General features: G+C 32.6%; 53 protein-coding genes (1 of these 53 running past the window's edge). 34 read left to right on the forward strand and 19 right to left on the reverse strand.

Annotated elements, in window-relative coordinates; genetic code table 11:
* Positions 1–148 precede the first annotated feature (148 nt).
* From ACRBBL_RS25950 to ACRBBL_RS25980, 7 genes are all read left to right on the forward strand, one after another.
* The gene (locus tag ACRBBL_RS25950; RefSeq protein WP_431372018.1) at positions 149–679 is read left to right on the forward strand and encodes an AAA family ATPase; all 531 of its coding nucleotides are present in this window, start codon (positions 149–151) and stop codon (positions 677–679) included.
* A 97-nt stretch (positions 680–776) separates the two neighbouring features.
* Positions 777–1,730, forward strand: a complete 954-nt coding sequence (locus ACRBBL_RS25955) for a hypothetical protein (protein WP_431372019.1) — start codon at positions 777–779, stop codon at positions 1,728–1,730.
* A gap of 51 nt (positions 1,731–1,781) precedes the next feature.
* The gene (locus ACRBBL_RS25960) at positions 1,782–2,255 is read left to right on the forward strand and encodes a hypothetical protein (RefSeq protein ID WP_431372020.1); all 474 of its coding nucleotides are present in this window, start codon (positions 1,782–1,784) and stop codon (positions 2,253–2,255) included.
* A gap of 22 nt (positions 2,256–2,277) precedes the next feature.
* Positions 2,278–2,901: a hypothetical protein gene (locus ACRBBL_RS25965; protein WP_431372021.1), complete on the forward strand. Its 624-nt coding sequence runs from the start codon at positions 2,278–2,280 to the stop codon at positions 2,899–2,901.
* 416 nt (positions 2,902–3,317) lie between these two features.
* Entirely contained in the window at positions 3,318–4,073 is a 756-nt protein-coding gene (locus tag ACRBBL_RS25970; protein ID WP_431372022.1) for a hypothetical protein, read from the forward strand.
* A 37-nt stretch (positions 4,074–4,110) separates the two neighbouring features.
* A complete protein-coding gene (locus ACRBBL_RS25975; RefSeq protein WP_431372023.1) occupies positions 4,111–5,301 on the forward strand; it encodes a helix-turn-helix domain-containing protein in 1,191 nt (396 codons plus the stop codon).
* 87 nt (positions 5,302–5,388) lie between these two features.
* Positions 5,389–7,032, forward strand: coding sequence for a serine hydrolase domain-containing protein (locus ACRBBL_RS25980; RefSeq protein WP_431372024.1), 1,644 nt, complete (start codon positions 5,389–5,391; stop codon positions 7,030–7,032).
* A 57-nt stretch (positions 7,033–7,089) separates the two neighbouring features.
* Here ACRBBL_RS25980 and ACRBBL_RS25985 read toward each other — a convergent pair whose 3' ends face one another.
* Positions 7,090–7,377 carry a hypothetical protein gene (locus tag ACRBBL_RS25985; RefSeq protein ID WP_431372025.1) on the reverse strand — a complete coding sequence of 96 codons (288 nt, stop codon included), beginning with the start codon at positions 7,375–7,377 and terminating at the stop codon, positions 7,090–7,092.
* Between the two features lie 103 nt (positions 7,378–7,480).
* Complete coding sequence (locus tag ACRBBL_RS25990) at positions 7,481–9,169, reverse strand: helix-turn-helix domain-containing protein (protein ID WP_431372026.1); 1,689 nt, start codon at positions 9,167–9,169, stop codon at positions 7,481–7,483.
* 968 nt (positions 9,170–10,137) lie between these two features.
* On the opposite strand from ACRBBL_RS25990, the gene ACRBBL_RS25995 reads away from it, so the two are divergent.
* The 3 genes from ACRBBL_RS25995 (at position 10,138) to ACRBBL_RS26005 (ending at position 12,570) form a co-directional block, all read left to right on the forward strand.
* Positions 10,138–10,335: a hypothetical protein gene (locus ACRBBL_RS25995; protein ID WP_431372027.1), complete on the forward strand. Its 198-nt coding sequence runs from the start codon at positions 10,138–10,140 to the stop codon at positions 10,333–10,335.
* 214 nt (positions 10,336–10,549) lie between these two features.
* The gene (locus ACRBBL_RS26000; protein WP_431372028.1) at positions 10,550–11,416 is read left to right on the forward strand and encodes a hypothetical protein; all 867 of its coding nucleotides are present in this window, start codon (positions 10,550–10,552) and stop codon (positions 11,414–11,416) included.
* Between the two features lie 200 nt (positions 11,417–11,616).
* Positions 11,617–12,570, forward strand: coding sequence for a hypothetical protein (locus ACRBBL_RS26005; RefSeq protein ID WP_431372029.1), 954 nt, complete (start codon positions 11,617–11,619; stop codon positions 12,568–12,570).
* Between the two features lie 106 nt (positions 12,571–12,676).
* Here the strand turns inward: ACRBBL_RS26005 and ACRBBL_RS26010 are convergent, their stop codons facing one another.
* The 5 genes from ACRBBL_RS26010 to ACRBBL_RS26030 all read right to left on the reverse strand — a co-directional run bounded on the left by ACRBBL_RS26010 (position 12,677) and on the right by ACRBBL_RS26030 (position 19,270).
* Positions 12,677–13,240: a DUF1572 domain-containing protein gene (locus tag ACRBBL_RS26010; protein ID WP_431372030.1), complete on the reverse strand. Its 564-nt coding sequence runs from the start codon at positions 13,238–13,240 to the stop codon at positions 12,677–12,679.
* Complete coding sequence (locus tag ACRBBL_RS26015) at positions 13,237–13,707, reverse strand: hypothetical protein (protein WP_431372031.1); 471 nt, start codon at positions 13,705–13,707, stop codon at positions 13,237–13,239. The genes ACRBBL_RS26010 and ACRBBL_RS26015 overlap by 4 nt, the downstream gene beginning before the upstream one ends.
* 364 nt (positions 13,708–14,071) lie before the next feature.
* On the reverse strand, positions 14,072–14,650 hold the full coding sequence (locus ACRBBL_RS26020; protein ID WP_431372032.1) for a uracil-DNA glycosylase family protein: 579 nt from the start codon (positions 14,648–14,650) through the stop codon (positions 14,072–14,074).
* 92 nt (positions 14,651–14,742) lie between these two features.
* A complete protein-coding gene (gene msrB / locus ACRBBL_RS26025; protein ID WP_431372033.1) occupies positions 14,743–15,231 on the reverse strand; it encodes a peptide-methionine (R)-S-oxide reductase MsrB in 489 nt (162 codons plus the stop codon).
* 277 nt (positions 15,232–15,508) lie between these two features.
* Positions 15,509–19,270 carry a hypothetical protein gene (locus ACRBBL_RS26030; protein ID WP_431372034.1) on the reverse strand — a complete coding sequence of 1,254 codons (3,762 nt, stop codon included), beginning with the start codon at positions 19,268–19,270 and terminating at the stop codon, positions 15,509–15,511.
* A 346-nt stretch (positions 19,271–19,616) separates the two neighbouring features.
* Between ACRBBL_RS26030 and ACRBBL_RS26035 the strand changes: the two genes are divergently transcribed.
* Positions 19,617–19,823 (forward strand): hypothetical protein, encoded by a 207-nt coding sequence (locus tag ACRBBL_RS26035; RefSeq protein WP_431372035.1) that lies wholly within the window; start codon positions 19,617–19,619, stop codon positions 19,821–19,823.
* Between the two features lie 165 nt (positions 19,824–19,988).
* Here ACRBBL_RS26035 and ACRBBL_RS26040 read toward each other — a convergent pair whose 3' ends face one another.
* On the reverse strand, positions 19,989–20,864 hold the full coding sequence (locus ACRBBL_RS26040) for an alpha/beta hydrolase (RefSeq protein ID WP_431372036.1): 876 nt from the start codon (positions 20,862–20,864) through the stop codon (positions 19,989–19,991).
* Positions 20,865–21,025: 161 nt separating this feature from the next.
* Here ACRBBL_RS26040 and ACRBBL_RS26045 point away from each other — a divergent pair, with 161 nt between their 5' ends.
* The 4 genes from ACRBBL_RS26045 (at position 21,026) to ACRBBL_RS26060 (ending at position 24,845) form a co-directional block, all read left to right on the forward strand.
* On the forward strand, positions 21,026–21,847 hold the full coding sequence (locus ACRBBL_RS26045) for a M48 family metallopeptidase (RefSeq protein ID WP_431372037.1): 822 nt from the start codon (positions 21,026–21,028) through the stop codon (positions 21,845–21,847).
* A 110-nt stretch (positions 21,848–21,957) separates the two neighbouring features.
* Entirely contained in the window at positions 21,958–23,358 is a 1,401-nt protein-coding gene (locus ACRBBL_RS26050) for an MFS transporter (protein WP_431372038.1), read from the forward strand.
* A gap of 37 nt (positions 23,359–23,395) precedes the next feature.
* Complete coding sequence (locus ACRBBL_RS26055; RefSeq protein WP_431372039.1) at positions 23,396–24,097, forward strand: hypothetical protein; 702 nt, start codon at positions 23,396–23,398, stop codon at positions 24,095–24,097.
* A gap of 43 nt (positions 24,098–24,140) precedes the next feature.
* Positions 24,141–24,845 carry a hypothetical protein gene (locus ACRBBL_RS26060; RefSeq protein ID WP_431372040.1) on the forward strand — a complete coding sequence of 235 codons (705 nt, stop codon included), beginning with the start codon at positions 24,141–24,143 and terminating at the stop codon, positions 24,843–24,845.
* Positions 24,846–24,919: 74 nt separating this feature from the next.
* On the opposite strand, the gene ACRBBL_RS26065 is transcribed toward ACRBBL_RS26060, so the two are convergent.
* From ACRBBL_RS26065 to ACRBBL_RS26080, 4 genes are read right to left on the reverse strand one after another with little or no spacing between them, the layout of a single operon-like run.
* Positions 24,920–25,648, reverse strand: a complete 729-nt coding sequence (locus ACRBBL_RS26065) for a head GIN domain-containing protein (protein WP_431372041.1) — start codon at positions 25,646–25,648, stop codon at positions 24,920–24,922.
* A 45-nt stretch (positions 25,649–25,693) separates the two neighbouring features.
* The gene (locus ACRBBL_RS26070) at positions 25,694–26,782 is read right to left on the reverse strand and encodes a hypothetical protein (protein WP_431372042.1); all 1,089 of its coding nucleotides are present in this window, start codon (positions 26,780–26,782) and stop codon (positions 25,694–25,696) included.
* Positions 26,763–27,326, reverse strand: a complete 564-nt coding sequence (locus ACRBBL_RS26075) for a hypothetical protein (protein WP_431372043.1) — start codon at positions 27,324–27,326, stop codon at positions 26,763–26,765. The genes ACRBBL_RS26070 and ACRBBL_RS26075 overlap by 20 nt, the downstream gene beginning before the upstream one ends.
* A complete protein-coding gene (locus ACRBBL_RS26080) occupies positions 27,323–27,877 on the reverse strand; it encodes an RNA polymerase sigma factor (protein WP_431372044.1) in 555 nt (184 codons plus the stop codon). The genes ACRBBL_RS26075 and ACRBBL_RS26080 overlap by 4 nt, the downstream gene beginning before the upstream one ends.
* 248 nt (positions 27,878–28,125) lie before the next feature.
* Here ACRBBL_RS26080 and lon point away from each other — a divergent pair, with 248 nt between their 5' ends.
* Positions 28,126–30,588, forward strand: a complete 2,463-nt coding sequence (lon, locus tag ACRBBL_RS26085) for an endopeptidase La (RefSeq protein WP_431372045.1) — start codon at positions 28,126–28,128, stop codon at positions 30,586–30,588.
* A gap of 281 nt (positions 30,589–30,869) precedes the next feature.
* Here the strand turns inward: lon and ACRBBL_RS26090 are convergent, their stop codons facing one another.
* Together ACRBBL_RS26090 and ACRBBL_RS26095 are read right to left on the reverse strand one after the other, a co-directional pair.
* Positions 30,870–32,081 carry a radical SAM protein gene (locus ACRBBL_RS26090; RefSeq protein ID WP_431372046.1) on the reverse strand — a complete coding sequence of 404 codons (1,212 nt, stop codon included), beginning with the start codon at positions 32,079–32,081 and terminating at the stop codon, positions 30,870–30,872.
* 99 nt (positions 32,082–32,180) lie between these two features.
* Positions 32,181–32,414 carry a hypothetical protein gene (locus ACRBBL_RS26095; RefSeq protein ID WP_431372047.1) on the reverse strand — a complete coding sequence of 78 codons (234 nt, stop codon included), beginning with the start codon at positions 32,412–32,414 and terminating at the stop codon, positions 32,181–32,183.
* Positions 32,415–32,726: 312 nt separating this feature from the next.
* Between ACRBBL_RS26095 and porQ the strand changes: the two genes are divergently transcribed.
* The 3 genes from porQ (at position 32,727) to ACRBBL_RS26110 (ending at position 35,574) form a co-directional block, all read left to right on the forward strand.
* The gene (gene porQ / locus ACRBBL_RS26100) at positions 32,727–33,746 is read left to right on the forward strand and encodes a type IX secretion system protein PorQ (protein WP_431372048.1); all 1,020 of its coding nucleotides are present in this window, start codon (positions 32,727–32,729) and stop codon (positions 33,744–33,746) included.
* A gap of 37 nt (positions 33,747–33,783) precedes the next feature.
* The gene (gene cmk, locus ACRBBL_RS26105; protein ID WP_431372049.1) at positions 33,784–34,473 is read left to right on the forward strand and encodes a (d)CMP kinase; all 690 of its coding nucleotides are present in this window, start codon (positions 33,784–33,786) and stop codon (positions 34,471–34,473) included.
* Positions 34,474–34,575: 102 nt separating this feature from the next.
* Complete coding sequence (locus ACRBBL_RS26110) at positions 34,576–35,574, forward strand: hypothetical protein (protein WP_431372050.1); 999 nt, start codon at positions 34,576–34,578, stop codon at positions 35,572–35,574.
* Between the two features lie 53 nt (positions 35,575–35,627).
* Here the strand turns inward: ACRBBL_RS26110 and ACRBBL_RS26115 are convergent, their stop codons facing one another.
* Entirely contained in the window at positions 35,628–36,011 is a 384-nt protein-coding gene (locus tag ACRBBL_RS26115) for a LysM peptidoglycan-binding domain-containing protein (RefSeq protein WP_431372051.1), read from the reverse strand.
* A 301-nt stretch (positions 36,012–36,312) separates the two neighbouring features.
* On the opposite strand from ACRBBL_RS26115, the gene rpsA reads away from it, so the two are divergent.
* The gene (gene rpsA, locus ACRBBL_RS26120; protein ID WP_431372099.1) at positions 36,313–38,088 is read left to right on the forward strand and encodes a 30S ribosomal protein S1; all 1,776 of its coding nucleotides are present in this window, start codon (positions 36,313–36,315) and stop codon (positions 38,086–38,088) included.
* A 55-nt stretch (positions 38,089–38,143) separates the two neighbouring features.
* Here rpsA and ACRBBL_RS26125 read toward each other — a convergent pair whose 3' ends face one another.
* Positions 38,144–40,882: a hypothetical protein gene (locus tag ACRBBL_RS26125; protein ID WP_431372052.1), complete on the reverse strand. Its 2,739-nt coding sequence runs from the start codon at positions 40,880–40,882 to the stop codon at positions 38,144–38,146.
* Positions 40,879–41,427, reverse strand: coding sequence for an RNA polymerase sigma factor (locus tag ACRBBL_RS26130; protein ID WP_431372053.1), 549 nt, complete (start codon positions 41,425–41,427; stop codon positions 40,879–40,881). The genes ACRBBL_RS26125 and ACRBBL_RS26130 overlap by 4 nt, the downstream gene beginning before the upstream one ends.
* A gap of 154 nt (positions 41,428–41,581) precedes the next feature.
* On the opposite strand from ACRBBL_RS26130, the gene pyrR reads away from it, so the two are divergent.
* The 12 genes from pyrR (at position 41,582) to ACRBBL_RS26190 (ending at position 51,966) form a co-directional block, all read left to right on the forward strand.
* Positions 41,582–42,133, forward strand: coding sequence for a bifunctional pyr operon transcriptional regulator/uracil phosphoribosyltransferase PyrR (pyrR, locus tag ACRBBL_RS26135; protein ID WP_431372054.1), 552 nt, complete (start codon positions 41,582–41,584; stop codon positions 42,131–42,133).
* A gap of 2 nt (positions 42,134–42,135) precedes the next feature.
* A complete protein-coding gene (locus tag ACRBBL_RS26140; RefSeq protein ID WP_431372055.1) occupies positions 42,136–43,065 on the forward strand; it encodes an aspartate carbamoyltransferase catalytic subunit in 930 nt (309 codons plus the stop codon).
* Between the two features lie 136 nt (positions 43,066–43,201).
* Positions 43,202–43,534 carry a ribonuclease Z gene (locus ACRBBL_RS26145; protein ID WP_431372056.1) on the forward strand — a complete coding sequence of 111 codons (333 nt, stop codon included), beginning with the start codon at positions 43,202–43,204 and terminating at the stop codon, positions 43,532–43,534.
* A 156-nt stretch (positions 43,535–43,690) separates the two neighbouring features.
* Positions 43,691–44,599 (forward strand): ribonuclease Z, encoded by a 909-nt coding sequence (locus ACRBBL_RS26150; protein ID WP_431372057.1) that lies wholly within the window; start codon positions 43,691–43,693, stop codon positions 44,597–44,599.
* A gap of 18 nt (positions 44,600–44,617) precedes the next feature.
* Complete coding sequence (locus tag ACRBBL_RS26155; protein WP_431372058.1) at positions 44,618–46,312, forward strand: helix-turn-helix domain-containing protein; 1,695 nt, start codon at positions 44,618–44,620, stop codon at positions 46,310–46,312.
* A 118-nt stretch (positions 46,313–46,430) separates the two neighbouring features.
* Positions 46,431–46,589: a hypothetical protein gene (locus ACRBBL_RS26160; RefSeq protein ID WP_431372059.1), complete on the forward strand. Its 159-nt coding sequence runs from the start codon at positions 46,431–46,433 to the stop codon at positions 46,587–46,589.
* 149 nt (positions 46,590–46,738) lie between these two features.
* On the forward strand, positions 46,739–46,891 hold the full coding sequence (locus tag ACRBBL_RS26165; RefSeq protein ID WP_431372060.1) for a hypothetical protein: 153 nt from the start codon (positions 46,739–46,741) through the stop codon (positions 46,889–46,891).
* Positions 46,892–47,078: 187 nt separating this feature from the next.
* The gene (gene pdxH / locus ACRBBL_RS26170; protein ID WP_431372061.1) at positions 47,079–47,726 is read left to right on the forward strand and encodes a pyridoxamine 5'-phosphate oxidase; all 648 of its coding nucleotides are present in this window, start codon (positions 47,079–47,081) and stop codon (positions 47,724–47,726) included.
* A 15-nt stretch (positions 47,727–47,741) separates the two neighbouring features.
* Positions 47,742–48,227, forward strand: a complete 486-nt coding sequence (locus ACRBBL_RS26175; protein ID WP_431372062.1) for a SixA phosphatase family protein — start codon at positions 47,742–47,744, stop codon at positions 48,225–48,227.
* Positions 48,227–50,329, forward strand: a complete 2,103-nt coding sequence (ppk1, locus tag ACRBBL_RS26180) for a polyphosphate kinase 1 (protein WP_431372063.1) — start codon at positions 48,227–48,229, stop codon at positions 50,327–50,329. Before ACRBBL_RS26175 ends, ppk1 begins: the two co-directional genes overlap by 1 nt.
* A gap of 16 nt (positions 50,330–50,345) precedes the next feature.
* Positions 50,346–51,272 carry a Ppx/GppA phosphatase family protein gene (locus tag ACRBBL_RS26185; RefSeq protein ID WP_431372100.1) on the forward strand — a complete coding sequence of 309 codons (927 nt, stop codon included), beginning with the start codon at positions 50,346–50,348 and terminating at the stop codon, positions 51,270–51,272.
* A gap of 94 nt (positions 51,273–51,366) precedes the next feature.
* Positions 51,367–51,966 (forward strand): porin family protein, encoded by a 600-nt coding sequence (locus tag ACRBBL_RS26190; protein WP_431372064.1) that lies wholly within the window; start codon positions 51,367–51,369, stop codon positions 51,964–51,966.
* 202 nt (positions 51,967–52,168) lie between these two features.
* Here the strand turns inward: ACRBBL_RS26190 and ACRBBL_RS26195 are convergent, their stop codons facing one another.
* Complete coding sequence (locus tag ACRBBL_RS26195) at positions 52,169–53,932, reverse strand: T9SS type A sorting domain-containing protein (RefSeq protein ID WP_431372065.1); 1,764 nt, start codon at positions 53,930–53,932, stop codon at positions 52,169–52,171.
* 219 nt (positions 53,933–54,151) lie between these two features.
* On the opposite strand from ACRBBL_RS26195, the gene ACRBBL_RS26200 reads away from it, so the two are divergent.
* Positions 54,152–55,585 carry a hypothetical protein gene (locus tag ACRBBL_RS26200; protein ID WP_431372066.1) on the forward strand — a complete coding sequence of 478 codons (1,434 nt, stop codon included), beginning with the start codon at positions 54,152–54,154 and terminating at the stop codon, positions 55,583–55,585.
* Positions 55,586–55,587: 2 nt separating this feature from the next.
* On the forward strand, positions 55,588–57,534 hold the full coding sequence (locus ACRBBL_RS26205; RefSeq protein WP_431372067.1) for a cellulase family glycosylhydrolase: 1,947 nt from the start codon (positions 55,588–55,590) through the stop codon (positions 57,532–57,534).
* Here the strand turns inward: ACRBBL_RS26205 and ACRBBL_RS26210 are convergent.
* Positions 57,524–57,671, reverse strand: partial view of a T9SS type A sorting domain-containing protein gene (locus tag ACRBBL_RS26210; protein WP_431372068.1) — the end only. 542 nt of this gene lie beyond the right edge of the window; the window shows 148 of its 690 coding nt (coding positions 543–690); its start codon lies beyond the right edge, outside the window; the stop codon is at positions 57,524–57,526. The genes ACRBBL_RS26205 and ACRBBL_RS26210 overlap by 11 nt on opposite strands.

Consider the following 57,671-nt stretch of genomic DNA (forward strand, 5'->3'; position numbering starts at 1 on the left):
ACAGGTATTGGGTGTTTGGTATTAGGTATTAGGAAAGTTTCTAAGTACATTTTTAAGTTTGAAAAGTTTATTAATTTAATCTTAAGTTTTTATGCTCACAAACACCCAACACCCAACACCCAACACCCAACACCCAACACCCAAAAAAATGAAACTCCTCATCATTGGCGCCTCAGGCTCAGGAACCACAACACTCGCAAAAGCATTATCGCAAGCGACTTCTTTTCCGCATTTAGATGTAGATGCTTATTATTGGAAACCGACAAATCCGCCATTTCAAGAGAAAATAGAAATGGCAGTACGCGCCAAAAATCTAGAAGCAGATTTTGAAAGACATGCAAATGTGATTGTCAGCGGTTCGTTGGTCAGTTGGGGGAATTATTGGCAAACTGCATTCGATTTGGTCGTTTTTGTTACGTTAGACAAAGAAATTCGCATGCAACGACTTCAACAACGTGAAATAGAGCGTTATGGAGATACATTACAAACTGATTCCATTATTCAAGAACGATCGCAAGCATTTTTGGCGTGGGCAGCACGTTATGATGATCCAACATTTACAGGTCGTTCTATAAAAATTCATCGGGATTGGCTGGCTTCTCTTTCTTGTGAAATCGTAGAAATAAACAGTGAAGATTCTGTGGGAAATAATGCAATAAAGGTTTTAGACAAGTTTTGAATTGTATAAATCATATAGCTGGGCTATTGTTTTGTCTAAATTGTTTATATCTTTCTTGCATCAAAAGAAAATTTTTAAAACCAAAAAACTAATTATATTGAAAAAAAATCACGCTTGCTTTTTACTTGTAATGATCCTTGTGAGTTGTACACAAAAACCTGTTGAAGGTGTTGTATATGAGGATTTTAAAAATGATTTAGAACGCTTCGGTTTTCATAAAAACGTAAAAAAGGTGGTCACCAATAATTCTAAAATTGAGAGCTTTTATTCGGATAAAATGGAGCCTCCAATACTTGTAAAAGTACAAGAATTTTCAAAAGATGGATTTCTTTTAAAGGAAGAAGAATACGATTATGAAGGAAAATTTGATGAAAGTACTACGTATGAATATGATACAGATAATAACCTGATCAAGACATTTGGATTAGATCCTTCTTCACTGTTTGAAACAAGCACTGAACTCGAAGAACGCATTGCATTTGATAAAGAGAAAAGAATGAGTACCTTCAAAATTTATCGCGATAGTGTATTTAAATATAAGGTTACTTTCTTTAATGATGAACACGAGAATACTATAAAGGAACTCACCGAATATCCAGATGGTACCAACAGTGAAGTAGCATACGACAACCAATATGTACACGGAGATAAACTGGCATTTCAAATAAGAAGCATGATTTTGAGTGAAATTGACACAATTCAAAAACTTGAATACGATGATCAAACAAGATTGATAAAAGAAACATATAACAATTATAGTACAGAATATAAATATGACGGCGCTATTTTAGTAGAACAAAAATCGTACAGTCAAAGTAAATCTGGAGATAAGTCTAGCATAAAGATTTTTAAGTACAACAAGTATCATTATCCAATTTATAAATCATATAAGCATAACGAGAAAGTTACCACAGAAGAAAAATATGAATATGAATATGATGAAAAAGGAAATTGGATCAAACAAATAGTGTATAGCAAAATAACTTTCGATAAATCAAATGAGTTTAAAAAACGAAGCGAAAATTTACGAGAAATTACCTATTGGGAATAATGAAGTTAATTTATATCTTTCATAATCAAAAAACAACCTTAAAAATAGTATATGAATAACTCCTTAGAACCAAAAAAAGAAACTGTAGCTGATGTTAAGTTTTTACCGCATGAAGATTCCAACGAAAAAAAAGAAGTAGTATATATTGAAAGAAGAGGAGCACCAACAATGCTTACTATTCTTGTGGTATTTACCATTATTGGATCGTTATTTTCAATGGGAAAATCGCTTTTTTACGACACTGTTTTATCCTATTTTGGAGCAGGAGATTTTATGTATTATATATACGTAGCCACATGTGTAGGAACCATGATAGGCGCTATTATGATGTTATCCAAAAAGAAAAACGGATTGTACATTTATTCTGTAAGTCAGGTGCTATTTATTATGCTATTTATTTTAAGCAGAATCCCTTCAGAAACTGAATATTACTCTACAAGTTGGACAATATTAGTCGTATTGCCAGCAGCAATTTTCTTGTTCTTATATTGGTCTAAAGACATTAGAGAGTATTTAACGAAATAGACAAGTAAAACATTAAAACCAGATGCAATTAAAAAAATACCTCACACTTTTAAGTGTTTTCATGCTTGTATGTGCTTGCAAAGAAATAGATCCAAACAAACAAATTGATGAAGGAAATGTTACCAATGAAGTATATACAAGTAGGGAGATTGGTTGGAGTATACTAATTCCTGATGGTTGGGAAGTTATCTCCAAAGCACAGAGTGAAAAATATACAGAAAAAGGTAAAGAAGCGTTCAAGGAAGTAAAAGGCATTGAAGTAGATGATTCTGAAGTAAAAGATTTAATTAGCTTTAAAAAAAATCAATTCAATTTATTTTTGTCAAATTCAGAACCTTTCAAAGAAACTTTCAAAGGTGAATGGAAACAAAATTGTTCAGAAGCAAAGTCGTATATATACGATTTGTATCGAAGTAAAAGAATTAAGGTTGATTCTTCTGCTACAACAACGGCTCGTATTGATGGATTTGAGTTTGAAACATACAGCATAACACTATATGATCCAAATGACGAAGTTGTATTAATCCAAGAAGTTTACAACAAACTAATCAACGGTTTTATATTAAGTGTGATCATCAATTACAATAATGAGAAGGATAAAAGAGTTATGGAGAAAGCATTTTTCGATTCTCAATTTAGAAAATAATTAATGTATCACATTCTAGAAAATAGCACTCACATCTTTGAAAACGTCCTAATGCAAGGCTTTTTTGGGTATTCTTTGGTTTTCATCGTTTTAAAACTCACTAATAATGTTAAACCAAATTTATTTAAGATAGACAGGCAAATTTGTCAAGTAATTTCGATACTTGGTATTGTGTATATAATTGCTGTTATATTGATTTGTTTTGCGTATCATGAAACCATCAGTATGGAATCTGGAATAGCTAATAATACCAACGGTTTTAACCTATTTTTTTGGTTTTTAGTATTGTGTCACCCTTTATTGTTATTTATGTTTACACAATTGCTCAGAGTTGAAAAGATGAGTAATTCTATATTGTTTAGAGGAATTACAGCAATATTATTTTTGTTTATACGATAAAATAATAATGTGTGCACATGAACCAAATTTCAGATAAACGAAAACACCAACTTGCCTATTGCAAAATTTGCGATTATAGAGACTTAGATACTGCAAAAAGAATTACCTGTGCACTGACAAAAGATGTTGCCAATTTTGAAAAAGAGTGCCCTTCCATTCGCATTGACTTTGAAGAAGTAGAAGGTCAAGAAATTGATCTTCACAATGCAATTCTTGATCATATTCGTAAAAAATACAATCTGTTTGATCTGAAAAAAGAGCATTACATTCTACCAAATCGTCCATTTTATTCTAAATATTATTCAAAGAAAAACACACATAAAATTAAGATAAAAGCATTAAGTCATGAAAATGACTGGACATTAATTGCTTTGTTCGCATTCATAGGATGCTTACTAATAATATTTAATACGGAAAGTAATAATTTAAAATTATTGTTTGGTTTCCTAGGTTTTATAACATTTTGTTTTCTAACCATACGAATGATTATAGATTTATATACACCTAAAAATGTATTTTTTAGCACAGACGAACAAGGTTTTATATTGGATGGAATACGAATATTTTGGCACGATATTGTAGATTTCCGAATCATATACATACCAGGAAAAGAAGGATGTCGCGACTTAATTATTGGAACTATCAGTGAAGGTGTTCAGTCATTTGATATAAAAGATTTAAAACTGACCATAGATCAACTTTTAGAAATTTTCAGTTTAAACAGAATCGATTATTTAACACGATATGATCGAAACCTTCCTGACGTAATTTAATGTATATTTAACTCATAAATTTTCAAAACCTCATCATATGCATTTCGGTTTCGGATTCAAAAGCTCTACTTTACTTATCTTCTTTATTCACGGATTGGTATTTACGTTGCTTTTACTCTATAAAGGCATACGAAACGAACACAAATCGAGTTTTTGGTTGGCAGGTTTTATCTTTTTATGTTCCATGTATATTGCGCCTTTTATGTTAGGCTATGCAGGTTGGTACGGAATAAAAAGTCATAGAGAAGTGCTGTTTTTTATACCGTTTCAGCAGCTTTTTTTGATGCCACCTTTCCTATATTTCTATGTGAAAAGTTCGTTAGCGCCTTCGTTTACATTTAAACGGAAAGATTGGCTGCATTTTATTCCTGCAATACTATACGGAATATATAGTTTGATAATTTGGATTACAGATACAATGGTTTTGGACGAATTCTATTTTTATGCGGATGAAAGAGACAAAGATTTAGCGCTTTGGTATCAGGTTTCTGGTTTTATCATGATGGTGTTTTACTTATTTGCATCTTTGAAACACTATACGAAATACAAAAAGAAAACCTATGAAACGGTAAGTTTTGCAGATTCTATCCTTTACGCTTGGATTCAACGATTTTTAATCGCTTTCTTAGGATTATTGCTCATCCGAATTTTATTCTTCATTCTCAATCCTGAATGGGCAAACTTCGGAAACAAATATTGGTACTATCTCGCGTTTTCAATCTTATTTTATTATATCGCTTTAAGCGGATATGTACATAGCATAAAAATAAACCTTCCATATTTACCACAACTCGCAGCAACTTTATCTGTAGATTTTCTCGCGGAAGCGGAAGAAAACGAAAACGATACAGAAACGATAGAAAAAGACGAAATTCACATTACACAAGCAGACAAAGAATTACAAAAACAGTTAGAACATTTCATGACTTCTGAGAAGCTGTTTATAAATCCAAATTTGACTTTATTTGATGTAGCTTCAAAATTGAATACGCATCCTAAAAAAGTATCAAACATCATCAATAAAGGATTCAAAATGAACTTCAACGATTTTGTAAATAGCTATAGGACGCAGGAAGTCATTAAAAAAGTAATTTCAAATGAAAACAATATCAAAACCTTACTTGGAATTGCTTTAGATTCTGGATTTAACTCAAAATCAACATTTAACAGAGCTTTCAAGAAGCATACAAAGAAAACTCCAAAAGAATATTTCAGTCAAAAAAGCTAAAAAAGAAGTGTCAAATCACGATTTGGCGCGCTTTGTATTACTAAGAATACCACATTTGTAGTATCAAAAAACACAAACAGTATTCTAATGAAATCAAACTTAATATTCTTAGTTTTTCTCTTGTCGTCAATGCTGAATTTTGGACAAGAATTAACCGATTCACAACGTGATAAATTAAACAAAATTGCCATACAAGATGTTCCAAAAGGCGGACCAGGAATTGCCGTTGGAATAGTACAAAATGGTAAAATTAGCTATACAAAATATGCAGGATTCGCCAACTTAAAAGACAGTCTTGATATTGGGGAAATGTCACGCTTCAATATTGCTTCCAATGGAAAACAATTTACCGCATTCGCCATTTTAACTTTGGAAGAAAACAACAAATTAAGCTTAGAAGACGATATTCGAAAATACCTGCCAAATCTGTATAAAAACATAAAAAAACCGATTAAAATAAAGCATGTATTAAATCATTCAAGTGGAATTCGCGATGTGTACGATTTATGGAGATTGCAAGGATATACTTGGTGGAAACAAGAATTTGACAACGCTGACGCAATGGAATTAATAGCAAAACAAGAGGATTTGAATTTTGTGCCTGGATCAAAATATTCATACAGCAATTCCAACTATATCCTATTAACACAAATCATAGAGAAAGTAACAGGAACTTCATTTGTTGCATATACAGATCAGCTTTTTAAAAAATTAGACATGCCAAATACGTCGTTTGTAAATGATTTTCAGAACATTAAAGGTCAGATAGCCAAGCCGTATTTTAACTTTAATACTTGGAAAACTTACAATTGGACTTGTAATATACACGGAGATGGGAATTTATTTTCTACGTTAGAAGATCAATTGCAATGGGAAAAGATAGTGCAAACCAAAAAGAGCAAAAATTTCTCCAAAGACATCATAATCAAAAGTCAAGAACTACTAGCAAATACAACGATTAAAAAATATGGATATGGCGTTGAGTTTGGCGAACATAAAAATGAATTGTATTGTTTTCATGCTGGATCAACTGGCGCATGGAAAGCCATTACAGCACGATTTGAAACTGGCAATTTTAGCATTGTAACGATGATTAATAGCGGAAAAATTGACCCGATGATGCAAACGTTGCAAATGGCAGATGTATTACTTCACAAAATAGACTCAAAAGAAACCTTTCCAATTGTTCCTAAAACAATAGGCGAGAAGGTAACAAATCAGGATGTCTTAGGAATTTATCGTACTAAAAGTGGTTATGTTATGAAATTTGAAGAGCGTGAAGGAGACTTATATATGATTCGTTCGGGAAGAAATGACATGAAATTATTGCGTGAAGCAAATAATATTTTTCATCAATGGAACGATGCGTCTTTCAAGCAAGAATTTACAAAGAATAAAGATGGAATCATGGAAATTACAACCTATTATCCTTCAGTAAAACCATTCACATTAACACGTATTGAAAGTGACTTAAGTACGTTTGATTTTAGTGTGCTAAACGGTTCATTCAACAATGTAGAAACTGGTGTTTCGTTTACGATCAAAAACATAGAAAAAGAAAACTATGAGGTAACTATTGGGAAGAAAAAAATGAATGGATTGTTAGTCTGCGATAATGAAATGTTAGTGGTAGATTACAACCTTTCCTTTAAAAAGGATAGCGCAGGAAATATCAATGAAATACAAGTTACTTCTGGACGAATTCAAAATGTTCGTTTTATAAGGAAGTAGGAAATATTTATTAATTTTTTCATGCGCTACTTTACTATCTTAATTAGTCATGAGTTTTTAGTCAAGTCCACTAGCATTTTGATTTGTATTATTGTTGTTATAACTACACTCTTCATTTAATGATTTAGGAACACCTTCTGTACCACAACTGGTTTCCATACCTCCAGCACCATCACAGCTTCCATGGTTTTCATATGTGTTATAAGGGTTCGTATTTGAATCTACAGTATCATCAGTATTACCAGCACTAGGAGCGCTTGGAGCAGAACCACCTTGTATGGAGAATCTATTCAAATTAGCAATTCGAAATTTTTTTAAATGCAGTACTGTTTTTTGTTTTTTCATGATACTAATGTTTTAGAAATTTTTACAGTTTAAAACTACATATTTATTGAAAAGTGCATGAATTAATTAGGTCGAAATAATCTCCAATTCCACGAATTGAAGATCATTTTTGCTCTTCTTCCCGTGTTTTTTTTATGAAATACGAAGGTTTCAATCCTGTTTTCTTATGAAAAGCCCTAAAAAAAGCTCCTGAATTGGTAAAACCACCTTCTTGCGCAATAGCTTTTATGGTATACTTTTTATACAATGGATCATTTTTAATATGATCTATTAAATAGTCAACGCGTAAATCGTTTATATAAGTGATGAATGATTTGCCTTTATACGTATTAATAACCTTTGAAAGATATTTTGAATTGGTCTCCATAATTTTAGAAGCATCTTGCAAAGTAATTTGATTGGTTAAATAATGTTTTTCATTTTCAAAAACTTCTAATTTTTTTAAAAGCGTTTGAATTGATGCATCATCCAATCCAATAGAATCTTTTTCTGATTCTGTGATTTGAGTAACATTCGTAATTTCTTGAGTTAATGCTTCATTCTTCTTACTAATTTGTTCATAGCGTTTTTTGTAAGTATGCTTTAATCTGTAATAGTATATGAGTCCGACGAGTAAAAGTAATGAGAGAGTTGCACCTAAAATAAAAGTGATATTTAGTTTTTTAGAAATTACTTGCTTGTCTTTTTCAAGCGAAAAAATTAACCGTTCTCTATTTTCAATAAGTTTAGGAATGTCATATTTTTTTGTAATGGTTTTTGATAAGTTTTTAAATTGAGAATGATACGTACTGTCTAACTTTAAAAGTTGATTTGTATAATATAACTCAAGCTTCTCATTATTTTTTTCTTTGGCGTGTTGAATAAGAAAATCATACGTTTCTCTAATTTGGAGTAATAAACTAGACTTTTCTATAAATGCACTGTCAACTTTCTTAAAAAGCACAATTGCTTTTTTCTTTTGTCCTAATGCATGATATGATTTTCCTAAATAGAATTGAGCCATAGTTTGATCGACACTGCGTAAATGTGGTAAGGCTTTTTCCAAACTATCAATGGCTTCTTTATAGTTACCTTGCTGCGTTAAATTTTCTCCTTGATTACAAACAAAAACATAATATTGATTGCTCAAATTTCTGTTTAAAGCACTTTGAATTCCTTGTTTGTTAATTAATGTTGATTTATGATATTGCTTCATTTCTCGATACACATTCGAAACTTGAAATAGCGCATCGAGATAGCGAGATCCATTATTCAAATGCGCTTTTTTTTCTTCAAAAAGCATGCATTCATTAAATGACTTTAAGGCAGCCTCATAGTTTCCAATAATTCGTTGAATAAAGCCAATATTGAACTTTATATCGTAAAACAGCAAACTTTCCGGATGTTTCAGTGCTTTATCTGCTAGCAAATAATTATCTAATGCACCTTCATACTTTCGTTGATAATGCAGTATGGCGCCTTTTTCCAAATAAAGAACTGCAGGATATAAAGTGTCTTTTAATTTTTCTGTGTAATGAATGGCACTATCATAGTATGATAAACGATCTGGAAATGATTTGATGGTTCGAGCATAAAAACGATAGGCTTTTCCTATGTGTATTGAATCATTGTTATTGATAGCTTTGGTTAAATAGGCTTCTGTATACAAACGCCTTTTTTCATTTGACTTAACGAAAGCTTTTATAGAATCGTTTAACGCTTTATATGAAAGGTCTTTAGATGGATTTTTAAGCTGTGCGTAACTAAAGATTCCTAAAAAAAGAAATAAAATAACAAGCTTTAAACTCTTCATACTACACACTTTATACATTTTTTAATAGAAATCGAAAAAAGAATTAGAGTCTTTTTTCATACAATCTCATGTCCAATTCACTGAATTGAATATACTGAAAATATGACGTATTGAATTTACAAATATTTTAAAAATCAAAAAAACAGATGAAATGTAAAACATGACGGATTATGTGTAAACTCATGTAAATTAAGGTTTTATATTTTTAATTATCGATCAATTTTAATTTGAATGATCGATTAGCAACAAACTCTTCATACTGTGTTTTTTGGTTTAATTCGGAGAATTCAAGATTACATTTATTGACTTCACATAAAATTTATTGGTACTTAGTTTCATCGAAATGTAGGTGCAATTTCCACTTTCAATATTCATGAATTTTCAAGGCGAAAACCGAAAAGCCTGATAGTAAAAAGAGTAGGTGAAAACATTTTAATATGAAAGATTTAAAAAAAATAGCAAAGACTTTAACCAAGGCAGAACAAAGTACAATTCTCGGAGGACTTCTTAAATGTAATAATGGTGTATGTTTTTCAGGGTTTTGTTGCCAAGGTATTTGCGTTCCAAGTACTAACCATTGGGCATACGTTCGTTTGTGCGGTTAATGTCTAAAAGACATCAAAAAAATGGCGAAAACCGAAAAGCCAATTAATAAATAGAGTAGGTGAAAAATAGTTTAATTATGAAAAAACAGCATTTAAAAAACTTAGCAATTAAGAAAATTACAGTGAGTAAAATTAATGGAGGAGCTACGGACGCTAATAATAGTGGAGTACTCTCGATAGGTAAAAACTGTTCGCAGCCCACATATTGTGGTTCTGTAAGAAATTCAAGAGCTATATTCTGTAATGATCAAGATTCTACTCTTTGTTAGGTAGATAACGGCATTAAAACAAGTACTCAATTATTCTAAAGGTGGAAACCGAAAAGCCAATTAATAAATAGAGTAGGTGAAAAATAGTTTAATTATGAAAAAAAAGAGTTTAAAAAATTTAGCAATCAAGAAAATTACGGTCAGTAAAATAAATGGTGGTGCTACCAATGCTGGACAAGGTGTTTTATCAATCGGTAAAAATTGTACACAACCTACAAAATGTGAATCAATAGTGAATTGTTCTGATGGAATATTTTGTAATGATCATGGTGTAAGTAGTGATAATAGCTAACATTTAAAGAGAGATTGTTTTACGAAAATCATTTAAATCAAAGCTTCAGATCTTTTCTGGAGCTTTTTTAATATGTTTAAATTTACTTGTATAGTATATCAGAGCTAAAATTATTTCTTTCGTAAAAACAGAAATTCTTACTAATAATTGAGAAAAACCGTAAGGAATTTTTAAATAATTAGCTTAACTTTAAGTAATTACTAAAATTTAAACCATGTCACAACAACTCAAAAAATTCAAACAAGATCAGGTACGGATTTCTCAAAAAAGATTAAAAAAAACATATCCAAAAGAATTGACAATCGTGGCAGAAGGTGATTCATGGTTCGACTATCCGTTTCGAAAAGATGTCATCGATTATTTAATTAAAAAAGGATATGCCGTTGATAAATACGCAAAAGCTGGTGACACCTTAGAAAATATGGTGTATGGAACTGAAGTTAAAAAACGTCGAAATACGTATACAAATGAAGGCGCTATATCATTACAAAAAACATTGAGTTCTATCCGAAAACACAAACCAAGAATTGTACTATTTAGCGCAGGAGGAAATGATATTGTAGGAAGTGAAATTTTAGGGTATTTGAATCATAGTGTATCAAATCCTCAGAGTTTAGTTAATAAAGAAATTTTTCAAGCACGTTTGGTAGAAATGAAAACCGCGATTGAGTTTTTTATAAAATCGGTTCGTGCCACCAATGTAAACTGTAATATATTAATGGATGGTTATGATTATGCGAAAGTGAATGGAAAAGGCTATAATTTTATCTTTAGAAACATAAAAGGTCCGTGGTTATTGCCTTCATTTGCAGCTAAACAAATTGGTCAAAAAACGAAGCAGAAAGCAATTATAAAATATTTGGTAGATGAGTTTAATGAAATGTTGATCGATTTAGATATGCAATACGAAAACTTTCATCACATTGAATTGCGTAACAAATTTCCACACGAATCGCAATGGGATAATGAAATTCACCTAAAAAACTCAGGTTACAAAGAAATAGCAAACATCTATCATGCTAAAATTGAAAAAATAATGGGAGAAGATCCTATAAAAGTATTTAAACATTCAATTGTATAAGTAGTACATCGTAAATAACTTTGTATTTATAAAGTCCAGACTGTCTATGTTTGGACTTTTTTTATGGTAAAATTTCACATGAATACGACATTATAAAGTTTAAAAACTGTTTTTTTGTGAAACGAAATCATAAAAACGACTACACATTAAATATACTTTTAATTTGTAAAACCGATGTAGTACCAAATTCAAAACACTTTATGAAAAAAATACTTCCAATTATTTGCCTGTTATTTATTGTGATGAGTTGTCAAAAAGAAACCGAGAAAACTCCTAAATACACTGATTTTAAAAATAATTTACAATCCTATAATTTATACGGAAATGTACAAAGTTTTACAAAAAAGGTTGCGAATGTTTCTAACAGTAAAAAAAATAAATTTCAAGAAGCAAAAGTAAATGCTGTATACACTTTTAACGAAGCTGGCAATTATGAAAGAATAGAAATATTTAATAATGGTGGCAGATTAGAAACACGCAGTGTATATCGTTATAATGATGCTGATTTACTAGTAGAATATAAAACACGTACGTTTTCAAACAATAAAGATAATGAACTACGTGAACTGAATGCGTATAATGAAGATGGTTTACTAACACATAAAAAAGTTTTTCGAAATGCAACTGTTTTACATGAGGTGCTTTTAGTAAATGATACTGAGAAAAACACCGTAAAGAGTATGGTTGTAGAACATCAAGATACAATCGTAATGACTTCACAAACAATAGTAAATGATCAAGGTCAAATTACTAAAATTATAGAAAAATCAGATAAAAATGATTACGAAAATACGCAATCAAATACCTATGATACTTCTGGAAATTTACGAACGCATGAAGCTACTATGGGCAGCATCAAATTTAAAGAGGAATATAAATATAAAGACAATATTCGCGTTGAACGAAAAAGTTACACCATTCCTGCAAGCGAAGAAGTATTTTTAGACATGGTTACTAAATATGATGAACAGTACAATATAGTTGAAATGAGTTTTTACGAAAAGTCAGCATTAAAAAGAACGCTTAGTTACACCTATAAATTTGACGATCACGGAAACTGGATTGAAAAAAGAACTTTTGTAAACAACGATCCTGCAAAAAGTAAAACGGGAGTACCGTATCTTATAGAAACCAGAGAAATTACGTATTGGTAACAATTTTGATAGGCTCAGTCTAACAAGTCTAAGAGCGAAGCAAGTCGAAAAGCAAAGCGCGTCTAAGAGCAAAGCCGATCTAAAAGCAAAGCAAGTCTAAGACAGTCTACAAATCATCCGTAAAATGCTTCTTACTCTTCTCTTTACTGAATTTATCTGTGTTATAGGTAGCTGATTTTCCTCTCGGAATTGACAATGATTTCCATTCGTCAGAACGAATCAATTTGGCAACATACACCAATTGTCCAATATGATACGGATAATGACACAGTTGACGCGTAATGGCTTCCAAAACCGTATGTCCTTGATTCCGAATGTAAATAATTCGGGAAACATCAGTCGCTTGCAACGGATTGATCGCATCAAACAAACATTTCCAACCTTGTTCCCAAGCGGCAATCATTTCGGCTTTCGTTTTATAGGTAGCTTCAAACTCGGTATCGCGATGGCGCCATTCCTTTTCGCCATCTTCCGTAAGGAAATTTGTCCAACGACTCAGCATATTTCCAACAATGTGTTTCACAATAATAGAAACGCTGTTGCTATCTTCATTCTGTTGCCAGTGAATTTCTTCATCGCTTAATTGTGCAAAGGTTTTATCGCCCAAACTTTTATAATAAACAAACTGTTTCTTGGTACTATCTAAATAATTTTCGGCTACGGAATTCATACAATGCGAAGTTTATGATTAAAATGTTCCTGTAAATAGTTTTGAAGATCTTTGGTTTCTTTTCGATCATCTAAACTCACAGTATGTTCAATGGATTGATTCTTACTATTTGCGAATTGAACAGTGAGTTTTTCACCATGTAAAGACATGTGTTCAATTTTATGAAGCGGAATTTTGAAATACTTTATTTTATACCGACGATCAATAAAGTGTATAATGACTCCAATAAGTAAAATGCTGCCAGAGAAATTTATTTCGTTACGAATTAAAAGGAAAACAAAAGCTATTGCAAGAATGGTATACACAACTTGAATAATATGATTGGAAACATAAAAAAGAGTCAATTTCGGATTCTCTGTTTCTTCCAGAATTTCACAAGTTTCCCAATTTCCATGATCGCTGAAATAGAAAAAATCTTCATTAATATTTAAATACCCTTTCTTTAAAACAAAATAGCGCTTCTCCATAGAAGTAAAGATATTAAAAAAGCACTATGAATTGTGTGTGTAATTGTAAATTTTGAATGCTAAATTTTAAATTAATTTTTCATACTAATCGGAGTCGAGGGAAAGCCCAAGAGCGAAGCAAGTCTAAGTTTCACACTGAGCGGAGTCGAAGTGAAAAACTCTAAGAGCGTCAGCGATCTAAAAGCAAAGCGCGTCTAACAAGAAAGTAGTTCTCGATACATTTTATCTCCATTTTATTTCGATAAAACACTCGAACAGNNCGTTTGGGAAATTGAAGTTGAAATATTAAACGTAAAAGCCTATTAACATACTAAGAGCGTCAGCGATCTAAGAGCAAAGCAAGTCTAAGCAAGTCTAAGCAAGTCTAAGTATGTCTAAGTAATCTAGAAACTTCAGCTTGCAACTTCGGAATTACTTCTTCTTCAAACCAAGGATTTTTACTCAGCCAAAAACGATTTCTCGGTGACGGATGTGGTAATGGAAAATATGTAGGTAAATAACTTTCGTAATTAGAAACAGTTTCGGTTAAGTTCTTTTTTGCTTTTTCTTTTAGATAATACTTCTGTGCATATTGCCCAACAAGCAATACCAATTCTGCTTCTTGCATCTTAGCCATCAATTGTTCGTGCCAAGCTTCTGCACACTCTTTTCGTGGTGGTAAATCGCCTGACTTTCCTTTTCCAGGATAACAAAATCCCATCGGAATCAACGCAATATTTTTCGCATCATAAAAAATTTCATCTGACACATTCAACCATTGTCGAAGTCGTCTTCCGCTCATATCATCCCAAGGAATTCCGCTTTGATGCACTTTCAAACCTGGAGCCTGACCAATTAATATAATTTTAGAAGATTCATGCGCAGCCAAAACAGGATTGACGCCAAGTTGCAAATGATCTTGGCAAATTCTACAACCCAATATTTCTTCTAATAAATTTTCCATAAAATCTAAGTCAGTTTTAGTGAATAAATCTAATATTCTAACAATCTAAGTAAATCTAAGCTTCACAGTGAGCGGAGTCGAAGTGAAGAAGTCTATTTCTCAGGAACAAACTTCAAAGAAACACCATTAATACAGTGTCTTTTTCCTGTAGTTGCTCGTGGACCATCATCAAAAACATGACCTAAATGTCCGCCACAAGTTGCGCAATGTTCTTCCGTACGTGCATATCCAATATTATGATCTGTGCTGTAGGCTACATTTCCTTTAATCTCTCTATCAAAACTTGGCCAACCTGTTCCAGAATCAAACTTATGGTCACTTTTAAACAAAGGTGTGTTACAGCCTGCACAATGATAGGTTCCTTTAGCATAATTCTTATTCAGCGGACTTGAAAATGAACGTTCAGTTCCAGCTTCTCGTAAAACATAAAATGCTTCAGCACTTAATTGTTTTTTCCATTCTGCTTCAGTTTTTGTAACGCTAAACGTTTCTTTTTTTGCGTTCTTCTCTTGTTGTTTTTGAGCTGAAGTAGTACAGCTAAACAACATACCAACTAGTGCGATTAAAAATATCTTTTTCATTTATTCTTCTTTTAAATTGTCAAAGCAAATTATACTTTAAAAATATGGTTTTTTATACAAATGGTCTGTCGCAACAAAAAATGAATCATTACGAAAATAGTTTACTACTTTTTCTAGACTTCGTATTAAAATACCAATAACTGTAGCTTTAGTTTTGTTTATGATTTATTAAAAATTCAAGTTCAAACCCATTTCAAAGCGATTGTCTGTTGCATTATTAATAGCTACGATAATGGCTATTTTGTATCATTTGAATAACTTGTATAAAAGCATTTATTTATGAATCTAAGGCTTCCAATCCACTTATTACCTTATTAAAGACTATTGAAATAAAGTCTTCCACTTTTTTAGGGTTAAAGTTTATTTCCCACGTATGATTTGTATGTATTAATGTTACTACGACTGTAGCATTGAAATAGCTATTTTTTTGAACAACAGCTAACTCACCTTTAAATGTAAAGCTAGTTACATTGATAATAGTACCCATTTGCTTTGCTAGATAATCGCCTAAATTTCGAATCAATTGCGTATCCATTTTAGCTGCAGTTAAGGCAGTTTGGGCATCTACATAGGCTTCATGATCAACACCATTTTGTATAGCTTTTAAGGCAGCTTTGGCAGCTACAAGAGCCTTATGTTCCGAAGTGTTCTCTACATCATTTAATGAAGCTTTAGCATTATTAATGGCAGCTAAACTTTTAGTAGCAAGAACACCTGCTGCTTTTTGCGCATCTTTCCAAGCTTCATATACTGGTCCAGATTTAGCTGCTGCTAAAGCTTGACTTGCTGCATATACTGCTTCTTTCTCAGCAGAGTTAGCCAAAGCATTTACACTTCTCATTGCTGCTTGCCAATTTTGGTAATTGGTGCCTGTTTCTGCTTCTTTTAGTGCTTTTTGTGCAATATTATTTGCAACCCATTGTGAAGATTTCGACGTTGCTTCTAATTCAAGCTTTACAGCTTCTAAATACCCTTCTGCAATTCCGTAAGCAGCCAAAGTTGTTCCGAAATGGTAGTAATCTTTTTTTAAATAATTTAATTTTTTTTGCCACCTTACAACTTCTTGTTTATCTTCAGTTAAGGCTAATTGGTATGTATGATAAGCTTGATTAGCAGTGTTCTGGGCTTTCTGTAAAGCGGTACTATAAATTGTGTAAGCTCTATTTTCAGCATCTACTAAAGGACCTCTGACACTATTGAATGCTTTATTTGCTTTCTTTAAAGCAGTTTTTAATTCAGTAATAGTTTTGGTGTATTTCTCTTCAGCATTAGCAACAGCTTTTTGAGCTTTTTTGGCAATAATTGGTTGCTGATCTTTAGCTTTTTGAAGGGCTGCTTTTCGCTCTGCCACTAATTGTTTATATTTAATTTGAGCCTTCTTTAGTGCAGACTGAGCAGCGTTTAAGACTTTGTCAAACTTTTTCTTTGCTTTAGCTAATGTGTTTTGAGCATCCGTAAATGTAGTATCAGCTTTTTTTACGGTAGAATTGAGTCTGGTTTTCAATGTTGAACTAAGATAGTTTAAAACATCATTTTGCATAGTACCGCTCATACCAAAACTCAATGTGGATGGAGTGTTTAAATCACCAGCACTTTGTCCTTGTATAGAGTATTTAGCAATAGGTCCAAACTCTTGTTTAAAGTTAAATGCCAAACTATCATCTGTAATATTGATATAAATTAACTCTTCTATATCTAAAAACATAAAAGCAGCATTTACTTTAAGCTTTTGATCTGTAGTTGTTAAAGAAAAATCAAATTGAGCATCTTTTCCTTTTGCTCCTGTAACAGTTAATGCTCCAAATGTAAATCCTTCCATTTCTCCTTTGGCTGCAACTCCATCTTCAGAGATATCAAAATACATAGCTACTGTCTTTTTAAAGAAGACCAAATTGGCATCAAAACTAAATCCAGGGTTGTAATACTTAGTGCCAATAAATCCACCAGCTGGGGCGCAGTATAATTTTAGCGTATTGATTGTGAAGAACGTAGGAACTGTAGGGATTTTTACAGGCATGATTTTAGCTGCAAAATTGATTAATTGAGAAGGATTTAAGTTCTCTAATTTTCCCATAACAATTTCTTCTAGTGGATCTTCAGCAATTTTTACAGCCATAGCAACGGTAGTATCTGCAATTTTAAGACCTCCTGACATGCTGAAGGCTTCAGGAATTCCTGTAGTAAAAAATTCTTCAGGATTAATGGTAAGACCTAATGCGAGCGGAACTTTTTTTGTTCCAATATTAACACTATGTATTCCCATAGCGTTTCTCCAAGGATTTAGCATAGATACTGAGCCAGATACTTCAGCGGCATCAATGTCTAATATCATGTCAAATATAAGCGGTTGTTTTTGTCCATGAACCGTCACTTGAATACCAAATATAAGTTCTAGTTGTGGGTCGGGCTCTATGACAATTCTTATTTTAAATGGTTCCGTTTTTACAGATGAAGTTAATTTTATTGAGGTATCTGGAATTGCAATTGTAATATCATCGGTTTCTCCAAAGTGTGCTGTAAGTACTAAGCCTTCTTGACTAGGGTCTGTTTTTGGCTGATTCGTTTTTCCACCACTTTTATGTGTAAGATCAAATAAATGTGGAACTTTTTCAATAACACCTTTAAGTTGAAGTCCTTCTTGAACATGAACACTTTCATTTTCTATTTTTATAGAACAATCTGCAGAAGCATAAATAAAATTAGCTTCGGTAAAAACTAAATCATCTATAATGGTTCCTTTTGCTGGTTTAAAGGTGTTTACATCGGAGAATTTGAAATTTTCTAAATCGAATGTAGCAAATAATACAGTAATCCAATTTGTTGCTTTTTCAAAATACACACCACAATCAACACCGATTCCTTTTATGGTAGACTTTCCTGAAAATTCAAAGAATGTAGGCTTATTAGATGAAGCTGTGTGAATAGCAAAATCTAAACTAGCTTTTGAGATCGTAATTTCATCAACCACTAAGTCCGTTATAGAACCATCAAACGTTACGCCTGAAGTTGATATTTGCGCCTCAGTATCTATGGTATGTGAATGTGCTGTAATGGTAGATTGAAGTGTGAATCCTTTTTCAAAATCGGTTCCATCAATAGTAACTTCATCACTAGCCAAAGCTATTAAGGTGTTTTCAAATGTGACATCAAAAGAAGGTACCTCTAAAGAATCTGGGAATGCCGATTGAAATACACTATTCAACTGATTCATGGTAAAAGAACTTGCCTGTGCACTAATACCAACAGCGGAAGGTTTTATAATTCCAGCAAAATTAAACACGACTGCGGCAGCGTTTAGTTCTGCACTAAACGTAAGTAGTTTTTTGCGACCTATTTTACCAGTAATTGAGATGTTTTCTAATGGCAGATTTTTAATGCCAAAGGCTCCTTGTAAATTGGCGCCACTTGCATTAATGATGAGTGTGTTTTTTTGTAAAGTCAGCGAAAAAGTAAGATTTGCATTTTTAGCATCTGTAACATTGTTTACATCAAACTTTCCAGTGAAAGAAGGTGTTATATTCCAAGAACCTTCTTCTTGGGTTAAATTAAGCTGCATAGTAGCAGCAGTCATAGTTACGCCAGTAAATACACGTTTAAAGAATGTAGCGGTAGCCGTAAAATCCATTTCTTCAACAGAAATTTTAGATTTTAGATTGGTAGCACTCGTCTTAAAAATAGCTTTCATTGGCATGGTAGCGTTTGTGTCAAAATAACTTTTGAATTTAGTCAACGCTCCAGACATCCTAAGATCTCCTGTAAATGTGATTGTATTATCTTCTAAGTTTAGTGCTACCAAAACATTTTTAAAAACGTATGCATCAATGGCAGGAGATTTTATATTCTTAAATAAATCGGTGAACTTAAAATTACCCACAAAACTGCGTTTTAATACAGTTCCTTCCGAATCTTGAATGATATATGATGGTTTTGTAATTGTATTTGACGTTGAAACTTTAGATGTAGTTTTTTTATTCTTTATTTTTTTAGACTTTTTAACTTTTTTAGATTTTTTGGTTTTAGTTTTTTTAGAAGATGACATTGAATAAGAATTAAGAGTTAATAGGAGTGCCAGCTATTCTTTTATCAAATAACCAGTGATAACTGAAAAACGATTTCACCTACAATTTATGAAAAAAAAGTAATTGTTAGGGATTGCTATGTAAATGAAGGTTTATGATGAACTCTTAATGGTAAAAACAGTTATTAAAAAATCGCAATGAGAAGCTGTTTTGAACCTTCTCACAAACTTCTCATAAGTTTTTGTAATCGTAAGATAGACTTTAATTCACAGAATTTTTATCACAAAAATGCTGTATTCGTCACAATTATTTTAGTGGATGCTAGTTTTGTAGTATTTTATTACGTAATAACCAAAATATACAATCATGAAAAAAAAGAATCTTAAAAGTTTAAAACTAAAACGAAACGTTATTTCAAACTTATCAAAACAAAAAATTACAGGAGGAACACAATATGTGTGTCCTACGTTTGCAGCAGATCGTGAAACCTGTCCAGGCTATCAAGGAAATATAGGACCTTGTCAATATCCTAAAAGTTACAGGAATATAGCATGTCCAGTTCCAATTGCATAGTTATTTATTTAACGTGAGTTCGAGAACAGTGAAGAATAGTATGAAATTCAAAGCTGTTCTTGATATAAAATTTACTTTCTAAGAGCACAAAGTTTTTTCAAGAGCATTGATATAAAAATCTAAGAGCACTCGCACTAAGCGGAGTAGAAGTAAAGTGAAGCGTTTCTAAGAATCCTCCAACAAAAAACTTTCAACCATCTCAATGACTTCTTGATTTCCAAGAATCCTGCGATGTCCTAAGTTTTGCGTTATGTGAATACTACCATTTGAAAGTGCTTCATGAATAGCATACGCGCAATTTACATGTACATCTGCATCGTTTTCATCATGTATGACTAAAGTCGGAATGTGTACTTCTTTCGCAGCATAACTGGCAGAAGCATAATCGATATCGCGTCCGAATTTTTCATCTAAAATAGCTTTCATTTTTGTTGCCACAATATCTTTCAGCGTAAGCGTACGTGTAAAATGAAGAATAATATCTGTAATGATATCTGCTGCACCAATAGTGACTAGTTTCTTTATTTGAAAATCTTCACGAACTGCATTTAATAAAGACATTCCACCCAAACTATGTCCAATAGCAAATTCAAAAGAGCCAAAATGTTTATTTATTTCATGAATAGACGCGATAAACTCTGGCATAGATGTTAATTTCCCTGGTGCTTTTCCATGTGCAGGCGCATCAAAACTGACAGTTTGATATCCTAATTTCACAAAATGATCTGCAATTTTAACCAATTGCGTTCCTCGACCACTCCAACCATGTGCTAACAAAATCTTCTTGTCACTTTCTCCATACGAATACACCACAATATCTTTACCAATAGCTGGAATATGCATTAAGGTTTGTTTAGATTCCTTATCCATGTGAAATTCACGTCTTGGCATTTTGTGTTTTATAGGCGTAATAAAAAGGCGTTTCCCAAATTTAGCAGCAAGTGAGGTTGAAATAAATTGTAAAAAACGTCCAGTATATAAAATAGGCTTAGGAACTTGTACAGCAGGTTCAGGCTTTAAATTTGGTGCAGTTTGACTCATTTTTTGGTAAGATATCTAAGATCATTCAAAATTGAGATAAATTTTCGAGCTTCGGAAATACATTTTATAGTTTTATGTGAATTATTTAATAATCGCTAATTTTGTAAGAACCAATACAAAATTCAAATAGTATAATAAAGACTTAAAAACACAGAAAGAACATGAAGAAAGTAATCGCATTATCAGTTTTTGTATTCATGCTGTCTTGTGCTACAAACCCGTTTACAGGAAAAAAAACAATGGCGTTTGTATCTAATGCACAATTATTTCCAACAGCTTTTGCGCAATACGATCAGTTTTTGACTGAAAATAAAGTAATTAAAGGAACTGCCAAAGCAGAAATGATTCAAAGAGTAGGAGAACGTATTGCTGTAGCGGCAGAGCGTTGGTTAGACGCAAACGGTCAGCAAGGATATTTAAAAGATTATCGTTGGGAATATAACTTGGTAAACGATCCGGCTGTGAATGCTTGGTGTATGCCAGGTGGAAAAATTGTATTCTACACAGGAATTTTAGATGTAGCACAAAATGAAACTGCAATTGCGGCTATAATGGGACATGAAGTTGCGCACGCATTAGCAAATCATGGACAGCAACGTATGAGTGCTGCATATTTACAACAAGGACTTGCTGTTGCAGGAAACATTGCAATTAAAGATGATAAATCGCGCCAAGCTTTTAATCAATATTACGGTGTAGGATCAAATGTATTAGGAATGTTACCTTTTAGTAGAGCGCATGAAAATGAATCTGATAAAATTGGAATTTATTTAATGGCAATTGCAGGATACAATCCAGATGAAGCAGCAGAGTTGTGGAAGCGTATGGGCGCAAAAAGTGCAGGAAAAGCACCACCAGAATTTTTAAGTACGCATCCAGCAAGCGCAACACGTGTAAAAAACTTACAGGCTGAAGCTGCACAAGCAAAAACGGAAGCTAGAAAGTTTGGAGTAACTCAATTTAGACCAATAAAAAACTTTTAGTAATTAATTTTACATTATAAAAAGATATAAAAAAAACGGATTCAAAAATAAATCTGTATTTTAGGAGCTGTTCATACTAAGTATGGACAGCTTTTTATTTTTTATACAATATGGGAAAAACAACAGGATTGCAAAAAGGAGACAAAAAACTAATAGGAGCTTGGGCATTTTATGATTGGGCTAACTCAGTATATTCATTGGTGATAAGTACAGCAGTGTTTCCAATTTATTATGCTACAGTTACTGGAGCATTTGCACAATCTAGATTTAAAGAAAATATTGCTTCTTTAGGAGTTGATTGGGATATGAAGATGTTGTTTAATTATGCGATAGCATTTTTTAACGAAAAAATCAATTTCTTAGGAACCGAATGGGATCCTACAACACTGTATAATTATACCATTGCTTTTTTTATGTTGATTGTGGCTTTTACATCTCCAATACTTTCAGGAATTGCAGATTATACAGGAAATAAACTCAAATTTTTAAAATTCTTTTGTCTTTTAGGATCATTGTCTATTATGGGATTATTCTTTTTTAAAGACGAACCATCTTTGTGGATTGGAATTGTACTCACTATAACTTCAGGGATTGGTTTTTGGGGAAGTATTGTATTTTACAATGCATATTTACCCGAAGTAGCACATCCTGAACAGCAAGATGCAGCAAGCGCCAAAGGTTTTATAATGGGCTATATCGGTTCTATTCTATTGCTTATTGCATGTTTGGTACTCATAGAAGGTCATGAAATGTTTGACATAGATAAAGGGCTTGCAACACGTATTTCTTTTATAATTGTTGGAGTTTGGTGGTTAGGTTTTGCACAAATAACGTATAAGAAACTCCCAAAAAATGAAAACCCTCGAATACCACAAAAAGGCTATTTAACGAGTGGTTTTAAAGAACTAGGAAAAGTGTGGAAAGAATTAAAAAACTATGCACAATTGCGTACGTTTTTAGTGTCATTTTTCTTTTTTAGCGTGGGTGTGCAAACTATTATTTACATGGCAGGAATTTTTGGAAGTACAGAACTCGGCTTGCCAACAACAAACTTAATTGGTGCCATATTATTAGTACAAGTTGTTGCTATTTTTGGAGCATATATTTTCTCAAATATTTCAAAAAAACGTGGAAACATAACGGCTTTAAAAATTACAATTGTGATTTGGGGAGTAGTTTGTTTTGTAGCTTTTTCGCTTAGTAAAACACAAGAAAACATCGAAATATATTTTTATGCTTTAGGCGGTTTGATTGGGTTAGTACTTGGCGCGATTCAGTCCTTATCACGATCAACCTACTCTAAATTGTTGCCAGAAACAGAAGATACAGCTACGTATTTTAGTTTTTACGATGTTACTGAGAAAGTTGCCATTGTTTTGGGAATGGTTGTATTTGGGTTGTTAAATTCTATTACAGGTTCAATGCAATGGTCTGTATTGTTTTTAGCTATATTCTTCCTTATTTCTTTCATCATATTAAGCTTTGTGAAGAAGACAAAGTATGTACAATAAATGTGTTTTAAACGTATTAGAATCATAAAACTCATCTATGGAAATTAAAAAACACATCTTAGTTTTTACACTTGCCATGGTTTTAGGAATGTTGAGTTCCTGTGCTAAAAAAACGGATTGGAAGGAATTCGGATTGTACGGAAAAGTAAAAACATACACAGAAAATCATTATAAGGTAGAAAAGAAATCTGGTGAATGGCAGAAAGGAAATCCTACTGAAGATGAAAATATGAAAGTTTATTTTAATCGTGATGGAAACTATGAATTGATAGAGTTTATGAATGCAGAAAATAGTATCTCTGAGAAGTCTGTACCTAAAAGAAAAGGAGGAAAGATAGTGGAAGAGCTTCTATATAACGCAAACGGAGATGTATTGAGTAGAATAGAAATAAAAAATCAAACGGACACTAAAATAGAATCTATTTCTTTTGATAAAAATGGCAAAAAAGATTCACGCGGTACTACATTTTTAGAAGATGATATGGTGGTGCGGGAAGAAATTGAATTCATATCGAATGATTATGGAAATACAAAAATTATAGCTGAATATAAATATGATGAAAATAGAAACATGACTAGTCATAAGCAAATAAGTGAAGAAGGAGAAATAATGCTTTACAATAGATTCAGATTTATAGAATTTGATGATCACAACAATTGGACAAAAAGACTAGAGTACTCGTATAAAGCAAGCAATATTCCTCAAAAAATGACTATTAGAGTCTATGAATATTATTAATTGATTTCATCAAGATGAAATTTAATCTTTAAAATAGAACAATTTGAAAACAAAGAAATACAGTATCATTCCGTTGCTTATTGCAGTTTTGGGAATGCTTAGTGCATGCTCTAACAAATCTGATCGTAGCATGTTTGGAGTTAAGGGAAAAGTTAAAAACTATATAGAAAAAAACTATCATGTAGAAATGAATTCTGGCGAATGGAAAAAAGGAGAAGTGACTAGATATGGAAATACTAGGGTCTCTTTTGATCGTAACGGGAATTATGAATCGATAGAATTTTTGAACGAAGATAATAGTGTATCTCAAAAGATAGTTCCTGTAAGAAAAGATGGGAAAATAGTTAAAGAAAATAGATATGACGAAAACGGAGAAAAAGTGGGCGATTCAGAGATAGGAAATCAATCTGAAACAGAAATAACCTATTCTTCTTATGATGAAGACGGGAAGAAAATTTCGATGGGAAAAACATATTTAGAAAATGATAGAGCTGTAAGGCGAGAAATTTTTATGGAAGGGAGCGGAGATACACAAGAAGAAATTATTATTGAGTTTGAATATGATGAAAACGGAAATATAAGTAGTACTAAACAAACAGACAGAAAAGGAAAAATAATGAGCGATAATGTATTTAAATATACAAAATTTGATGAGCACAACAACTGGACAGAAAGACTTGAGTATTCTAAAGAAAATAGTGATACACCACAAAAAATAGTTCATAGAACCTACGAGTATCATGAATAACCAAAAGTATATTTCATAAAAAAACCACTCGCAATGAGTGGTTTTTTTGTATTCGTTTTTTGATTTTGAATCTTCTAGTTCCCAGAAATACTTCCAGAACCTGCTACTTTAGTGTCTTGTTTTGCTGGGTTTCCTTTATAAGTAATATCTCCAGAACCCGCTACACGAGCTTTTAAAAAATCGGTAGCATATAATCTAATATCTCCCGAACCTGCCAAGCTCACTTTAGCGCTTTTTGCTTGCAACTTATATGCGTGAATATCTCCTGAACCAGACAACGCGATTTCTGCATTATCAGCCGTTCCTCTAGCAGTCATATCTCCCGAACCAGAAACTGCCATTTTTAACTTTCCTGTGTTGATGTCAATAATAACATCTCCCGAACCAGCCAATGCCATTTTAAAACTATCTGCTTTGATGGTATCTTTTGTATATACATCTCCCGAACCTGATAAAGCTACTTTACTAATGTCTTTGAATGGAACTGTGATAACTAATTTTTTTCCTCTACTTACGCGTAAATTAGATCCTTTTTTCACTTTAATTTTTAAAACATCTCCTTTAACTTCTGTTAGAATATGTTCTAATAAGTTCGATTCTCCTGTTAATGTAATTTTACCTTCTGTACCTGCTACCAACTCTACGTCAAAAGAACCTGCAACACTTATGGCGTCATAATCTGAGGTTGTTCTTGTAATGGTAGTAACATTTCCATTCCCTTTAATTTTCTTTTTTCCCCACTGTGCGTGCGATACTGTAGTAGCTAATAATAATGTGATGATAAATACTGTTGCTTTTCTCATGATAATTGATTTTTTAGATTGATTTTTGTTTTATGATTTGATGAATTATTGTTTTTTTATAAATCGGATACTTCCGTATTCTGCATTAATTAAAATAGAATTACGACTTGTATTATCTCCGTAATAACCTTCGTAATAACTTTCACTTGATTCAATTCGCTTTATATTAGTGGTAAAATCGTCTATTCCTTTAAGACTTGCATTCTCTAAGTTTAACTCAAAGCTAAAATGATATTGTGGCTGGTATCCTATTTTAATCCCAGCAAGTTCTGATTCAATTCTGATATCTCCTGCATCATCAGTCATTTCTGCAATTTTAATAGAACCATAATCTGCTTCCAAATCGATACTTCCAGAAATTATTCCTAAGCGTAGTGACAAATAATCTCCGCTTCCCTTTACAGTATATGCTTGTTCAATTTGTAATGTATTATAATCGCAATTATATTCTATAGAACTAATGACTCCAAAGCTTGATTTTGTATGATCGGCATTTAGTCTAATTTTTTCTGCTTCCTCTATTTTAAAAGACGAATAATCTGCATTAATACGCCCACCTTTCATATATGAAATAGAAACATTATTTGTATGATCAAAATTCAAAGAATTGTCTTCTGCTAACAACTTACCAATCTTCATTTTTCCATGATCACAATTCAATGCGACTTTATTTTCGGCACGATCCAAGAAAATTTCTCCATAATCATTTGAGACATTTAACTCATTTCCTTTCGGGAATTTGATCGTATAATTAACCGTTACATTTACCTTATTACGTTTATTCCATTTGCGCCATGACTTTGACTGATTTTTACTAAAATTTGTCATTGCACTTACCATTGATGCTGTATTATTAAAATTAACATCAATTTGTTTCAAACGTTCTACTACTTTACTTTCAGAATCTCCATTGGTTTTAATAACCACTTCAATAGCTATGGTATTTTTGTCCCAAGCTGTCATGTGAACAGCTCCATAACTATTGGTAACTTTCAAGAGTGCATCTGAATTTACAGAGAACTCTTTCGTAATCGTTTTCTCTTTTGTATACTTTCCTTTGTGCTTATTATTTCCAAGAACAATCAAAGGCAATAAAAAAATACATACAATACATTTATATAATAGTGTCTTCATTCTTGAATATTTTAATTTCTTCAATTTGTACTAATACGCTTTCTAATAATTGTATACGAAGTTGGAAATTCTTTACCATTGCTTGCAAAATACGTTTGTCTTCTCCGTATTCAACAAGTTCATCTTTTAACTCGTTATACTCTTCTTCAAGACGTTTTAGTTGCTGTAAAGCATCTTGCACAATCTCTTTGGTGTCTTCATCTTCAGCCGCTTTTACTTTTTCAAGTTCTTTTTCAATCAAAGAAGCAAAATGTATCTGTGACTTTTCCACTTCGGGCGAAAATGTAACCTGAGTTTCTTCTGCGGAAGCGTTAAAATTAGAACCGATAAAAATTCCTAGGCTCAATAAAATGATGCAAGCTGCTGCAATTTGTTTCCACCAAGTAAACAATACAATAGGTTTATTGGTATCTTTTGTTTCTTGAGTTTGCTGTTGTTTTAGCTTTTTCAAAAAACGATGTTCGTGTCCCAATTCAGGTGTTTCGATATCGAAATCATCTTTCAAATGGTCAAACAAATTTGTAATGTTATCTTTCTCTTTCATACGTATACTTCCAATTTTCGTCTTAGACTTTCTTTTGCACGCGAAATTGTAGTTCTGCAATTTGCATAGCTAATATCTAGAATTGAGCAAATTTCTTCATAATCGAACCCTTCAATTAAATGTAAGGTCAAAGAAACTCTGTAATTGTCCTTCAGTGTTTTTAAAGTTTGCAATACTTTTTGAGCCTGTAAGCTTGTAAACTCTTCATCCGAAGCAATTCCATCATTATCTTCAACCTTATGTAACATAGTGTCGATCGGAACTTCTTCTTTTCGTTGTTGCTTTTTATACAGATAAATACTTTTGTTCACTACGATTTTTTTTAACCATGCGCCAAAAGAAACTGTCTCGCTAAAAGAGTCTAATTTCATAAAAGCATTCAAAAATGCTTCTTGCATCGCGTCTTCAGCTTCTGCGCTATTTTTTAAAATTCGAAATGCAGTATTGTACATCGCTTTATAATAGCGATTGTATATCTCCATTTGCGCAGATTGATTTCCTTCTTTGCACAACGTAATGAGTTGTTCAGTATGTAACTTTTGGTGGCTCAAAAAGTTTAGTTTATTGTAAAGATTATAGAAAAATTGATTTGTTACACTTTTATCTAAAATTATTTAATATTTCTTGATTTTTATGTCTTTTTAAAAGAAAGCTTGGCATAACAATTGTCAATATTGTACCAAAGAAACCAATGAAATCAACAACTGTGGTTGATTTATAAGCGGTTAGACTAGAAAAAGAAAAATAAATAAAAAGATATAATTCTGTTTTTATGACAGAATGACTTAGTACGATACACATGAGCGAAACAAAGTTTTTAAATATGGACAGTTTGTCATTTCAATCCATTGATGAAGATGCGGAATTAATTCCATTAATGACGCCTGAAGATGAAGAAGAAATCAATAGAGAAGAATTGCCACCAACACTGCCTATTCTTCCCCTACGAAATACAGTATTATTCCCAGGAGTTGTAATTCCTATTACGGCAGGACGCGATAAATCAATTCAATTAATTAAAGATGCCAATAATGGCGGAAAAGTAATTGGTGTTGTTGCACAGAAAGATGAAGCAGTTGAAAATCCTACTTTAGAAGATATTAATACCTTAGGGACAGTAGCACGTATTTTACGTGTTTTGCAAATGCCTGATGGAAATACAACGATCATCATTCAAGGAAAAAAACGTTTTGAAATTGATACGTTATTACGCGATACTCCATATATGGAAGCTACCGTAAAAGAAGTACCAGAAACACGTCCTGAAAGTGAAGATGAAGAGTTTACGGCAATTTTAGATTCAATCAAAGAATTGGCGTTGCAAATCATAAAGGAAAGTCCAAATATTCCTTCAGAAGCATCTTTTGCCATCAAAAACATAGAAAGTCCTTCGTTTTTGATCAATTTCATATCTTCAAATATGAACTTGACAGTAAAAGAAAAACAAGAATTACTGGCAGTAAGAGATTTGAAACAACGTGCGTTGGCAACTTTGAAAAGCATGAATTTAGAAATGCAGAAGTTGGAACTAAAGAATGATATACAATCAAAAGTACGTCACGATTTAGATCAGCAACAGCGCGAATATTTCTTGCATCAACAAATGAAAACTATTCAAGAAGAATTGGGTGGTGGCGTTTCGTATGAGCAAGAAGTAGAAGAAATGCGCAAACGTGCTAAAGATAAGAAGTGGGACGAAAATGTGAAAAAGCATTTTGACAAGGAATTGGCAAAAATGCAACGCATGAATCCGCAAGTAGCCGAATATTCAATTCAACGTAATTACTTAGAGTTATTTTTAGATTTACCTTGGAACGAATTCAGCAAAGACAAATTCAACCTGAAAAAAGCACAAGTTATTTTAGATCGCGATCATTCAGGTTTAGAAGATGTAAAAAAACGAATTATAGAATACTTAGCAGTATTGAAGTTGCGTAACGACATGAAATCTCCAATTTTATGTTTATACGGACCTCCAGGAGTTGGAAAAACATCTTTAGGAAAATCGATTGCAGAAGCGCTAGGAAGAGAATATGTGCGTATTTCACTTGGTGGATTGCGTGATGAAGCAGAAATTCGCGGACATCGTAAAACCTATATTGGAGCAATGCCAGGACGTATTATCCAAAGCTTGAAAAAAGCAGGAACGTCAAATCCTGTATTTGTATTGGATGAAATTGATAAACTATCTAGTAGCCATAATGGTGATCCGTCGTCAGCGATGTTGGAAGTATTAGATCCAGAACAAAATACGGAGTTTTATGATAACTTCTTAGAAATGGGATACGACTTGTCGAAAGTAATGTTTATTGCTACGGCAAACAGTTTAAGTACCATTCAGCCAGCGTTGCGTGATCGTATGGAAATTATCAATGTAACAGGATATACGACCGAAGAAAAGGTTGAAATTGCAGGAAAACATCTATTAGATAAACAATTAAAAGAACACGGACTTTCTGATAAAGATTTAAAAATAGGGAAGAAGCAGCTTGAAAAAATTGTAGAAGGATACACACGTGAAAGTGGTGTACGTGGATTGGAAAAGCAAATCGCCAAAATGGTGCGTTATGCGGCAAAATCCATTGCAATGGAAGATAAATACGAGAAAAAAGTAACCAATTCAATTATTGAAGAAGTATTAGGTCCTGCACGAATGGAGCGTAACAAGTACGAAAACAATGATGTAGCTGGTGTGGTAACAGGATTGGCTTGGACAAGTGTTGGCGGCGATATTTTATTTATAGAATCTACCTTGTCAAAAGGAAAAGGAAATCTTTCTATCACAGGAAATTTAGGAAAAGTGATGAAAGAATCTGCAACAATTGCGATGGAATATATGAAGTCGAATGCAGACTTTTTAGGTGTTCAACCTGAAATATTCTCAAAATATAATGTACATATTCACGTTCCAGAAGGCGCAACTCCAAAAGATGGACCAAGTGCCGGAGTAACGATGTTGACTTCTTTAGTTTCTTTATTCACTCAGAAAAAAGTGAAAAAAGATATTGCCATGACAGGTGAAATTACTTTGAGAGGAAAAGTATTGCCTGTTGGCGGAATTAAAGAAAAGATACTCGCAGCTAAACGTGCAGGTATCAAAGAAATCATTTTATGTGCGCAAAATAGACGCGATATTTTAGAAATTAAAGAATCGTATTTAAAAGGACTCACATTCCACTACGTAACAGAAATGCGTGAAGTTGTAAAACACGCAATTACTGACGAAGCCGTAAAGAATCCGAAAACATTATCAGCGGACTAATGAAATCGAATTTGAACTTGTAACTGAAAAATGAACTTGAATTGTATTTGAGTTCATTTTTTTATTTTAGTTCATGCTGAAAACCTTTATAGGATTTTCACTTTCACTTTCAATTTATATCATGTCACTTCGAGTGGTTTTTCGGAATGAAATGTAGAAAGATTGTATCGAGAAGTATCTGAAAACTAATAGCTGTTTTCGATACATTTTTATGTTCACTTCGCTACATAAAAACACTCGAACTGACGGTTAGCGTTTCAACTTCAAGTTCAGTTTCAGTTTTAAGCCATGCTAAAAAACTCTAGGTCTTTTTTGTATATATTTTCTAAGCTCGACATGTCTAATGTGTTCAAATAGTCAATAATTTCGAGTGCATCCATTTTGGAAATACTATCATCATACATACTCGGAATCAATTCCATCATGGTATTTTGTATGTGTGAAATAATCATAATCATATCTTCACAATACACGGAAGGATTATTGAAGCCATTTTCTTTTTTGTGACGATGTACCAAACGTCCACCTTTGCAAATTGAAGCTACAGGACATTCCAAACATTTAGTACAAAGTTTTTCGGTGCTGTCTTCAAAATATAATTTTCCTAACGGTAATTCGGTAATATCTTTAAAATCATTCGTAAAAATATTCATGTTGGTTTTGGTAAAGCTCTCACCACAACCTTTCAAAGAATCAATTGCTTCAATGTCACCATTGGTTTCTATGACAAGTGCATGTGCTTCATGACGCTTCATTTTCTTTGAACCTAAAATAGCATTGGTCAATCCATTAAAAAATGGAATAATAGGACGATCGGGATCATTTATCCAAAAATCATAGAGTTCAATCAACCATTTTCCCATAGCTTTTGGTTCGTACGGGAAACTGTCATGTGTATAATCGGGCAAAAGGAAATTCACATAATCAGAAGAAATATCGGTTAAATGTTTATATGTAGTTGTTGCCGATTCGTCAATATTCATCACACTAATTACAGAAACAAAACCTAATTTTCGTTTGAGTAGCTTTAATCCACGAATTACATCATCATAACTGCCATTCTCTTTATGATCTTTTCGATACATATCATGTGCTTTCTTAGTACCATCTAAACTCACACCTGGAAATATTCGATTTTCTTTTAGCACAGCTGCCCATTCTTCATCAATTAAAACACCATTGGTTTGTATATTATATTCAAAAGCAGTGTCTGGGAATTGTTCTTTTAAAACTTCAGCTTGACGGATAAACTTCCCAAAAAAAGTTTTATCAATTAGCAAAGGTTCACCGCCGTGAAATGTATATGTAAATATTTCTTGCGGATATTCTTTTAGATAATTTTCCACACGTTTAATAATTTGCGGAATCATACTTTCTTTCATGAACTTTGGTTGATTTCGAAAAGAAGAATCTCCCAAATTATACATAAAACAGTAGGAGCAATTTAAATTACATCTACTGGCAACTTTTAAAACTAATCGATTGAAATGCATAGTGTGAAATTTGTGGTGAAACTTAAAAAAGGTAACAGTTGCCCAACGTGTTAGACTAAACAAAATGTTATTGGTTATTGAGCAACTGTTAGGTATTAATTATCCGTGAGTTCTTCTCTCAGCAGGTCTTGCAGGATATGTTCCATTTTTAAGACATTCTTGAACTCCATCATGCCAGTAATATCCGTCTGGACATCTTGGTCCACCGCCACCAGTTGGGATATGTGTTTCATCTGGAATATCTTGAGCACCTCCAAAAATAGCGTTTAAATCTTCAATTTGCTTTTCAGATAAAGCATCTACAGTTTTGTTTAAAAAAAACTTTTTTTTCATAATAGTTTGATTGTAGTGGTCTCTACTCTAATATTTAAAATGGCTTTTTGAGTTCCTCCATTGGTGAATTAATTCTTTTTTAATGTACGGCGGTTTTATGCTGTAAAACAAAGATATTAGGTGCGGTTTTATAAAATATCATCAAAAATAAATTGCTTTAAAAGCCATATTTGTAAAGGATTGCCAATAAAAAGTGTAGTTTTGTCGCTGAAAAAAATCAATTAAAAGAAAATCTAGTATTTTTTTGAAAAACGTATAAAATATTTATCATATCTAAACGTTTTGATTAAAGATTTTAGTTACTTTGTACACATGCAGAAAAAGATCCTCTTTTCCTTTTTTTTGTTTATAACTACGCTGGCTTCCGCGCAAATCGGAGGAAGATACACGTATCAGTTTTTAAACCTAATCTCTTCACCAAGACAAGCTGCTCTTGGCGGAAAGATCATTACTAATTATGATAAAGACGTAAATCAAGCACTATACAACCCAGCAACTATCAATTATAGAATGGACAATCATTTGTCTGTAAACTATGTAAATTATTTGGGAGATGTAAATTATGGTTCTGCTGCGTATGCCTATACTTGGGACAGAAGAGTACAAACATTGCATGCAGGTGTAACATATGTTTCTTATGGTCAATTTGACGGATACGATGAACAAGGAAATTCCACAGGAAGTTTTACAGGAAATGAAGTCGCTTTGTCTTTGGGATATGCATATAACATTCCTTGGACAGATATTCATATTGGCGCCAATGCAAAATTTATCAATTCAAAACTAGAGCAATACAACTCTTTTGGTGGAGCTGTAGACTTGGGGATTATGTATATTAATGAAAAATTGGAATTTAATGTCGCTTTAGTGGCCAGAAACTTAGGATTTCAATTTACTACTTATGCAGGTGTACAAGAAAAATTGCCTTTTGAGTTAATTTTAGGATTGTCACAAAAACTAGAACACGTTCCTATTCGTTGGCACGTAACTTTTGAAAATTTGCAAGAATGGAATATTGCATTTGCCAATCCGAATAGAGCAGAACAATCTATTGAAGGAGGCGTAACGGAAGAAAAAGTTACATTCTTTAAAAACTTAATTCGTCGTACGATTGTTGGAATGGAATTGTTTCCAGACAGAGGATTTAACATTCGATTGGGTTACAACTTCCGTAGAGGAGAAGAGTTGAAAATTATTGATCAACGAAATTTCTCTGGAGTTACTGCAGGATTCGGACTTCGAATCAACAAACTAAAATTTGATTATACCTATGCACGTTATTCGATTGCAGCAAACACAAGTATGTTTGGTGTAACGATCAATTTGCAGTAAGAAGACACTTTACAAGGTCAAAAAAAGAATGCCGATCATGAAAAAAATTACAATTGCCATTGATGGTTTCTCATCTACTGGGAAAAGTACGATTGCCAAACAACTTGCTAAAACTTTAGAGTATATATATGTAGATACTGGCGCTATGTATCGTGCAGTAACCTTGTATGCACTTCGTAAAAAGTATATTGATGCGACCAATTTTTCTATTAATGATTTGGTAGAAGATTTAGATAATATTCACCTTCACTTTACATATAATGAGTCATTAGGTTTCGCCGAAATGTACTTGAATGATGAAAATGTAGAGAACGAAATAAGAACCTTACGAGTTTCTGACTATGTTAGTAAAGTGGCTGCCGTTCCTGAAGTTCGGTATCAGTTGGTAAAACAACAACAAAAAATGGGAGAAGACAAAGGAATTGTAATGGATGGAAGAGATATTGGAACCGTTGTATTTCCCGATGCAGAATTAAAACTATTCATGACAGCTTCTCCAGAAAAAAGAGCCATGCGTCGCTACAAAGAATTAATTGAAAAAGGTGATGAGGTAAAATATGAAGATGTATTACGAAATGTTCAAAACAGAGATTATATAGATTCGCATCGAGAAGATTCGCCGTTACGACAAGCAGAAGGTGCCGTTGCTATTGACAATAGTGATATGGGATTAAAAGAGCAATTTGAACGTATTCTGAATTTGGTAAAACGAACTATAAACGAATGAAAGTTAATGCGGTTCAATAAAAACACACTATAATTAGTACTTTTTGAAATACTTTTTTTTATTTAGCTTTTTAGAAAGAAATCACATAAGCCCATACATAATATGAAAACTTCCAAACAGATATTTTTAATATCTATCAATATTTTTATTGTATTTCTAGTGTCTTCATGCGCAAAAAATAAAAATCATGAAACTCAATCATATACTTCACAAGAAGGAACTGACGTAGAGACTAATACTTTAACTGGAGAATTTAAAAAATGTTATGTGACTTTCGATCCTGTAGGTCATAAAGGTAATCATTTGTTTAAAGTATATACGCAAAGTAGCACAAAACCTGAATATTACTGGGGTTTTTCCATTGTTCGTGAGAAGGATTTATCAGATGATGTATATTCAGATCAATATAGAATAATTTACTGTAAAGAATTTACATTTAGCGGAAGAGAAATGCTTTCAACAGGATCTACATTGCTACATTATGGAGAATCTGAATTTACATATAAAAGATTAGGAGCTTCAGAACCTACAGGTGGATTTCATGGGAGAGAAAAATTTACAGAAATAAGCTTTCTTATAGATGGTAATTTAATAAATGATAGTACTACTGAATTTAAAATGAGAGGATGCAAAAGTTTTACATTTATGCAAAAAAGTATTATGTATAGAGAAGACAACGCACACACGGAAGATGCTACGCATTTAAAAACAACAAAAATCTCAGATGGTGGATACTTTACAAAAAATACAATTACAGCTAAAGATATGATCCCGATGAATACTTGTTTTGGGTCTATAGCATCAGTTAGTATTGATGTGGCAAAACAAGGGTCTGTCGATAATCAGGAAAATACTGTTCGTTTTAATCAAAATGGGAAAAGAAAACTAGAAGGATATAATGATGTATTATTTGTTTGGAACGATACAAAAAAGTTATCTGCAAATATAGAAAGCAAGTTCAGCATATACAATAAGTATGCTACTCAATACATCTCGGATACTAAAGATTATAAGAAGTACTACAGGTACTTTCAAAATATTAATTTAAATAAAGGACAATCTTGGTCTTTTGAAACAAAAGTTATTTTTGATAAATTATAAAGAATAAAAAAAGCTTCCAATTTGGAAGCTTTTGTCTTTTATACATGCTCTATTTATGATAAATGTGGAATTACTAATTCTTGTCCTGGATGAATTACATCTGGATTGTCAAGAATATCACCATTTGCTTTAAAAATAGCATGGTATTGACCTGCTTTTCCATAATACTGTTTTGCAATTTTACCTAAAGTATCTCCGCTTGCTACAGTGTGGCGGTGAAAAACAGACTCATCAGCAACTTCAATGTGCGCTTCTATGTCCGGTGCCATTTCTCCACCAAGTTCTTTGATTTTGTCCCACATCAAGTTTTTCTCATATTGCGTACCTGCTGTACCACTTACTTTTAATACACCATCTACTTCTTCTACATTTCCATTTTGAATATTTAACTCTTGTCCAAGATCTAAAACTCCTTGATATTTCGCTTTTACACTCATTCTATTGTTATTTTAATTATTAATAATATAAATATAAAGCAAAAAAATAGATTTTAAGTTATGACAACAACACAATATTTTTTTTCGATGAAAATCAAATTTCATGGTTAAATTGAATTTTTACTGTTCGTTTACATTACTATTAGTTTGTAAATCAAAATAATAATCATACTTTTGCACTCCTTTTTAGCATGATAGAGAATCAAAAAGGGACAAAGAATTTTTTTAGAAACATAACAATCTACTGCTTTTACATGCAAAGAATCTCTAAATGAGCGGTATACAAATTTTACATCAGCAAATGGCTGAAGAAAACACAAACACAGACGTTCAGGACGTTAAAAATCCTGAAGAATTTCTAGCAAACTTTAACTGGCACAATTACGAAGAAGGAATTGACCAAGTAGAAGACGAAAAGTTAGAAGAATTCGAAAAATTAGTAGCAGAAAATTTCGTTGACACAGATGATGATGCTGTAGTAGATGGAACTGTAGTAAGAATGACTGACAGAGAAGCGATCATTGATATTAATGCAAAATCTGAAGGTGTAATTTCTTTAAACGAATTTCGTTACAATCCAGACTTAAAAGTTGGAGACAAAGTAGAAGTATTAATTGACGTTCGTGAAGACAGAACTGGACAATTAGTATTATCTCACAGAAAAGCGAGAACAATCAAAGCATGGGATCGTGTAAATGCAGCTCATGACAAAGGTGAAATCGTTAATGGTTTTGTAAAATGCAGAACTAAAGGTGGTATGATCGTTGACGTATTCGGAATTGAAGCGTTCTTACCAGGATCTCAAATTGACGTGAAGCCAATTAGAGATTACGATCAGTATGTGAACAAAACTATGGAATTCAAAGTGGTTAAAATTAACCATGAATTCAAAAACGTTGTTGTATCTCACAAAGCTCTTATTGAAGCTGATATCGAATTACAGAAGAAAGAAATCATTGGTCAATTAGAAAAAGGTCAAGTACTAGAAGGAATTGTGAAAAACATTACTTCTTACGGTGTATTTATTGATCTTGGTGGAGTTGATGGATTAATTCACATTACTGACCTTTCTTGGTCTAGAATTAATCATCCAAATGAAGTTGTTGAATTAGACCAGAAATTAAATGTTGTAATTCTTGACTTTGATGATAACAAATCAAGAATCCAATTAGGATTAAAACAATTAAGCGCTCATCCTTGGGAAGCTTTAGATTCTGAATTAAAAATCGGAGATCAAGTAAAAGGAAAAGTTGTTGTTATTGCTGATTACGGTGCATTTATCGAAGTTGCAGAAGGTGTTGAAGGATTAATTCACGTTTCTGAAATGTCTTGGTCTACTCACTTACGTTCGGCTCAAGATTTCGTAAAAGTTGGAGATGAAGTAGAAGCTAAAATCTTAACTTTAGATAGAGAAGATCGTAAAATGTCTCTTGGTATCAAACAAATGACGCCAGATCCATGGACTGATATTACAACTAAATACCCTGTAGGTTCTAAACACACAGGAACTGTACGTAACTTCACAAACTTTGGTGTATTCGTAGAATTAGAAGAAGGTATTGATGGATTAATTTACATCTCTGATTTATCTTGGACTAAGAAAGTGAAGCATCCATCTGAATTTGTTACTGTTGGTGACAAATTGGAAGTACTTGTATTAGAATTAGACGTAGATGGACGTAAATTAAGTTTAGGTCACAAACAAACTACTGAAAATCCTTGGGATAAGTATGAAGGTGAATTTGGTGTAGGTACATTACATACAGCAGAAATTACTGATACAAATGATAAAGGTGCAACTGTAGCTTTAAACGAAGATGTAGTAGCTTTCATTCCTTCTCGTCACTTAGAAAAAGAAGACGGAAAGAAATTGAAGAAAGGTGATACAGCTGAGTTCAAAGTAATTGAGTTCAACAAAGAATTCAAAAGAGTTGTAGCTTCTCATACTGCTATCTTTAGAGAAGAAGAGCAAAGAAATGTTCAAGCTGCTGCTAAAAAGCAACAAAATTCTGAGAAAACAACTCTTGGAGATTTAAACGCTTTACAACAGTTAAAAGACAAAATGGAAGGAAAATAATCCGTAACATTTTATCATATATAAGAAAGCCGTTTCAATTTGAAACGGCTTTTTTTTAGTTATTTATTTTATATGTAATTGGTAATGTATATTTAACATTGACATTTTTCCCTTTTTGTTTGGCTGGAACCATTTTAGGTATCAATTCTAACACACGTTTTATTTCAGCTTCTGCCTCAGGATGGCTTGCGCGAATTTTAATACCGTTAACAACTCCTGATGTATCTATTATAAACAAGGCATGAATTCTATGTGTCCCGCTAGATGTTTGATGTTTTATAAGAATATCTATGTTTGTATATCTATTTACATGCTTTTGAATCTTTTCACTCATGCATTTTTTACGAGCAGCTTTGGTTTCTAGATTTTCACAGCCTGGATAGATTGGCGGGTTTTCTATAAGCGAAAACGGAACCATTTCAATAGGTTCTTCAGTAGGCATAACTTCAACTGATTCAGCAAAAACGATTTGATCTATTTCTGAAGTAAGCGCATCATTTATAGTTTTAGTAGGTTGGCACGGAAAAACAACATTCTTAATCTCCTGTTTAAGCTTTACAATTTCACGGTATTTTTTTAATCGTATCTGATTCGTTTTTCTAGAAGCTTGATACAAAATTTCAGTTTCCAACGAACTATTTTGATTGTTCATGTTTGCCAATCGTTTGCGTAAAGTTTCAGCAGTGATTTTCTGAAGTTTTAACTTATCAGAAGTATTTCTAATGGTTTTATCAATATAAAAAGGAACATCATTTAAATACCCAATACAATGCACACGATACTTTAGTAAATCATTTAGCTTATAGGTAAAACGGTCATTCTCAGCTTTAAGCCTTACGAAACTGTTGAATTTAGTTGGAACCAAATACACAAACAATTTGTCAAAACGTTCTGTATTTTCAATTGAAACTTCATAATTAGAATAACTGATTGTGACATTTTTTTCTCTGGTCTTAACAGTTGTTGTCGTTCTGCTTTTCACACTAGCAACTACATCTTCATTAATAATTCGATCAATATTCTTCCAACCAGTTGTTCGAATTGGTGCTCTATAACGGCGTTTTCTTTTTTCTTTTTGAATAGTGCGTGCTACATAAGTAACTTTACTTGAAACTGTGTTTGTTTGGCTGGTTTGAGTCTGATTGTTTCTAGTTTGATTAAAACTACGAGGTAATCTTGCTCCTAAGCCTTTCGCGACTTTATCTGTAGTAATTGCTAATTCATTTTGGTAATAATTTTGCAATTGCTGTTTTGAAAATGCTCGATATTTTTTGTCAACACTTAATAACGAATCCATTTTTCTTTGCGATTTTTCCAAAGCCAAACGATACACTTTTTGTTGTTTAATGTAATAATCATTCAGTTTTGCAACATCAGAATCTATTTTCGCAACATTTGTCAATCGTTGTGCGGCAAAAACGTCAAACTGTTTACGAAGTGAAGTATTTTTCAAAGTAGAAATAATCATTTCATCAACTTCGTACAAATCACGATCAAGATTTTGCACATACATATTAAAAATAGTATTTGCTTCTTTACAATTCTGATGAATTATTTTTAAACGTTCTTCAAAAGCTTTCGTAGCTATAAATGTATTTTGATAGCGTTCATTCCAAATGGTTTTTACTTTTAAAGGATCTAAACCTATTAAATATTTTTTGCGAGTATTTGATCTAACAGAATCTACAACAGCTACGTCTCTTTGTATAGTATCTCTAGGAATACGTGATCTTCTTCGCTTTCGTTCTTTTATGATATTTCCAAGAGCGTTATTTACTGTTCTGACTGTATCTTTAACTTTTCCAAAAGAATAATACAAACTATCCGTGAATTTTTTGTTGGTATTATCATATCCTTTTTCAGCAAGTGTTTCCAAATAGTTTGGTGGATAAAAATTCAAGCTAAAAATATCTTGTGGAATCAACGCAGTGTTTAATGGTTTCGGGTTTGTCCAATTGACGGTTCCGTCTTTCAATACTTCACCATCAAACAATTGCATGCCTTTTTTATAATCTTGCGTTGGAATGTCTGCTGTAATTTCTTTTTCAGGATTAATTGTCAGCTTTTGCCCATCTTTTTTGGCTTCTATAAAAAACATACCGCCAGTTTCCAAAGGTTTATCATTAAAGAGCGTAGATAAACCAGCAGTCATTATAGTATGCGAATTGACAGCTTCTTTTACTTCAAGTTGAATATTTCCATTTACTATATTTTGATTGGCATCTACAAATGCGTTTTCAGGAATTAAAAACACGATTCCACTTTGGGTTTCTACAATCGTATCTTTTTCAGTCAAAATACTAAAAACCTCTGATGGTATTTTTTCCAAAGGATCTATGACAATATTTTCGGCATACACAGTTGTTTCATTTGGTGTTACTATAAAATTTTTCTTTTTAGGAATTGTATCAGGAACAGAAATTATTTCCTTTTTCGCTGTTTGTTTTTGCTGTACTTGCTGTTCAACTTTCGTTGGAATTGTCTTAGCTTCAATTGACTTTTCTTCGGAAGCATTCATGAAATACCAAGCTAAAAGAGCAATTATAATTGGAATAACAATCAGTCCTATAGTTTTCAAAAGTTTTTGAAATCTGTATGTTTTTGCTGCATTTTGAATGTTGTTTTGCAAGGAAATATGTTCCAAGCTTTGCATCAGCTGTTCTTGTAATTCAACATCGTTTTTAAAATTGGGATCAGTTGCCATACGAAATTTAAATGCTTGTGTTTCTGCTTCAGAAAGTACATGTAGTAAGTACTTTTCTATCAATGCAATGGTTTCTAATTCAGTTCTCATCTCTTTGCTTTTAAAGTTCGTAATTCGTTCTTAGCGCGTTCCAAACACTTATATTTTTGTGTTTTGGCAGATGATTCTGAAGTAAAATCCAACAACTTGGCAATCTCGCGCATTTTCTTCTTGTCGATATAAAATAGCGAGAGCAGTTTTAGGCATTTTTCTCCAATAGATCTCAAGGCTTTCTCAGCCAATTGATACTTTTCTTCTTCTTGCAAATGAAAATCTACAGGAATCGTTTCGTCTTTTAAAAACGCTTGTTCAAAAGCGTCAGTTTGTTTATTTTTTTGTTTTAATTGATCTTTCCATAAATATTTGCAAATACTAAAAACATAGGTTTCAATACGAGCAGTCAGTTTAAAATCGGGTGTTTTGGCTTTTCTATAGAAGATTAATAAGGCTTCCTGAAACACATCTTGTGCTTCTTCTTTGGTGCCTCCATGTTTGCATATAAATCGTGATACTTTTGGAAAGTATCTGTAAATCTTTACAAAAGCTTTTTCCTTCTTCTCGGAAGTCAGCATTTGTAACAGTGATTGATCTTTCATAATAATACGTTTATATACTTAATGGTACACTATCAAAAAGGTAACCATTCTTTCTTTAAAAAAGATTTTTTTTGAGATACATCGAATTTTAAAATAGGTTTAATAAAAAATAAATCTGTACTTTTGTATTCCAAATACCATTTGGACGAAAACTATGAGTCAAAAAACCTTATTGAACTCAAAAGAGATAGGAATTATTCTGCATCGATTGGCATGTCAGCTCATCGAAAACCACCTTGATTTTTCAAATACTGTACTTATTGGAATTCAACCTAGAGGAATTTACTTGGCAGAACGTTTGGCAAGGATCTTACGAGATGAATATGAAGTAAATGATATAAAATTGGGGCAACTCGACATTACTTTTTTTAGAGATGACTTCCGCCGTAGCGAAAAAATTCTTGAAGCAAACAAAACGAATATCAATTTTGTGGTTGAAAATAAAAAGGTCGTTTTTATTGATGATGTATTGTATACAGGAAGAAGTATTCGTTCAGCATTGACAGCAATTCAAACATTTGGAAGACCAGAAGAAATAGAATTATTGGTGCTAATTGACAGGCGTTTTAGTAGACATTTGCCAATTCAACCAAACTATCGTGGACGACAAGTAGATGCCATCAATAAGGAAAAGGTAAAAGTAAACTGGTCAGAAAATGATGGAGAAGACATGGTATATCTTATTAATCAAGAAAAAGACAATTAGAAATGAGTGAATTAAGTGTAAACCACTTGCTAGGAATCAAATATCTTAAAGAAGAAGATATACAACTCATTTTTGAAACGGCTGATCAATTTAAAGAAGTGATCAATCGTCCTATAAAAAAAGTACCTTCTTTACGAGACATTACGATTGCAAATTTATTTTTTGAAAATAGTACGCGTACAAAGCTTTCGTTTGAACTAGCTGAAAAGCGATTGTCTGCCGATGTCATCAACTTTTCGGCATCGCAATCTTCAGTGAAAAAGGGAGAAACACTCATTGATACTGTCAACAATATCTTGTCGATGAAAGTAGATATGGTTGTAATGCGACATCCAAATCCTGGTGCTGGCGTGTTTTTATCTAAACATGTAGATGCAAGTATTGTAAATGCTGGTGATGGTGCGCACGAACATCCAACGCAAGCATTATTAGATTCGTATTCTATTCGTGAAAAATTGGGCGATGTAGCTGGGAAAAATGTAGTCATTGTGGGCGATATTTTACACAGTAGAGTTGCACTATCAAACATTTTTGCACTGAAACTTCAAGGTGCAAATGTAAAAGTATGTGGTCCAAAAACATTGTTGCCAAAATACATTGAAAGTTTAGGTGTCGAAGTAGAAACCAACTTGAGAAAAGCGTTGGAATGGTGCGATGTAGCAAATATGTTACGTGTACAAAATGAACGTATGGATATTAGTTACTTTCCTTCAACACGTGAATATGCGCAGCAATATGGAGTTACAAAAACATTGCTAGATTCGCTTGATAAAGAAATTGTAATTATGCATCCAGGTCCTATAAATCGTGGCGTTGAAATTACAAGTGATGTGGCAGATTCTAAACAATCGATCATTTTAAACCAGGTAGAAAACGGAGTTGCAGTACGTATGGCAGTAATTTATTTATTAGCTGCAAAAATTAAAAACTAACATAATTTTTTGGTATTCTTAGTATTTCTATCAAAATAGGGTTAAACATATTTTAAATACGCAACTATGCGGTAAATTTTGTAAATTGTAGATACATCTTAAAAAATAGCCTAAAAACCCTCAAAACTTTAAACCTATGATTTTAGATAAACAAGAAAACATTCTCATCATCACGCAAGAATCTGCAGATACAATTGAGCTTGTCAAAAAAATAGACGCACGTTATAATGAAGTACAAAACGATAACATTATCGTAAATTTATTTTCATTTGGAAACTTAACTAAAAGTGATTTGGTAGAATTTTTACAACTATCCAAAAAGCACCGTGTATCAAAACATTCTTTTGTTATTGTAACTAATAAAATAAGTACGGACGATTTGCCAGAAGCTATCATGACTGTACCAACACTACAAGAAGCATTTGATATTATTGAAATGGAAGAAATAGAGCGCGATTTAGGATTTTAACTTTTAACAAAAAATATAAAATGAAACGATCATTACTAAATTTTAAAAATTTATGATCAAGGTAAAATTTTTGAAACTTTTAATGAGAGAACGAAGTGGTTGCACACGTTCTTAATTTTATAATTATATTTTTGTTAAAGAATAAAATCTAAACGTGTGAAATTAACAATACTTGGCTGTTATGCCGCAACACCTACAAAACATACAAATCCAACCGCGCAAGTATTGGAAATTAGAAACCATATTTTCTTGATAGATTGTGGTGAAGGAACACAAGTACAGTTAAGACGTAGCAAAGTGAAATTTGCACGCATCAAACATATCTTTATTTCACATTTACACGGAGATCATTTTTATGGACTCATCGGATTAATTTCTACATTCATGTTATTGGGTAGAAATGCAGACTTGCATATATATGGTCCAAAAGGACTCAAAGAACTTACCTTATTACAACTAAAATTAACCAAATCATGGACGAGTTATAAACTTTGTTTTCACGAATTGGAAAGTGACAAACCTGAAGTTGTATTTGAAGATGATAAAGTGACAGTTACAACTATTCCATTAAGTCATCGCGTGTATACCAATGGTTTTTTATTCAAAGAAAAAGAAAAAGAACGCAAACTTAATGTAAATGCTGTTCTAAATTATGAAATTGAAAAGTGTTACTATCAAAACATAAAAAAAGGTAAAGATATAACGTTAGACTCAGGAGAAGTCATCCCCAACGAAAAACTTACCTTTGATCCTCCTAAATCAAAAGGGTACGCATTTTGCAGCGATACCGTATATTTCCCTCAAATAGTTGATCAAATTAAAGATGTAGATGTATTATATCATGAAGCTACATTTTTAGACAAGCACGATCAATTAGCCATTAAAACAAAGCATACAACCGCAAAACAGGCAGCAATGATTGCCAAAGATGCGAATGCTGGTCAACTAGTACTTGGTCATTTTTCAACGCGCTATGATGGCTTTGATGAATTCAAAGAAGAAGCCGAAACTGTGTTTGAAAATGTCGTATTAGCTGATGATGGAAAAGTATTTGAGTTTAATTAAAAGGATGGAGTGAATAATATGAATGTAAGACAATTTACCGTTACATTATTTATAGCATTTTTTATAAATATGTTTCTTAGTTGTGCTAATAAATATTCAAGTGATCCTAATAAGGATTTACTTGAGAAAATAAAGCAGCACAAGAAAAATGCTCCATACAAAGCACTTGCACTTAGCGACACTCTAATAAACGCTGCAAAAAAAATAAAAGACACTATTTCTATCTCAGAAGGCTATTTGCAAAAAGGGTTAATAACAATGCATTTAGGTGACTATGAAAAGGCTGTTATTATTTTTAAAGCGCAACTGAAATTATTGAATAATGAGAAGTATTCTAAAATGAAATGTCGCTATTTCATTGGAATTGGAAATGCCTATATTTTGCATGGTGAAAACTTAAATGCAATGCAGTTTTATGAAAAAGCAGCTAAGATTTCTCAGCAAAAAAAATATAAAGACTTATTCTACATCTCTCAAGTAAACTTAGCTAAAGTAAAACGTAACATAGGTGATCGTAAAGAAGCCTTAAAAGTATATAAAGAATACTATGTCAGAGCAAAAGAATTGAACATAGATAAAGATAGAAAGGCAAGAATTCTAATGGGAATAGGAGGTACCTTTTTAACATTAAATAAGCCCGATTCTGCATTGTATTACAGTAAAATAGGATTGAAAATTTCTACTGAATTAAAAGATGATATACTAAACAGTTATTTCTATCATGACATGGGAATCGCCTATGTGCAAAAGAGAGAATATATAGAAGCACTTAGAAACCTTAATAAATCAAAAGAATATATAGAATCTATACAAAATAATGAACGTTTAGCTGAATCATTATTCTATTTTGGGAAATCTCATTATGGTTTAGAAAACTATGCACTAGCTGCAGAACATTTTGAGAAAGTAATTTTACTTGTAGATACCTCTGAAAAAATAGATAACCTAGAATTTAGACCACAAGAGTTATTGAGTACGTATGAGTTATTAGTGGAGTGCTATAGAAAACTTGGAAAAGATGAAGAGTTAATCGAATTAGTTGAATCCAATAAAAATAATTTAGGGAAAGAAATTAATAAGAATAATAATGAAGTTAAAATCACACTTTATAGAAAACAAAATGAAACATTAGCGAATGTTTTAAAACAGAAGAATCAAGAAACGAAATTGCAAAAAGGATTAATAATTATCGCTTTTAGTCTTTTGTTTTTGGCATTGTTAGCGCTTTTTTACTATAAGAATAAGTCTAAAAATAACAAAAAGAAGTTTGATGCCTTAATGCAAAAGCAGGAGCAAGTTAATAAAGTAGAAAAAAGTGTTTCTAACCAAATTAACATTAATGACGCAAGAGTAGCAGAGATTCTAAAACGTCTTGACAAAATAGAGAAGCAAGAATATTATTTAGAAAGTAATTGTACGTTGGCTAACATGGCAAAAAAATTAAAAACGAACACTACTTATCTAACAAAAATATTAAAAGAACAGAAGCAAAAAACATTTTATCAATACCTTAATGAGTTGCGAATTAATTATGCAATCAAAAGATTACATGAAGATAAAAAGTTTCGAAAATATTCAATAAGACATATTGCCCAAGAAGTCGGTTACAAAAGCCCAGAATCGTTTGCAAAACACTTTAAAAAAACGACAGAAATTAATCCTTCCTATTATATAAAAGAAATAGAAAAGCGTAGTGCTGCCAGTAAACTTTAGAGCTCTTTTTTCTACCTTAAATTAGATGATTTAAGGTCTTTAAATCTTGATTAGACAGACTTAATTGATAGATTTATAACAAGAAAATTATGAATTAATATTAAAAACCTAGCTCATTATGAAAAAAAGAGAAACTAAGAAATTTCAATTCTCAAAAGCTGTCATTGCTCAATTTACAAGTCTAAAAGCATTAGAAGTAAAAGGAGGAACTATACCAACCGATCCAAACATGACTGATCATCCAAATGAAAATAACATTTGTTTTGGAGCAAAATAATTAACAGTGAATTTATACGGACTTAAATCATCTAATTTAAGTTAAGCACACTTTTTTTCGTGTAAAATCCTTTCTAATTTGGTTGCAATAATCGATTGAAAGGTATTGCTGAAAACCTATAAAAAATGAAGCATCTAAAATTTTAAATCATGAAAAAAAGAGAACTCAAAAACTTAACATTGAACAAAAAATCAATTTCTAATCTGAAAACGACAAGTGTAAAAGGAGGGACATCAGGTTTACCTTGTTTAAGTTTGTTTTTTATGGAATCAATTTGTTTTGATCACTGTCAAGAAAAGTAACTACAACTATTTTTTTATAATGTAGAAAAGGGACAACATCGGTTGTCCTTTTTTTTATGCCTAAAAGTTGTTAAAATAACTTGATGAAAACTTAATGCAAAAGCATTCGTTTTTACTTCTCAATACGAACGAAAAGCTGTAAATTGCAGTATCTATAATGTATTGATACATACGCTAAAGAAAGTGCATGAAACAAGATTTAAGTGAGTACCGTAAATCCTACGAGAAAAGCGAACTATTAGAAGAAAACTGTGTCGAAAATCCTATTGAGATGTTTCGCAATTGGTTTATGGAAGTAGAACGATCGGAAACAGTTGCGGAAGTAAACGCAATGACGATAAGTACTATTGGTTTGGATGGTTTTCCTAAAAGTAGAATCGTTTTACTTAAAAAATATACTTACGAAGGATTCATCTTTTATACGAATTATGAAAGCGAAAAAGGCTTGGCAATTGCAGAAAATCCGAATGTCTGTATTTCATTTTTTTGGCCAGCTATGGAGCGACAAATTATTATAAAAGGGAGCATCGAAAAAATAGCAGAAAACTTATCTGATGGATATTTCGAATCACGTCCACGCGGAAGTCAACTTGGCGCATTGGTATCTTATCAAAGCACGGTAATTCCATCTAGAGAACATTTAGAAGAAAAACTGAAAAATTTAGAAGCACAATACGAAGGGAAAGAAATAGAACGTCCATCGCATTGGGGAGGATATATTGTAAAGCCGCAAGAAATAGAATTCTGGCAAGGCAGAGCAAATCGATTACATGACAGAATGCGTTACCAATTGCAAGAAGACTATTCGTGGAAAATAGAACGTTTGGCACCTTAACTAAAAATAAACACATTGAAAACCTTAATCATCGTACGACATGCAAAATCATCTTGGGAATATCCTGTAGATGACAAAGATCGTACACTCAAACTTCGCGGAATTACAGATGCACATTTGGTAGCAAATCACATCGCAACTAAAATTGATACACCAGAAACAATCTATTCCAGTATAGCAAACAGAGCTTTGCATACGTGTGCAATATTTACACGTTGTCTCAAATATCCGTTTAACAAAGTAGTCATAAAAGAAGGTATGTATGATTTTGGAGGTTCAGGTTTAGTAGATACAATAAAATCTTGTGATAATGCAGTAAACACCTTAATGGTTTTTGGGCACAATCATGCCATTACTGCGGTGGCAAATACGTATGGAAGTCAATTTTTTGACAATGTACCAACTAGCGGCGTTGTTGTAATACAATTTGATACAGATTCATGGGAAACCATCAATGCCGGCAAAACAATATTAAAAGTATTCCCTAAAGATTTAAAATAATGCAGCAAACCAAAAACAAATACATTAACAGAGAAATAAGCTGGCTGCAATTCAATGGCCGTGTATTGCAAGAAGCTGCCGATAAAACGGTTCCGCTCATTGAACGTTTGCGTTTCATTGGAATATTCTCAAACAATTTAGATGAATTTTTTAAAGTGCGTTATGCAACTGTAAAACGTATTGCACAAGCAGGAAAAGGAGGAAGAAGCGTACTAGGAGGAACTAAAGCAAAAGACTTGTTAGAACAGATTACAGGAATAGTAATCAAGCAGCAGGCCGAAAGTTTACGCATTCTGAATGAAGTTCAACTAGCCTTAGAAAAAGAAAATATTTTTATCGTCAATGAGCAAAAAGCTTCCTCAAGTCAAAGTGAGTACATTGAAAAATACTTTCTAGAAAAAGTAAGTCCAGCCTTAGTAACTATTATTTTGGATGATATTGACGAAATGCCAAGTTTAAAAGACAAAGCTGCGTATTTGGCAATTCGTATGGTGATGAAAGAGCAAACCAAAAACACAAGTAAAGTAACACGTTTCTTTAAGCCACGTGTCAAAAAAATAAAATATGCGCTCATTGAAATTCCAAAATCAATTGATCGTTTTATTGTGTTGCCTAGTGAAGGAGAAAAACAATACATTATCATTTTAGATGATCTTATTCGTCATTCTTTAGGAAACATCTTCAGTATTTTTGAATACGAAACCCTGTCTGCACACATGATTAAAATTACGCGTGATGCAGAATTGGACATAGATAATGATTTGACAAAAAGTTTTATCCAAAAAATATCTAGCAGTGTAAAAGGTAGAAAAAGCGGGGAACCTGTTCGTTTTGTATACGATAAAACGATTGATAAAAACACGTTTGAATACTTGCTAGACAAAATGGGAATCGATGATATTGATAGCTTAATTCCTGGTGGACGTTATCACAATCGTAAAGATTACATGTCTTTTCCTAGCTTAGGTCGTAAAGACTTACTCTACAAATCATATCCGCCATTGCCAATAAAAGGCTTAAGTAGAGAAGGAAGTATTTTTGAGAAAATAGCACAAAAAGATTACCTTCAATATGCGCCGTATCACACATTTGCATACTTAGTTCGTTTTTTGCGTGAAGCTGCTTTAGATCCAAAAGTAGAAAACATAAAAATTACGGTATATCGTTTGGCAAAAATATCGCATGTAGCGAGTTCACTTGTAAATGCCGTAAAAAATGGTAAAAAAGTAACGGTTCAAATTGAATTGCAAGCACGATTTGATGAAGCTGCCAATATCAAATACGCAGAACAAATGCAGAGTGAAGGTGTAAACCTAATTTTTGGTGTGCAAGGGTTAAAAGTACATAGCAAAACTTGTGTTATAGAGCGTAGAGAAAATGGAAAAATTGTCCGTTACGGTTTTGTAAGTACAGGAAATGTGAATGAATCTACAGCAAAAATTTATACGGATTATACACTTTTTACGTCCGATCAAAATATTTTAAAAGAAGTAGCCAAAGTATTTGACTTCTTTGAAACCAATTATAAAGTTGCCAAATACAAGCACTTAATTGTGTCGCCACATTACACGCGAAACGCTTTCAATAAACTCATCAATGTAGAGATTAAAAATGCAAAAGAAGGAAAAGAAGCGTATATCAAAATAAAAGTCAACAGTTTATCGGACTATAAAATTATTGACAAATTATATGATGCGAGTAGAGCTGGTGTAAAAATTCAGTTGATAGTTCGTGGAATTTGTTGTCTGATTCCAGGAATTCCAGGAATGAGCGAAAACATTGATGCAATAAGTATTGTAGACAAGTTTTTAGAACACCCAAGAATGTTTATCTTTGGAAACAATGGTGATCCAAAAATCTACATTTCTTCTGCCGACTGGATGACGCGGAATATAGATAAAAGGGTAGAAGTTTCATGTCCGATATACGATGAAGATATCAAAAAAGAATTGCTAGACACATTCAATATTGGTTGGAGTGATAATGTCAAAGCTCGTGTGTTCTCTGAAAAACAAGACAATGCATACCGTGAAAATCAATTGATAAAAGTGCGTTCACAATTTGCAACGTATGATTACTATTTAGAAAAAATATCAAATTAACACATAAAAAATATCCATTTTGAGAATTAGAAAATTTGCTGCCATTGATATTGGGTCGAATGCTATACGATTGTTAGTTGCAAATGTAATTGAAGAGGACGATAAAGAACCAAAATTCAAAAAAAGTTCGTTAGTACGTGTGCCTGTTCGTTTGGGACAAGACGTATTTACCAACGGAGAAATTTCTAAAACCAATGTAGAACGCATGACAAATGCTATGAAATCATATCGTTTATTGATGGATGTTCATGGTGTGGAAAACTATATGGCATGTGCAACTTCTGCTATGCGCGAAGCAAAAAATGGTGCGGCTATTGTAGAAAGAATCAAGAAAAAAGCAGACATCCAAATTGATATTATTGATGGAAAACGTGAAGCAGAAATCATTGCTTCTACCGATCTCCACAATGTCATCGCCAAAGAAAAAGACTATCTCTATGTAGATGTTGGTGGAGGAAGTACAGAATTTACTATTTTCTCTAATGGAAAAATAAAAACCTCACGATCTTTCAAAATTGGAACAGTACGTTTATTAAACGGAATGATTACGGATACTTTCTGGAAAGATATTGAAAAATGGATCAAGAAAAACACGAAAGATTTAAAGCGATTGTCGCTAATTGGTTCGGGCGGAAACATCAATAAATTATACAAAATGTCAGGAACTCCAATTGGAGAACCATTATCGTATATCTATCTAAATGCCCAATATCAATTCTTGCAAAGTTTAAGCTATGAAGAGCGTATTTCTGAATTAGGACTAAACCCAGATAGAGCCGATGTAATAATTCCTGCAACCAAAATTTACCTTTCTGCATGCAAATGGAGTGGAGCACGTAAGATATATGTGCCTAAAATTGGACTTGCAGATGGCATTATAAAGACATTATTCTTCGAAACATCGAAAAAAACGAAATTAGGATCGAATATTTTAAGTTTTTGATATAGGTATAATTACTTTTAAGAATTAACTAAAAATCACCAGATTCGTACTCGAAAAAAAAGAATCTGTACAACCTAAAATAAAAAACTCACAGATGAAAAAACTGATACTTCTCTCATTCTTAATGTGTTCATTCGTTGCCTTTTCTCAAGAAACAATAAAAGAAAGCGATGAATCTATAGACGTAGACGATTATGTAAGCGCTGATACTGAAACGCGTTACGGATTCAAAATAGGAGTCAACATTTCAAATTATAGCGGTACCAACTTAAATGATATCCAAGACGGTTTAAATGATTCAAGAATTGGATTTGTTGCCGGATTCTTCATAGATATGAGTTTAGCTGAGAAAATACGCTTTCAGCCAGAATTTCTATACTCTGCACAAGGTGCGAAAGAAAAAAACTTACGAGCAGATTATTTACAAGTTCCATTAATGCTAAAGTATGAATTAACAGATTTCTTAAATATTCAATTAGGGCCGCAAATTGGCGTGAAAATTCATGAGTTTGAAGATAGTTTTAAAAACTTTGACTTTGGTATAAATGGAGGAATTGGCTTAACAGTATTAGAAAATGTTGCTATAGAAGCACGTTATAACTTAGGTTTAGCTGATATGTTTGATGAAGACAGAGCGCCAAATATAGAAGGTAAAAACGCTGTCATTCAAATTGGAGTTACATATAGACTTTAATTTAGACTTGCCAACGCTCTTAGATTTTTAGATCGCTTCGCTCTTAGAAACGGCTTTACCTTTAGATCGTTAGATTTCTAGATACATTATAAAACACAAAAAAGGTCAAACNNTTGACCTTTTTTGTGTTTTAAAGAATACTAATATTAAAGTTGAATAACATCATCTAAATGAAAATATAAACTTCAGATTCTTTTAATAATTAGTGATGAACAATTACTTTTTTAAAAATACTTGTAGTTGTAGTATTCGTTTTTAGTTTTACAATATACACACCACTACTTAAATTAGCTGTACTCATTTTATATTCAAGTTTAGGAAATGAAGGATTATTTTTAAAAATCCGCTTTCCTGTTGTATCATAGATATTAATTTCGGTAATATCAATTGCATGTGGATTATGAATAAATAAGGATTTTAATTCGTTATTTTGAGAGATGCTGAACATGGTAGCGTCTACAGACGGAGTAGATAACACTTGTCTATTAAAAACAATTTCGAATCGATCATTATATGTGCCCGCTGCTAAATTAATTTCTAAATCTTGTACTGTAAGATTGGTATAAAAATTAGTTAACTTATCATGTAAATAAATTGTTTGAGTTTCTTCAAAATTTTGAATGTCGAATATGCGAAAACGTACAGCTTGATCAGTATCTAATTTTAAAACTAATGGAATGGCTAGCGTATTATCGTATGCATAAGCCTGTATAACGTACGGAACGTCGTCTAAAACCCAATAAGCATCGGAAGCAACATCTTCGGGACTTTTTCCTTCTAAACCATAATCAAATCCATCTGTGGCTGTAGCATGAAAATTCATTAAAAGTTGTCTTGTATATGTGTTATTAAAGTCCACATTTATTCTAAAACGTTTAAAGTCATCCGGAACAATGTTTAAACCATAGGTGTCTAAATCATCAGGATCTTCACTTGTGTAGATAGGTGTTTCAGAACTTGGTCTAAAGAAATAAGTGTCTGCTTCTGTTTCTGGGTAATACGTACGATGTGAATTTTTCATAAATACACTACCATTGGCAATTCCTTCAACCATAAAACCTTGACCTATTGTGAGGTAGCGTTTTGCTGTTTTCTTTCCAGCTCCTGAAGGGATATTAGTAGGAACACCACTGCCTGAATATGTCGTAAATGTTGCTGGCGTAAAAGAATCAACACCACCTGAAGAAATAGTATAAGTAGCGTAACCGCCAACATAATCTTCAATATAATGAGAACTAACGCTAAGGTCTTGCTCCCAAAAATATAAATCGCCTGTAATAGACGCAACATTTTGAGGATCATGAATAAACGCTACGGCATCTATAGCACTTGGATATGGATTCCCAATAAGTGTCCATTGACTTGTAGATACATTGTTGGCGATAGTACCATTATTGGGTTTTCCTTTAAATTCATAATTTTGATTATTACTACTGCCGCTAGTACCTTTCATCGTAAAGCCTAAACCAGGGTTGATAGCTCCAGCTGAACCAACAAAATTCCAATCATTATAGCTCGTACTAGTTGTATATGTATACAACCACCTAGAAGAGATTGTAAGCGGAGACGATATACCATCTTGAGCAGCGGTAAATAATGCATCTGTACTAGTAATTGTCCCAGTACTATCATCTAGTAAATCTACTCTAAAAGAATTATTGACGCTAGTATTGCTATCAACATTTCCAATAGGAGAACACCAATAATTGTATGCGAATTGATTCACAGTTCCGTCCTGTTGTAGACTCAGTTCACCAATGCCTGAGTTTTCTGTTGAAGTTATTCCTTGAAGCAATTGTGAATCATTTCGTAAATAGAGTTGACTATTAGCTTCACTCAAATTAACTTCACCTTCTACATAAATAGGAACTGTATCTACAAATAAATAAGCAGAATTTTTAACGGTGAGTTGTGCCATACACATACTGTAGGCCACAAGTAAAATGGAGGTTAGTTTGTATTTCATAACATGGTAGGTTAAATTATTATATTTTAAAATAGTAAAAAAATTCTTACCAAAAGCAATTATGAGTCATTATTATTCCAGAATTGCTAAAATGTATTATAAGCGCGTAAACTCAGTATGTTAAAACTGTAAAAATGCCTTTTGAGGCTAGTAATCAGTAGTTTTTGTAAGTGTAAATTAGTATCTTAGGGAGAAGTCTTAATCTAAAATTAACCTACCATGAACACAAAAACACTACTCACGAGGGTGCTAGGAATTCTATTGCTTTATTTTTCCTTAACACCAATTACAAATGCTCAAGTCGGAATCAACACAACTACTCCAGCTGATGGAAGTATGCTTGATGTCACAAGTACAGAAAAAGGTATGCTGATACCTAGAATTAGTATTTCCGACCTAAGTACAATAGCTCCAGTTACAGGAGGAAGTACAGAAAGTTTATTAGTATACAACACCAACGCAACTACAGGCATTGGTTTTTATTATTGGAATAGCTCAGCTTGGGTTCCTGTTGGTGACCCTTTCTTTTGGAAAACTACAGGAAATACAGGAACAAGCACCACAAATCATTTTTTAGGGACAACCGATAATAATGGATTGCGGATTAAAACAAATAACTTAGATAGATTTGAAGTCACTGCCGGATCTACTCCTGGAAGAATGCATGCTTATATAAGTGGTTCGGCAACAGCGCCAGCGTATTCTTGGCAAACGGACTCTGGAATTGGCATGTATAAAGCGGGAACAAATCAATTAGGGTTTTCCACCAATGGTGAACTTCGAATGAAAATTGTTTCTGCTGGAAGAGTTTTTATTAATACCGATGGAGAGTCTACAAGTCAATTATCGGTACATACAAACGGAACAGGAGCTGCGCAACGTGCTATATATGGTTCCAGTACAAATAGTGCTTCTGGTGTATTTGGAAGAAATACAGGTACAGGAAATGGAATCTATGGATTTAACTTCGGAGGAACAGGAAACGGCGTCTATGGACAAACTGATACCGCAGGAGGAACTGGAGTTTATGGATTGAGTCAAAGCTCAGGATATGCAATACAAGGAGAAAATACAGGAAGCGGAAGCGGAGTATTTGGATTAACAAGTCATACAGGAAGTTATGGTGTTGTAGGACAAAATACGGGAGTTTCTAACAATGCTATTCATGCCAATGGAAACTTGTCTGCTTCTGGAACAAAAACATTTAAAATAGACCATCCTTTAGACCCAGAAAATAAATACTTAAAGCATTTTTCAATAGAGTCAAATGAAATTCTAAACGTATACAGAGGTATCGCTACATTTGATGCTAACGGAAAAGCCGTAATTGCAATGCCTGATTATTATGAATCTATCAATAAAAACCCTAGTTATCAACTTACACCAATAGGAGCTGCAATGTCAGGATTATATATAGAAAGAGAACTGACGAATGGAAATTTTGTAATTGCTGGAGGAATTTCTGGAAAAAAAGTTTCTTGGCAACTAACAGCAGAACGAAACGATCCTTATTTAAAACAAAACCCTAAAGAAAGATTCGTTGAAGTTGATAAAGGTGAAAACAGAGGGAAATACTTGATGCCTCATCTGTATGATAAAGAAAAATCGAAAGAAATATTTAAGAATAAAGAAAAAACTTCTCAAAGAAATTAATCATGAAGAAAATAACAATTCTTGCGATATTTTTATTTACTTCTATGATATGCTATTCTCAGACTGGACCAGAAGAAATGGTGACGCAAATGGGAAGAGGAATGAATCTAGGAAATGTACTAAGTGCTCCAATTGAAGGGAATTGGGCGCCAGTTGTATATGAACAATTCTTTATAGATCTAGCAAATGAAGGCTTTACTAATGTTCGAATTCCAACAGATTTCTTCGGAACAAGAACATCAGGCGATACTTCAGTATATTCCAGCGATCCTGGAACATTAGGAAATTACACAGGGTTGCCTACAGATTATGTTATTGATTCTACATACTTAAATAGAGTAGAAGAAATTATAAATTGGGCTTTAAATGCAGGACTAATAGTAAGCTTAGACTTTCACGGAGCTACTTTAAAATCGGAATTTATTTACACATTTGATTCAAGTAGAAGCGAATATACAGCACCAACTTCTGCAAAACGATTGGCAGATAATGAAAAATTTAAGGCAATATGGAATGCCATAGCAAATCGATTTAAAAATCATTCCGAAAACTTACTATTTGAGATTATCAATGAACCCTATTTTCATATGAGTGCGACGGAAGTTGATACGTTAAATATGACAATTATAAATAGTATACGATCAACAGAAGGATTAAACACAACAAGAAATATCATAATTACTGGCGGTGGAGCTAATTCATATTTAGCTCCATTGCAAATAAGTGATGCTCTTATTACAAGCGATGACTACTTAATAGCAACATTTCATTATTACCAACCATTCAATTTTACAAGTTCTTCTAAGCAGCAATACAATGTGTACAATTGGGGAACTCTAGCTCAAAAAACAACCATAAATTCACAGTTTGATGAGGTGTTAGTATGGTCAAATACAAACAATATACCTATATATTTAGGAGAATTTGGAGCAGATAATGAAAACGGTTTCTTGTACAATACTGGAGTGTATGGAATGTATGGCGGTCCTGTAAATGAAGATAGAGTAGCGTATCATGCTTTCATTGCAGAAGCAGCAATAAGCAGAGGTTTCCCTTTTTCGGCTTGGTGTTCTGGTAATAAATCGAACAAAACCATTCATAAAAGAACAGACAACCCAAATACGATTAATTATTATTCAGATGCTTCTGTAGACACTTCCATTTGGGTAGAAGATGTAAAAGATGCCTTATTGGGCTCAGAAACAGAACCAATTTGCGATCCTTCAACAGAAAGTATTATTATGAATCCAAACTTTGAATGTGGTTATACTGTAGATTGGAGCTTTTTATCATTAGGAACAACGAATGCGACATTCTCAGACGCTACATCAAATGCCAGAAGCGGAACTGCTGCTGCAAAAATAGAAGTAGTAACTGCAAATGGATATAATAAAGTATTATTAAAAAATAAGGAATACACACAAGATTTAACAGGTAAAAAAGTAACGATTACCTGTTACGCTAAAGCGAATAGCAATGATCAACGATTCAAACTTAGAGTAAAAGCTGTTGAAAATGGGGTCAGTAGATTTGTTCCTTCATCTACCTATAACTTAACAACTTCGTATCTCAATGAACCGTATGAATTTGTGTATACAGTAAGAGAAAACACAAGTAGTATTGAAATTCAAGTAATGTGCGGACAAGATACTGGGACGTATTTTTTTGATGATTTTGACTATTTGATAGAGGACGCAAGTATGCTATCGATAAGAGAGTCAATAGTTCTAGACGGTATATCTGTATCTCTTAATTCAAGGACTAAATATATGAAGATTCATAGTGAAAATGATATTGATGAACTGAAACTATATAGTTATACAGGCAGCATTATACAGACATTTTTAAAAACAAAAACAATAGATGTTTCTAAATATCAAAAAGGGATGTATATACTATTAATCAAAACATCAGATGGAAAAAAGCATATAAAAAAGGTTATAATTTGATAAATTTTTTCATAGAAAACTTTCCATCGGTTTTAATTTTTAAAAAATAAACTCCAGTATTTAAAATTGAAACATCTATATGATCTTGTTGTAATGAACTTTCTGTAATGATAGTTTTTCCAACAAGATCATAAACG

Source organism: Kordia sp., from assembly GCF_050633145.1.
In the GTDB taxonomy this organism is placed as follows: Bacteria; Bacteroidota; Bacteroidia; order Flavobacteriales; family Flavobacteriaceae; genus Kordia.

Coding starts and splice junctions, on each gene's coding strand:
- ACRBBL_RS25950 (WP_431372018.1), top strand. CDS start 149: ATGAAACTCCTCATCATTGGCGCCTCAGGCTCAGGAACCACAACACTC.
- ACRBBL_RS25960 (WP_431372020.1), top strand. CDS start 1,782: ATGAATAACTCCTTAGAACCAAAAAAAGAAACTGTAGCTGATGTTAAG.
- ACRBBL_RS25965 (WP_431372021.1), top strand. CDS start 2,278: ATGCAATTAAAAAAATACCTCACACTTTTAAGTGTTTTCATGCTTGTA.
- ACRBBL_RS25970 (WP_431372022.1), top strand. CDS start 3,318: ATGAACCAAATTTCAGATAAACGAAAACACCAACTTGCCTATTGCAAA.
- ACRBBL_RS25975 (WP_431372023.1), top strand. CDS start 4,111: ATGCATTTCGGTTTCGGATTCAAAAGCTCTACTTTACTTATCTTCTTT.
- ACRBBL_RS25980 (WP_431372024.1), top strand. CDS start 5,389: ATGAAATCAAACTTAATATTCTTAGTTTTTCTCTTGTCGTCAATGCTG.
- ACRBBL_RS25985 (WP_431372025.1), bottom strand. CDS start 7,377: ATGAAAAAACAAAAAACAGTACTGCATTTAAAAAAATTTCGAATTGCT.
- ACRBBL_RS25990 (WP_431372026.1), bottom strand. CDS start 9,169: ATGAAGAGTTTAAAGCTTGTTATTTTATTTCTTTTTTTAGGAATCTTT.
- ACRBBL_RS25995 (WP_431372027.1), top strand. CDS start 10,138: ATGAAAAAAAAGAGTTTAAAAAATTTAGCAATCAAGAAAATTACGGTC.
- ACRBBL_RS26000 (WP_431372028.1), top strand. CDS start 10,550: ATGTCACAACAACTCAAAAAATTCAAACAAGATCAGGTACGGATTTCT.
- ACRBBL_RS26005 (WP_431372029.1), top strand. CDS start 11,617: ATGAAAAAAATACTTCCAATTATTTGCCTGTTATTTATTGTGATGAGT.
- ACRBBL_RS26010 (WP_431372030.1), bottom strand. CDS start 13,240: ATGAATTCCGTAGCCGAAAATTATTTAGATAGTACCAAGAAACAGTTT.
- ACRBBL_RS26015 (WP_431372031.1), bottom strand. CDS start 13,707: ATGGAGAAGCGCTATTTTGTTTTAAAGAAAGGGTATTTAAATATTAAT.
- ACRBBL_RS26020 (WP_431372032.1), bottom strand. CDS start 14,650: ATGGAAAATTTATTAGAAGAAATATTGGGTTGTAGAATTTGCCAAGAT.
- msrB (WP_431372033.1), bottom strand. CDS start 15,231: ATGAAAAAGATATTTTTAATCGCACTAGTTGGTATGTTGTTTAGCTGT.
- ACRBBL_RS26030 (WP_431372034.1), bottom strand. CDS start 19,270: ATGTCATCTTCTAAAAAAACTAAAACCAAAAAATCTAAAAAAGTTAAA.
- ACRBBL_RS26035 (WP_431372035.1), top strand. CDS start 19,617: ATGAAAAAAAAGAATCTTAAAAGTTTAAAACTAAAACGAAACGTTATT.
- ACRBBL_RS26040 (WP_431372036.1), bottom strand. CDS start 20,864: ATGAGTCAAACTGCACCAAATTTAAAGCCTGAACCTGCTGTACAAGTT.
- ACRBBL_RS26045 (WP_431372037.1), top strand. CDS start 21,026: ATGAAGAAAGTAATCGCATTATCAGTTTTTGTATTCATGCTGTCTTGT.
- ACRBBL_RS26050 (WP_431372038.1), top strand. CDS start 21,958: ATGGGAAAAACAACAGGATTGCAAAAAGGAGACAAAAAACTAATAGGA.
- ACRBBL_RS26055 (WP_431372039.1), top strand. CDS start 23,396: ATGGAAATTAAAAAACACATCTTAGTTTTTACACTTGCCATGGTTTTA.
- ACRBBL_RS26065 (WP_431372041.1), bottom strand. CDS start 25,648: ATGAGAAAAGCAACAGTATTTATCATCACATTATTATTAGCTACTACA.
- ACRBBL_RS26070 (WP_431372042.1), bottom strand. CDS start 26,782: ATGAAGACACTATTATATAAATGTATTGTATGTATTTTTTTATTGCCT.
- ACRBBL_RS26075 (WP_431372043.1), bottom strand. CDS start 27,326: ATGAAAGAGAAAGATAACATTACAAATTTGTTTGACCATTTGAAAGAT.
- lon (WP_431372045.1), top strand. CDS start 28,126: ATGAGCGAAACAAAGTTTTTAAATATGGACAGTTTGTCATTTCAATCC.
- ACRBBL_RS26090 (WP_431372046.1), bottom strand. CDS start 32,081: ATGCATTTCAATCGATTAGTTTTAAAAGTTGCCAGTAGATGTAATTTA.
- ACRBBL_RS26095 (WP_431372047.1), bottom strand. CDS start 32,414: ATGAAAAAAAAGTTTTTTTTAAACAAAACTGTAGATGCTTTATCTGAA.
- porQ (WP_431372048.1), top strand. CDS start 32,727: ATGCAGAAAAAGATCCTCTTTTCCTTTTTTTTGTTTATAACTACGCTG.
- cmk (WP_431372049.1), top strand. CDS start 33,784: ATGAAAAAAATTACAATTGCCATTGATGGTTTCTCATCTACTGGGAAA.
- ACRBBL_RS26110 (WP_431372050.1), top strand. CDS start 34,576: ATGAAAACTTCCAAACAGATATTTTTAATATCTATCAATATTTTTATT.
- ACRBBL_RS26115 (WP_431372051.1), bottom strand. CDS start 36,011: ATGAGTGTAAAAGCGAAATATCAAGGAGTTTTAGATCTTGGACAAGAG.
- rpsA (WP_431372099.1), top strand. CDS start 36,313: ATGGCTGAAGAAAACACAAACACAGACGTTCAGGACGTTAAAAATCCT.
- ACRBBL_RS26125 (WP_431372052.1), bottom strand. CDS start 40,882: ATGAGAACTGAATTAGAAACCATTGCATTGATAGAAAAGTACTTACTA.
- ACRBBL_RS26130 (WP_431372053.1), bottom strand. CDS start 41,427: ATGAAAGATCAATCACTGTTACAAATGCTGACTTCCGAGAAGAAGGAA.
- pyrR (WP_431372054.1), top strand. CDS start 41,582: ATGAGTCAAAAAACCTTATTGAACTCAAAAGAGATAGGAATTATTCTG.
- ACRBBL_RS26140 (WP_431372055.1), top strand. CDS start 42,136: ATGAGTGAATTAAGTGTAAACCACTTGCTAGGAATCAAATATCTTAAA.
- ACRBBL_RS26145 (WP_431372056.1), top strand. CDS start 43,202: ATGATTTTAGATAAACAAGAAAACATTCTCATCATCACGCAAGAATCT.
- ACRBBL_RS26155 (WP_431372058.1), top strand. CDS start 44,618: ATGAATGTAAGACAATTTACCGTTACATTATTTATAGCATTTTTTATA.
- ACRBBL_RS26160 (WP_431372059.1), top strand. CDS start 46,431: ATGAAAAAAAGAGAAACTAAGAAATTTCAATTCTCAAAAGCTGTCATT.
- ACRBBL_RS26165 (WP_431372060.1), top strand. CDS start 46,739: ATGAAAAAAAGAGAACTCAAAAACTTAACATTGAACAAAAAATCAATT.
- pdxH (WP_431372061.1), top strand. CDS start 47,079: ATGAAACAAGATTTAAGTGAGTACCGTAAATCCTACGAGAAAAGCGAA.
- ppk1 (WP_431372063.1), top strand. CDS start 48,227: ATGCAGCAAACCAAAAACAAATACATTAACAGAGAAATAAGCTGGCTG.
- ACRBBL_RS26190 (WP_431372064.1), top strand. CDS start 51,367: ATGAAAAAACTGATACTTCTCTCATTCTTAATGTGTTCATTCGTTGCC.
- ACRBBL_RS26195 (WP_431372065.1), bottom strand. CDS start 53,932: ATGAAATACAAACTAACCTCCATTTTACTTGTGGCCTACAGTATGTGT.
- ACRBBL_RS26200 (WP_431372066.1), top strand. CDS start 54,152: ATGAACACAAAAACACTACTCACGAGGGTGCTAGGAATTCTATTGCTT.
- ACRBBL_RS26205 (WP_431372067.1), top strand. CDS start 55,588: ATGAAGAAAATAACAATTCTTGCGATATTTTTATTTACTTCTATGATA.